Annotated in this window: 51 protein-coding genes and 1 rRNA gene (1 of these 52 only partly in view); 27 read left to right on the top strand and 25 right to left on the bottom strand. The window is 70.4% G+C overall.

What is annotated here, in order from left to right; all coding sequences use genetic code 11:
- The first annotated feature begins 228 nt into the window (after positions 1-228).
- Positions 229-345: ribosomal RNA gene (rrf, locus tag G4D86_RS07045) — 5S ribosomal RNA — on the top strand.
- A gap of 115 nt (positions 346-460) precedes the next feature.
- Here rrf and G4D86_RS07050 read toward each other — a convergent pair.
- A complete protein-coding gene (locus G4D86_RS07050) occupies positions 461-1429 on the bottom strand; it encodes a quinone oxidoreductase family protein (protein ID WP_163990897.1) in 969 nt (322 codons plus the stop codon).
- Between the two features lie 287 nt (positions 1430-1716).
- Here G4D86_RS07050 and G4D86_RS07055 point away from each other — a divergent pair, with 287 nt between their 5' ends.
- Positions 1717-2160, top strand: a complete 444-nt coding sequence (locus tag G4D86_RS07055; RefSeq protein WP_163990899.1) for a porin family protein — start codon at positions 1717-1719, stop codon at positions 2158-2160.
- Between the two features lie 3 nt (positions 2161-2163).
- Here the strand turns inward: G4D86_RS07055 and G4D86_RS07060 are convergent, their stop codons facing one another.
- A complete protein-coding gene (locus G4D86_RS07060) occupies positions 2164-2364 on the bottom strand; it encodes a SlyX family protein (protein ID WP_163990901.1) in 201 nt (66 codons plus the stop codon).
- A gap of 65 nt (positions 2365-2429) precedes the next feature.
- On the opposite strand from G4D86_RS07060, the gene G4D86_RS07065 reads away from it, so the two are divergent.
- Positions 2430-2729, top strand: a complete 300-nt coding sequence (locus G4D86_RS07065; RefSeq protein WP_163990902.1) for a tetratricopeptide repeat protein — start codon at positions 2430-2432, stop codon at positions 2727-2729.
- Between the two features lie 20 nt (positions 2730-2749).
- Here G4D86_RS07065 and G4D86_RS07070 read toward each other — a convergent pair whose 3' ends face one another.
- From G4D86_RS07070 to G4D86_RS07080, 3 genes are all read right to left on the bottom strand, one after another.
- Positions 2750-3661 (bottom strand): tetratricopeptide repeat protein, encoded by a 912-nt coding sequence (locus tag G4D86_RS07070; RefSeq protein WP_163992132.1) that lies wholly within the window; start codon positions 3659-3661, stop codon positions 2750-2752.
- A 159-nt stretch (positions 3662-3820) separates the two neighbouring features.
- Positions 3821-4165 (bottom strand): putative signal transducing protein, encoded by a 345-nt coding sequence (locus G4D86_RS07075; RefSeq protein WP_163990904.1) that lies wholly within the window; start codon positions 4163-4165, stop codon positions 3821-3823.
- Between the two features lie 134 nt (positions 4166-4299).
- The gene (locus G4D86_RS07080) at positions 4300-4722 is read right to left on the bottom strand and encodes a hypothetical protein (RefSeq protein ID WP_163990906.1); all 423 of its coding nucleotides are present in this window, start codon (positions 4720-4722) and stop codon (positions 4300-4302) included.
- 205 nt (positions 4723-4927) lie between these two features.
- Between G4D86_RS07080 and G4D86_RS07085 the strand changes: the two genes are divergently transcribed.
- Positions 4928-5167 carry a hypothetical protein gene (locus G4D86_RS07085; RefSeq protein WP_163990908.1) on the top strand — a complete coding sequence of 80 codons (240 nt, stop codon included), beginning with the start codon at positions 4928-4930 and terminating at the stop codon, positions 5165-5167.
- A gap of 139 nt (positions 5168-5306) precedes the next feature.
- Here the strand turns inward: G4D86_RS07085 and G4D86_RS07090 are convergent, their stop codons facing one another.
- From G4D86_RS07090 to G4D86_RS07105, 4 genes are all read right to left on the bottom strand, one after another.
- Entirely contained in the window at positions 5307-6146 is an 840-nt protein-coding gene (locus tag G4D86_RS07090) for a hypothetical protein (protein ID WP_163990910.1), read from the bottom strand.
- Positions 6143-6895 (bottom strand): hypothetical protein, encoded by a 753-nt coding sequence (locus G4D86_RS07095; protein WP_163990912.1) that lies wholly within the window; start codon positions 6893-6895, stop codon positions 6143-6145. Before G4D86_RS07095 ends, G4D86_RS07090 begins: the two co-directional genes overlap by 4 nt.
- The gene (locus tag G4D86_RS07100; RefSeq protein ID WP_205519525.1) at positions 6892-8853 is read right to left on the bottom strand and encodes a TonB-dependent receptor; all 1962 of its coding nucleotides are present in this window, start codon (positions 8851-8853) and stop codon (positions 6892-6894) included. The genes G4D86_RS07095 and G4D86_RS07100 overlap by 4 nt, the downstream gene beginning before the upstream one ends.
- Positions 8854-9335: 482 nt before the next feature.
- Entirely contained in the window at positions 9336-9734 is a 399-nt protein-coding gene (locus G4D86_RS07105) for a hypothetical protein (RefSeq protein ID WP_205519489.1), read from the bottom strand.
- Between the two features lie 198 nt (positions 9735-9932).
- Between G4D86_RS07105 and glpD the strand changes: the two genes are divergently transcribed.
- Both glpD and G4D86_RS07115 read left to right on the top strand, forming a co-directional pair.
- Positions 9933-11630, top strand: a complete 1698-nt coding sequence (glpD, locus tag G4D86_RS07110) for a glycerol-3-phosphate dehydrogenase (RefSeq protein WP_163990915.1) — start codon at positions 9933-9935, stop codon at positions 11628-11630.
- A gap of 228 nt (positions 11631-11858) precedes the next feature.
- A complete protein-coding gene (locus tag G4D86_RS07115; RefSeq protein ID WP_163990918.1) occupies positions 11859-13649 on the top strand; it encodes a S8 family serine peptidase in 1791 nt (596 codons plus the stop codon).
- Between the two features lie 91 nt (positions 13650-13740).
- On the opposite strand, the gene G4D86_RS07120 is transcribed toward G4D86_RS07115, so the two are convergent.
- Both G4D86_RS07120 and G4D86_RS07125 read right to left on the bottom strand, forming a co-directional pair.
- Positions 13741-14220 (bottom strand): anti-sigma factor family protein, encoded by a 480-nt coding sequence (locus G4D86_RS07120; RefSeq protein WP_163990919.1) that lies wholly within the window; start codon positions 14218-14220, stop codon positions 13741-13743.
- Positions 14217-14831, bottom strand: a complete 615-nt coding sequence (locus G4D86_RS07125; RefSeq protein WP_163990922.1) for an RNA polymerase sigma factor — start codon at positions 14829-14831, stop codon at positions 14217-14219. Before G4D86_RS07125 ends, G4D86_RS07120 begins: the two co-directional genes overlap by 4 nt.
- A 312-nt stretch (positions 14832-15143) precedes the next feature.
- On the opposite strand from G4D86_RS07125, the gene G4D86_RS07130 reads away from it, so the two are divergent.
- Both G4D86_RS07130 and G4D86_RS07135 read left to right on the top strand, forming a co-directional pair.
- Positions 15144-15614: a hypothetical protein gene (locus G4D86_RS07130; RefSeq protein WP_163990924.1), complete on the top strand. Its 471-nt coding sequence runs from the start codon at positions 15144-15146 to the stop codon at positions 15612-15614.
- Between the two features lie 209 nt (positions 15615-15823).
- Positions 15824-17053, top strand: a complete 1230-nt coding sequence (locus G4D86_RS07135) for an acyltransferase family protein (protein WP_163990925.1) — start codon at positions 15824-15826, stop codon at positions 17051-17053.
- A 67-nt stretch (positions 17054-17120) separates the two neighbouring features.
- Here G4D86_RS07135 and G4D86_RS07140 read toward each other — a convergent pair whose 3' ends face one another.
- Positions 17121-17414: a FruA-associating protein, FapA gene (locus tag G4D86_RS07140; protein WP_163990927.1), complete on the bottom strand. Its 294-nt coding sequence runs from the start codon at positions 17412-17414 to the stop codon at positions 17121-17123.
- Positions 17415-17534: 120 nt separating this feature from the next.
- Positions 17535-19607, bottom strand: coding sequence for an ATP-binding protein (locus tag G4D86_RS07145; protein WP_163990929.1), 2073 nt, complete (start codon positions 19605-19607; stop codon positions 17535-17537).
- Between the two features lie 230 nt (positions 19608-19837).
- Between G4D86_RS07145 and mhpA the strand changes: the two genes are divergently transcribed.
- The 4 genes from mhpA (at position 19838) to G4D86_RS07165 (ending at position 25476) form a co-directional block, all read left to right on the top strand.
- The gene (gene mhpA / locus G4D86_RS07150; protein WP_163990932.1) at positions 19838-21400 is read left to right on the top strand and encodes a bifunctional 3-(3-hydroxy-phenyl)propionate/3-hydroxycinnamic acid hydroxylase MhpA; all 1563 of its coding nucleotides are present in this window, start codon (positions 19838-19840) and stop codon (positions 21398-21400) included.
- A gap of 96 nt (positions 21401-21496) precedes the next feature.
- Positions 21497-21895, top strand: a complete 399-nt coding sequence (locus tag G4D86_RS07155; protein ID WP_163990933.1) for a BlaI/MecI/CopY family transcriptional regulator — start codon at positions 21497-21499, stop codon at positions 21893-21895.
- 73 nt (positions 21896-21968) lie between these two features.
- Positions 21969-23585, top strand: a complete 1617-nt coding sequence (locus G4D86_RS07160; protein WP_163990935.1) for a M56 and MltD domain-containing protein — start codon at positions 21969-21971, stop codon at positions 23583-23585.
- A gap of 217 nt (positions 23586-23802) precedes the next feature.
- Positions 23803-25476, top strand: a complete 1674-nt coding sequence (locus G4D86_RS07165) for a hypothetical protein (protein ID WP_163990938.1) — start codon at positions 23803-23805, stop codon at positions 25474-25476.
- A gap of 4 nt (positions 25477-25480) precedes the next feature.
- On the opposite strand, the gene G4D86_RS07170 is transcribed toward G4D86_RS07165, so the two are convergent.
- Positions 25481-26830, bottom strand: a complete 1350-nt coding sequence (locus G4D86_RS07170; protein ID WP_163990939.1) for a S41 family peptidase — start codon at positions 26828-26830, stop codon at positions 25481-25483.
- Positions 26831-26864: 34 nt separating this feature from the next.
- Positions 26865-27359: a MarR family winged helix-turn-helix transcriptional regulator gene (locus G4D86_RS07175; RefSeq protein WP_163990941.1), complete on the bottom strand. Its 495-nt coding sequence runs from the start codon at positions 27357-27359 to the stop codon at positions 26865-26867.
- A 129-nt stretch (positions 27360-27488) separates the two neighbouring features.
- On the opposite strand from G4D86_RS07175, the gene G4D86_RS07180 reads away from it, so the two are divergent.
- A complete protein-coding gene (locus tag G4D86_RS07180; RefSeq protein WP_163990944.1) occupies positions 27489-28925 on the top strand; it encodes a glycoside hydrolase family 43 protein in 1437 nt (478 codons plus the stop codon).
- Between the two features lie 133 nt (positions 28926-29058).
- Here G4D86_RS07180 and G4D86_RS07185 read toward each other — a convergent pair whose 3' ends face one another.
- Positions 29059-29949 carry a LysR family transcriptional regulator gene (locus tag G4D86_RS07185; protein ID WP_163990946.1) on the bottom strand — a complete coding sequence of 297 codons (891 nt, stop codon included), beginning with the start codon at positions 29947-29949 and terminating at the stop codon, positions 29059-29061.
- A 76-nt stretch (positions 29950-30025) separates the two neighbouring features.
- On the opposite strand from G4D86_RS07185, the gene G4D86_RS07190 reads away from it, so the two are divergent.
- From G4D86_RS07190 to G4D86_RS07230, 9 genes are all read left to right on the top strand, one after another.
- A complete protein-coding gene (locus G4D86_RS07190; RefSeq protein ID WP_163990948.1) occupies positions 30026-32239 on the top strand; it encodes a S9 family peptidase in 2214 nt (737 codons plus the stop codon).
- Positions 32240-32327: 88 nt separating this feature from the next.
- Complete coding sequence (locus G4D86_RS07195) at positions 32328-33026, top strand: hypothetical protein (protein ID WP_163990950.1); 699 nt, start codon at positions 32328-32330, stop codon at positions 33024-33026.
- 419 nt (positions 33027-33445) lie between these two features.
- Complete coding sequence (locus tag G4D86_RS07200; protein ID WP_163990952.1) at positions 33446-34327, top strand: DUF2381 family protein; 882 nt, start codon at positions 33446-33448, stop codon at positions 34325-34327.
- A 33-nt stretch (positions 34328-34360) separates the two neighbouring features.
- Positions 34361-36151: a serine/threonine protein kinase gene (locus tag G4D86_RS07205; RefSeq protein ID WP_163990954.1), complete on the top strand. Its 1791-nt coding sequence runs from the start codon at positions 34361-34363 to the stop codon at positions 36149-36151.
- A gap of 157 nt (positions 36152-36308) precedes the next feature.
- Complete coding sequence (locus G4D86_RS07210; RefSeq protein WP_163990956.1) at positions 36309-37130, top strand: vWA domain-containing protein; 822 nt, start codon at positions 36309-36311, stop codon at positions 37128-37130.
- A 66-nt stretch (positions 37131-37196) separates the two neighbouring features.
- The gene (locus G4D86_RS07215; protein ID WP_240360091.1) at positions 37197-37697 is read left to right on the top strand and encodes a sigma-70 family RNA polymerase sigma factor; all 501 of its coding nucleotides are present in this window, start codon (positions 37197-37199) and stop codon (positions 37695-37697) included.
- Positions 37694-38446: a hypothetical protein gene (locus G4D86_RS07220; RefSeq protein ID WP_163990958.1), complete on the top strand. Its 753-nt coding sequence runs from the start codon at positions 37694-37696 to the stop codon at positions 38444-38446. The genes G4D86_RS07215 and G4D86_RS07220 overlap by 4 nt, the downstream gene beginning before the upstream one ends.
- Positions 38443-39969, top strand: a complete 1527-nt coding sequence (locus G4D86_RS07225) for a caspase family protein (RefSeq protein ID WP_163990960.1) — start codon at positions 38443-38445, stop codon at positions 39967-39969. Before G4D86_RS07220 ends, G4D86_RS07225 begins: the two co-directional genes overlap by 4 nt.
- Positions 39970-40038: 69 nt before the next feature.
- Positions 40039-41847, top strand: a complete 1809-nt coding sequence (locus G4D86_RS07230) for an Ig-like domain-containing domain (protein WP_163990962.1) — start codon at positions 40039-40041, stop codon at positions 41845-41847.
- On the opposite strand, the gene G4D86_RS07235 is transcribed toward G4D86_RS07230, so the two are convergent.
- Genes G4D86_RS07235 through G4D86_RS07245 form a run of 3 tightly spaced genes read right to left on the bottom strand, consistent with a single transcriptional unit; the run spans position 41766 to position 45110 of the window.
- A complete protein-coding gene (locus tag G4D86_RS07235) occupies positions 41766-43373 on the bottom strand; it encodes a hypothetical protein (RefSeq protein ID WP_240360092.1) in 1608 nt (535 codons plus the stop codon). The two genes, G4D86_RS07230 and G4D86_RS07235, sit on opposite strands and share 82 nt — an antisense overlap.
- 44 nt (positions 43374-43417) lie before the next feature.
- Positions 43418-44179, bottom strand: coding sequence for an SDR family oxidoreductase (locus G4D86_RS07240; protein ID WP_163990963.1), 762 nt, complete (start codon positions 44177-44179; stop codon positions 43418-43420).
- Between the two features lie 43 nt (positions 44180-44222).
- Positions 44223-45110 (bottom strand): NAD(P)-dependent oxidoreductase, encoded by an 888-nt coding sequence (locus G4D86_RS07245; RefSeq protein WP_163990965.1) that lies wholly within the window; start codon positions 45108-45110, stop codon positions 44223-44225.
- A 184-nt stretch (positions 45111-45294) separates the two neighbouring features.
- Between G4D86_RS07245 and G4D86_RS07250 the strand changes: the two genes are divergently transcribed.
- Positions 45295-46161: an AraC family transcriptional regulator gene (locus tag G4D86_RS07250; RefSeq protein WP_163990967.1), complete on the top strand. Its 867-nt coding sequence runs from the start codon at positions 45295-45297 to the stop codon at positions 46159-46161.
- Positions 46162-46228: 67 nt separating this feature from the next.
- Here the strand turns inward: G4D86_RS07250 and G4D86_RS07255 are convergent, their stop codons facing one another.
- Positions 46229-47182, bottom strand: a complete 954-nt coding sequence (locus tag G4D86_RS07255; RefSeq protein WP_163990969.1) for an MBL fold metallo-hydrolase — start codon at positions 47180-47182, stop codon at positions 46229-46231.
- A 91-nt stretch (positions 47183-47273) separates the two neighbouring features.
- Here G4D86_RS07255 and G4D86_RS07260 point away from each other — a divergent pair, with 91 nt between their 5' ends.
- Positions 47274-48158, top strand: coding sequence for a LysR family transcriptional regulator (locus G4D86_RS07260; RefSeq protein ID WP_163990971.1), 885 nt, complete (start codon positions 47274-47276; stop codon positions 48156-48158).
- Between the two features lie 6 nt (positions 48159-48164).
- Here the strand turns inward: G4D86_RS07260 and G4D86_RS07265 are convergent, their stop codons facing one another.
- Positions 48165-48497 carry an ArsR/SmtB family transcription factor gene (locus G4D86_RS07265; RefSeq protein ID WP_163990973.1) on the bottom strand — a complete coding sequence of 111 codons (333 nt, stop codon included), beginning with the start codon at positions 48495-48497 and terminating at the stop codon, positions 48165-48167.
- Positions 48498-48549: 52 nt separating this feature from the next.
- Between G4D86_RS07265 and G4D86_RS07270 the strand changes: the two genes are divergently transcribed.
- Both G4D86_RS07270 and G4D86_RS07275 read left to right on the top strand, forming a co-directional pair.
- Complete coding sequence (locus tag G4D86_RS07270; RefSeq protein WP_240360093.1) at positions 48550-49032, top strand: SRPBCC domain-containing protein; 483 nt, start codon at positions 48550-48552, stop codon at positions 49030-49032.
- 65 nt (positions 49033-49097) lie between these two features.
- Positions 49098-49919, top strand: a complete 822-nt coding sequence (locus G4D86_RS07275) for an SDR family oxidoreductase (RefSeq protein ID WP_163990975.1) — start codon at positions 49098-49100, stop codon at positions 49917-49919.
- Here G4D86_RS07275 and G4D86_RS07280 read toward each other — a convergent pair.
- The 3 genes from G4D86_RS07280 to G4D86_RS07290 form a co-directional block, all read right to left on the bottom strand.
- Positions 49907-51118 carry a hypothetical protein gene (locus G4D86_RS07280; RefSeq protein WP_163990977.1) on the bottom strand — a complete coding sequence of 404 codons (1212 nt, stop codon included), beginning with the start codon at positions 51116-51118 and terminating at the stop codon, positions 49907-49909. The genes G4D86_RS07275 and G4D86_RS07280 overlap by 13 nt on opposite strands.
- A 2-nt stretch (positions 51119-51120) precedes the next feature.
- Positions 51121-53769 carry a TonB-dependent receptor gene (locus G4D86_RS07285; protein WP_163990979.1) on the bottom strand — a complete coding sequence of 883 codons (2649 nt, stop codon included), beginning with the start codon at positions 53767-53769 and terminating at the stop codon, positions 51121-51123.
- Positions 53770-53872: 103 nt separating this feature from the next.
- Positions 53873-54235: a hypothetical protein gene (locus G4D86_RS07290; RefSeq protein WP_163990981.1), complete on the bottom strand. Its 363-nt coding sequence runs from the start codon at positions 54233-54235 to the stop codon at positions 53873-53875.
- A 157-nt stretch (positions 54236-54392) separates the two neighbouring features.
- On the opposite strand from G4D86_RS07290, the gene mltA reads away from it, so the two are divergent.
- Positions 54393-55604 (top strand): murein transglycosylase A, encoded by a 1212-nt coding sequence (mltA, locus tag G4D86_RS07295; RefSeq protein ID WP_163990983.1) that lies wholly within the window; start codon positions 54393-54395, stop codon positions 55602-55604.
- Here mltA and G4D86_RS07300 read toward each other — a convergent pair.
- Positions 55594-55674 carry the end of an OsmC family protein gene (locus G4D86_RS07300; protein ID WP_163990985.1) on the bottom strand. It continues 369 nt past the right edge of the window, so the window shows 81 of its 450 coding nt (coding positions 370-450); the start codon falls outside the window, past its right edge — the gene reads right to left on this strand; its stop codon occupies positions 55594-55596. The two genes, mltA and G4D86_RS07300, sit on opposite strands and share 11 nt — an antisense overlap.

Raw genomic sequence — 55674 nt, forward strand, 5'->3', positions numbered from 1 at the left:
TGTGTAAGCGTGGTAACACGTTGAGCTAACCGGTACTAATGGGTCGAGCGGCTTACTTTCCCCGTTCTCTTCCATGCCTCCTCTAGGGGCGTAAGGGACTCGGGGCCAAGGCCGAGGCTCGAGTGCGAAAGCACTCGCCCGGAAGACGCTTCTAAAAAAATAGGCACGGCGAGACTTTCTTCTCGCAGAGAATTGAAACTTACCCTTTGTATGCACTGTCGCTTGTTTTCCGGTGGCTATGTCGGAGGGGTCCCACCCGTTCCCATCCCGAACACGGAAGTTAAGCCCTCCAGAGCCGATGGTACTTCGCGGGAAACCGCGCGGGAGAGTAGGTCGCTGCCGGATTCTTTTTGAGAACCCCCGTTGCCCTCGTGGCAACGGGGGTTTTCTTTTTTGTGCGTTGGCCTTTGCGGCTGCCAGGGCCGGCGGAGCTGCCGCGAAGCCCCGTGCTTCGCCAGGCCTACGGCACGCGCAGCACCACCTTGCCCACCGTGCTCCGGCCTTCCAGCTGGCGGTGGGCTTCGGCGGCCTCGGCCAGGTCCAGCACCAGGCCCGGGCGCACCCGCAGCCGGCCCTCAGCCAGCTCCGCCCGCAAAGCCTCACGGGCGTGACGCTGCAGCTCCGGCGGGTGGTTCGTGCGCAGCCAATAAGCGCTCACCTTCAGGGATTTCTCATACAGCGACTCCACGTCCACCGGAGGCGGTGCACCGCTCGCGCTGCCGTAGCTCACCAGGTGGCCGAAGACCGCCAGTGAATCCAGGCTGCTCTTCCAGGTGCTCGCGCCCACGGAGTCGAGGACCAGCTCCACACCGCGGCCTCCCGTCAGGGCGCGCACCCGCTCCGCGACATCGCTCTCGCCGTACAGGAGGACTTCGTCGGCTCCGAGCTCTCGTGCGAGCCGGGCCTTCGCCTCCGTCGACACCGTTCCAATCACCCGGGCTCCCACGGCCTTGGCGAGCTGCACCGCCAGCAGGCCCACTCCGCCCGCGGCCGCGTGGATGAGCACGGACTGTCCCGCGGACAGATGACTCATCGTGTGGATGAGGTGCCACGCCGTGAGTCCCTGCACGAGGAGGCCGGCGCCTTCCTCGAAGGACACGCGCTCGGGAAGCACGAGCAACTCCTGCTCCTGCACTGTCACCCGCTCCGCGTAGCTTCTCGCCGCCAGGGCCACCACGCGCCGGCCCAGCCAGGCCGCGTCCACTCCCGGGCCTACGGACTCCACCACGCCGGCTGCTTCACTCCCGAGGATTCGCGGTAGGGGCACCTTCGCGTCGTACAGCCCTCTCCGGCGCTCGGTGTCCGCGAAGTTCACTCCCGCCGCGTGGACCCGGATGCGCACTTCTCCGGGGGCTGCCACCGGCTCCGGAACCTCCTCGAGACGAAGGACTTCGGGCCCGCCCACCTGGTGATAACGAATGGCTTTCATGCGACGTCTCCTGATGACGTCCCGCTGTCTAACGGCCGACGGTGGTGCTCGCCCTGCTCGTGCGGTACGCCGCTGACACCTCGCGAACCCGCACCGAGACGACGAAGACCCGCGCTGTTTCTCTCGGCTCAGGCCGCGCTGTCCGTTGAGAGTGTCCCCCTTCCGCTGCGACTGGGTGTCCGGCGCGGAAGTTCGCGTTTCACGCGTGCTGAAGCCACTGTGTGGCTGGCCTCGCTGCTCGCGGCTTGATTGAGTGGCGCTCCCCCCGTCACTCAGGAGCCTCTCGCATGAAGCTGCTTCGTCCCTGCCTCGGCGGCCTGCTCGCGGTCGGCCTGTTCTTCGCCCCCACGACTTCCGAGGCTGCTGCCGTCCGCGTCGGTCTCGGAGCTGACTACTGGATTGATGAGAGCGCCGCCTTCAGCTTCACCCTCGGCGTCGAGGGACGCATCACGGGCCCGCTCTCCGTTGGCGCGCGGTTCGGCGCGACGCTCATCACGGACGGCAATGACGTCGGCATTCCGCTCGACATCTACCTGCGCGCCAACGTCGCCCGAAGCGTCTACATCGAGGGCATGGCCGGACCGTGGATTGTCTTCGGCCGCAACGACGAGTTCCGCGCCCACGCAGCCTTCGGCTTCGGCCTGCAGGGCAAGGCCGCGAGCATCGGCATCGAGGTCGGCTACCTCGAGCCCAATCCCGTCATCGGCCTGCGCCTGGGCTACAAGTTCTAGGCCTCAGTAGTGCGGTGGACGCTCCTGCTGCCGGGCGTCCACCAGCCCGGGGTCTCCCGACAGCTTCTGCTTGAGGCCCTCCACCTCCGCCTTCAGCGCGGAGAGGGTCTTCTGCTGGTCGTACAGCACGTCGCTCAGCTCCTGCAGCAGGTCCTGCTGCTGCATGTAGCGAAGCTCCAGCTCGGCAATGCGCTTCTCGTCCATGGGTGGCTACCCTTAACCCGGAGCGGCCCCTTGCGTCCCATCCCCGCCGCCCATCTGTCCGTGCCATGAACGTCCAGGAATACCTCCAGCGTGCTCGTGAGCTCCTCGCCCGGGGGCAACCCGAGCTGGCCGAGTCCGCCCTCAGCGACGCCATCGACGCCGCGGTCGCCGCCCAGGACATCGTCCTGCTCACCCGGGCCCGCTTCGCCCTCGGGGAGCTGCTCTTCCAGCAGGGGCGCGACGACGAGGCGCTCCCCTACCTGCAGGCCGTCGTCCGCACCGAGCGCGTGGATGGCTCCGTCGACACCGAGGTGAAGTCCTCCGCGAAGATGCTCCGGCAGCTTCGCGGCACCGAGCCTCGCTGAGCCGGCTCGGGCGCGCCGACTCACGGGATGCTGCAGGACTGCCGGATGAGCTCCATCCTTCCCGAGAAGCGACGCTCCAGGTCCATCCGCGTCAGCCGTGCGTCGTCGATGCGCCGCTGCTCGAGCTGCATCGCGCACAGGGCCGCGAGCGCTCTGGGGTCGCTCAAGTCCAGCCGGTCCGCCTGGCGCAGGGACTCCTCGGCCGCCTCCGTGTTCCCCAGCCGGTACAGCGCAAGCCCCAGCTCGAAGTAGCCGACGCCCAGCCTCGGCTCTTCCTCCACCGCCTTGCGGAAGAGCTTCACCGCGTCCGCGTCCCGCCCCTCGCGCGTCCACACCCGGCCCTGCTCCACCAGCAGCCGGCCTCGCGGGAGCTGTCCCGCGAGCCCCTTCAGCACGGACATCGCCTCGTCCCCGTGCTTCGAGGCACTCAGCAGCCTCACGTAGCGCAGGCCGATGACAGGGTCCTCCGGAGCCTTGCCATACGCCTGCCTCATCGACTCGGCCGCTCCCGTCACGTCGCCGTCCTTCTCCTGGAAGTCGGCTCGCAGCAGGTCCGGCCGGGCGTCTTTCGGCGCAACCTGTGCCGCCCGCTCCAGCGAGGTGCTCACGCAGCGCTCCATCCGCTCCACGTCACAGATGCGCGCCAGCAACAGCTGAGTCTCCAGGGCGCTGGGGTCCCTGCGCTCCGCTTCCTGTGCCAGCTCGTGGGCCTCGGCCGGCGCTCCGTCCAGCAGCAACTCCGCGGCCTCGCGCAGCTCCGCGGGCGTGGCCTTCGGGTGCTGTCGCAGCGGCATCAGGAAATGCACCCGCTCCTCCGCGGTCGTCGCGGCGCGGGCGATGGCCAGCTCCTGCTCGGGCATGTTCCTGGGCAGGAAGAGCGGGATGAGGTGGATGAGCAGGGCAACGCCGCACACAATCAGGAGGCTGCGCATCCCCCGGTCCAGCCTGCGCCGGTGCTGTTCTCCGGAGCCTCGCGGGTCGGCCCCTGTCGTCATCGACGGATTGTCCACGCGCCCCTCCTCCCTCTCTGCCAGAGCCTCTTCCATGCCTCACCGAAGAGGACTCCGCCATCGCTTCCCAGGCGGGTCTGTCTACACCGCCCGCAGGCGCGGTCGCAGCCCCGAGGGCAGCTCCAGGCCGCAGCTCCAGCACAGCTCGAAGTTCCCCGGGTTCTCCTCCCGGCACTTCGGGCACTCCACGGAGCGCTCCGACGCCTCCTGGTTCTCCCGCAGCTCGGCGAGCAGGCCGCGCGCCTGCTCCAGCTCGTGCGGCCACAGCCACAGCTCCACCCACGTCTCGCCGCTGGGAATCTCCCCACTCAGCGGAGCGAGCGATTCGCCGCGCACCTCCACCGACACTCCCGCGGCCTCCAGCGCACCCGCCAGCAGCCGCGCTTCTCCCACCGTGCGATGCACGGAGAACTGCACGCGCTTCATCCCCCTCTCTTCACAGAACACCGCGCCCCCGGCAACCCCACCTGGACCTACTTCCAGGCTCGTCCGCCGAGCAGCCTCCCTGGCGGGGCTCGCGCGCGGAGCCCCACCCGGAAGGCCCGTCGTGGCCTCGCTCGCTACTCCTCCTCGCGCAGCTCGTGCGGCCAGACGACGTGCGCGTGCCTCGGCGCCCGCGTGTGGAGCTCCGCCGTCAGCAGCGCGTCCATCTCCGCGAGCAGCGCGTCGTATACGGGGCCCGCTCCGCGCGCGGGGAGCCGCTCTGTCGCCAGGCGCACGCGAGGGGTCTCCTCGTCCTCGAAGGCGAGCGTCACGGCCAGCCCCTCCGGCCCGCCTCCCTGCGGCACCATGACGGCGGGGGCGGGGTCTCGTCCGGCCGCCTCGAGCAGCGGGCCCAGCCTCTGGGCCTCGTCCGCCGTCAGGGCGCGCTCGGTCACCACCTCGCCCTGCTCCAGCACCTTCAGCAGCTTCAGGCCTTCCAGCCGCAACGCCTGGGCGGCCGTGTTGGTCCGGCCGTTGCGTTCATAGGTCACCATCCTCACGCGTCCATCACCTCCTCGGGCACGAGGTAGGCACCCCGGCTCGCGGCGGCATCCGGGCCCTCCTCCGTCACGTCGCGTGTGCACCCGCCGGGCGTGCGTTTCCCGACAGCGGCGCGGGCCCTCCGGCCGAGTGTGCCGCGCGAGCGCGCTTCCTAGTTTGCGGCCCTCCCCTGGCACTCTCGCCAGGGGCTCCCGAGGTAGGTCCATGAGCAAGGACAGTGGCAAGACTCCCAGCCCCAACGATCAGCGCTCCGACACCAAGAACCCCAACAACCCCGCGCAGAAGGCGTCGCAGGACAACCGCTCCAACCAGATGAACCCGAACAACCCCCGCCACTCGGGCAACACGTCCGACGGCAGCGGCTCGGGCGGGTCGGGCGGTGGCTCCGGTGGCGGCACCACGCCGGGCCAGGGCAACAGCTGGGGCGGCAACAAGAAGAGCTGACGTCGGCTCCGTCTCTCCGCAACAACCCCAGGACCGGGGAGGTCGGCCCCAGGTCCTGGCTCCTGGCGCGGTGAGGCTCGCGGCGCTCCCTGCCGCGCTCACCGCGCCAGCGTGGTTTCTTCCAGTCCTGTCAGGCGACTCAACGGGCCCGAGGGCTGCACTCGCCCTCGCCGCGGAAGTGACCCACCGTCCGCACCAGCGCCGTCACGAAGTCGCGCAGGTTGTGCACGCCGCCCACGCCGCCGGTGCCGTACCGGTCCGACGGCAGCTCGGTCAGGTCCACCGCCTGCAGCTCCTCCAGCGTGATGTCCCCGTCCGCACCGACGATGCCCAGCTTGTCGGCGTCGGCCAGCGCGTCGAAGCGCATCTTCGCGCTCGGCGACTGCAGGTCGTCGAAGAAGAGATGGTCGCCGTGGATGGTGAGCTCCACCTTCTCCTCACCGCCGTCCGGCACCGTGACGCCCTCGCCGAGGTCCGGATTCTCACAGTGCTCGTAGACGGTGTCCGTGGGGAAGCCCCAGCCGAAGCGCTTCGTCACCGTGCCCTTCGTCGCCGTGCCCTGCACGTAGACGGAGTAGCCGCCCGTCTTCATCATCGTCACGTCCTGCGCGTCCGCGTTGCCCGCCACTGCCTCGGGCCAGGGCGCAATCGCATAGCTGACGTGGTCCCAGTCCTTCGCGGCCAGGTCGGTGAAGGTCTCCACCACCACCGGTCCGGGCTTGTGCAGGTCGAACACCTTCGACTGGCCCTGCTGCGCGCCCGTCTCCTCGTGCGTGGCCACCTTCACCTCGCCGAGCATCACCAGGAACTTGTCGTACTTCACCGTCCAGCCGTCCACGAAGCCGGCCCCGCCCGTCGTGGCCGCGGGGATTTGCTTCTCGATGTAGTCCTCGCCGTACGTGGTGAACGTGACGGTGCCCTTGCCCTCACCACAGGCGGCCAGTCCGAGGAACGACAGCCCCAGCATCCAGTTCTTCATTGCGCGGCTCCTTCTTCCCACGTCACGACGTAGGTGGTGGTGTCCTCCACGCCGCGCACCAGCGCGTTCTGCGCCTGGCTGCCTGCGGGGAACGTGTAGACGCCGTCCGCGTCCGGGTCGGTCGCGGTGGCGAAGTCGATGCGGCCCAGCCATGTCCCCAGGTCCACGGCGATGCGCACCCGCCCGGCCTCCAGCCCCAGGGACTTCTCGAAGCGTACACCCGCCACCGGAGCCGGCAGGTCCGCCACCGCGTCGAAGCGCACCGTCCCTCCGTCACCATTGCGCGCTGTCCCCCGCACTCGCACCGCGTGGCCGCCCAGCACACCTTTCGCATCCGTCGACGCCGTGGGCGCGGCGAGTGTCAGCTCCAGGGAACCGTACTCGCCCGTCACCGCGCTCGCATCTCCGAGCGGCGCTCCTGTCAGCAGGTCCACGGTCGCGGTGGTCAGCACCTCGCCCAGCGCGTCTCCCGCCACGTAGTGGCCCGGGTGCGCGTGCGCCGTGCCGCCGATGAGCGAGTACCAGTCGAAGCGCGGCGCGCGCCGGGACAGCAGCACGCGGCCATTGAAGAAGCGCACCGGGCCCACGGACACGTGCGCGGACTCCAGCGTCACCGTCCAGCCCTTCTCGTTGGCGCCGCTGGGAAGCGTGCCCGTCATCTCGACGGGGAAGGTGCGGCGCTCCGCTTCGCTGCCACAGCCGCTCAGGGTCAGGGCGAGCGCGCCCATCAGGACGTGTCTGCGAATCACAGGTGGACCTCCAGGGTGAGCGAGGCCATCCGAGGTGACCCCGCCGTGAAATGTCTCGCCGGCACGAGGCTCGGCACGGACTCCGGGTCGAAGCGGGAGCTGTAGACGAACTCGCCGTCGCGCCAGCGCGCGTCGAGCAGGTTCTTCACCTCCAGCCGCAGGCCCAATTCGCCTCGCCTCACCGCCGTGTACGCGTCCGCGAGGAACACGGTGCGGCTGCGCTCGTCGAAGGGCAGCGGACGCGGGCCGAGGAACGTGAGCCCCGTGCCCACCGAGAATGTCGCATTCGTGCCGCCCAGCCAGGCCCACGTCACCGGCTGCTCCCAGCCCACGTCCGCACGTGCCACCAGCGGCGCGAAGTAGGGGAGCAGCGTGTCCGTCTCCGTGACGTACGCGTGCGCCACCGTGGCGCTCAGCGCCGCGACGAGCCCGTGCACCGGCCTCGCCTGCACCGCCGCGGAGACGCCCGAGCGCAGCGTCTCGCCCGTGTAAACGGTGCTGCCCACCGCGTGGTCGAAGAAGAAGTCGTTGGCCACCTGCGAGCCGAAGAGGCTGACCTGCGCGGCCCAGTGCTCGCCGTCGCGACGTGCACCCAGCTCCGCGCCCTTCACGGAGACGAAGGGGGCTCGCTCACCTTCCGCCAGGCTGCGTGCCTGCGGGGAGCGGAAGCCGTCGCCGTAGCTGGCGAAGAGGCGCCACGTGTCCGCGGTGTCTCCGAGGGCGTACTCCACGCCCGCCTTCGCACCCAGGTGCATGCCGAAGGCACTGCGTGCGTAGCCTCGCCCGTCGTAGAAGCGCGGGTCGCTGAAGGCGAGCGCGTCGAAGACCTCCACGCCCAGCGCGTCAGCGCGTCCGCCCAGGCGCAGCGCCCAGCGGCCCATGGCCATGCGCGCCTCCGCCCAGCCCCACACGTCCGTCTGGGTGATTCGCGCGTCCACCTCGTCCGTGAAGAAGGTGCCGTCCGACTCACGGTAACGCCGTTGCGTCTGCTCCACGCCGTCACGCCTGGCTCCGAGGCCCAGCTCGAGCGCGACGGGGCGGCCGAACGCCGTCACGTTGCGACGGTGCTCGGCGCGTGCGCCCAGGGTGCTGCCGTCGTTCGTCTGCTCCAGCCCGTCTCCGCGGTCGTCCACGCGGTAGCCGGTGAAGTTGTTGCGCAGCCGCAGGTCCGAGAGGATTCCGAAGACCTCCAGCTTCGTGCGTCCCTTGCCCGTGCGGGGCAGCTCGAAGCCCAGCAGGAGCTGATGCCGCGTCACGGTGCCGCCCTGCCTCGTGGTGGAGGGCGAGAAGAACGTGCTACGCCCCGCGAGCAGGTCGTCCTCGCGCACCACGCCCGGTGAGTCGAAGCGCGTGACGTAGCTGCCGCCGAGCGCCCTCACCGTGAGCCCGTCACCCACTTTCGTAGTGGCCTGCGCGAGGAGGGAGGCTCGCCCGTAGCCGCGCTGCGCGCCGTAGCCGTTGCCTTCGCCCAGCTCCACCGCGGCGAAGGTGCCCTCGTCGTCTCCCGGGCGCACGGTGACGACGAGCCGCCGCTGCCCGTACTGGCCCAGCGTGCCCGAGAGGTGGACGCCGGGCTCCTCGACGCCCAGGTCCATGCGCACCGTGCCGGCGACGGCGAAGTCTCCCTGCGACGCGCGGTAGGAGCCCTCCGTGACTTCGAGCGCGCGGACGACCTCGGGGATGACGAAGTTGGTGTCCGCGTAGCCGAGCGCGTGGATGTGGCTCACCTCGTTCACCGGCAGGCCGCCCACGTCCAACTCCACGTCCTGGCCGTGCAGCGCATCGAAGCCGCGCAGGAAGAGCTGGTGCGCCTTGCCCTCTCCGCTGTGCTGCGAGGCCACGAGGCCCGGCACCGCGCGGAGCAGGTCCACGGCGCTCGTCCTGGGCGCCGCGTCCAGGATGTCCCGGCCGAGCGTCACTTCGGCCGCGCTCTGCGTGGGACGGGTGCCTCGCACCACCGTGGACGGTGCCTCCGTGGACTTCTCGGTGGGCGTCTGGGCCGGAGGCTGGGAGTCCGCGGAAGGAGGCTCGGTGTCCTGGGCTAGAGGCTGAGTGTCCGGGGACGGAGGCTCGGTGTCCTTGGAAGAAGGCTCGGTGTCCGCGTCCGGTGGTGTCTCGGGCCCGGGCTGCACGACGGGAGGTGGGGCCTCGGCCGCACGTCCCCCCTCCGGGGGAACGGCAGGTGACACGGCAAGGGCACACACCGACAACGCGGTTACGAAGAGCACGGGCACGCAATGACAGACAGCGGCGCAAAGACACGTCACGGGGACTCACGCGCCCATGGACACACCACGAGGCACGCGTCTCCCCGGTGGACGGCTCCACCGGCAGGACGGATACACGGCACGGACGAAGGCACAGGCCCACAGGCGCCGCTTCGACCGTGCGACACCTACGCGCCTGAAAGCACTTTGGATGTCTTTCCCCGCGTGCCTATCTACGGGCCCTGCGGCATCGCCGTCAGTCGCGGCGCCGAGCCCGGTGCGCGTGACGGCCCTCGCAGGACCTGCGCGAACCACGACACTCCATGGACGCGCGGCGCTTCCACCACCGTCCAGGAGGCCGCCAGCGCATGCAGGTGCTCCACCGAGCCCGCCGCGTGCTGATGCCCGCCCGGTCCATGGCCCTTGCCCGGTGCCTGCTCATCCGGCACGTCCCGCTGCTTCGAGCCGTGCGAGTGCGCCCGCTCACCCGAGCCATGCACGTGGACGTGCGGGACGCGTCCACCGCCTCCGTGCCCCACCACCGCGTGCACCACCGGCGCGACGGCGAGCCCGTACACCAGGACCATCAGTCCCAGGCACGCCAGGTCTCGTCGGTCATGACGGTTCAGCACGGAGGCTCGGCCTGGGAGGGAAGGGGTGGGGCGGTCGCCTCCTAGCCGTCTTCCCCTGGACACGCAAGGTCGCCTCCCCCAAGAGGTGACCCGTCTTCAACACCTGGAAGCCCTCGCGAGCCACACGCGGTGTATCACTCTTGACGCGACGCATTGAATTCCACTGCCGTGTCGGTGCCGTGGCATTAAACTCTCTCCGTGCGTTCCGAATCCGCCGCGCTCCGCCAGCCGTCCTCCGAGGCCGAAGTCCCATCGCCTCCGCCCCGCGCGGACCGCTTGCGCGCGCTGGCCACGGAGGAGTTCGACCTCCTCATCATCGGCGGAGGTGTCACCGGCTCCGGTTCGGCTCGCGACGCCGCGCTGCGCGGCCTCAAGGTCGCCCTCGTCGAGCGTGACGACTTCGCGAGCGGCACCTCCAGCCGCTCGTCGCGCCTCATCCACGGCGGCCTTCGCTACCTGGAGCACGGTCACCTCGGGCTCGTCTTCGAGTCCAGCATCGAGCGCCGGCGGCTCCTCCAACTGGCCCCGCACCTGGTGCGTCCCCTGGCCTTCATCTGGCCCGTCTACGAGGGCGCGCGCGTGCCCCGGTGGAAGCTCAACGCGGGTCTCATGCTCTATGACGCCCTGTCGCTCTTCCGGAACGTGAAGGGCTACCAGCGCCTCAACCTGCGCCAGGTGCAGGAGATGGAGCCGGGTCTGCGCTCGGATGGGCTCAAGGGCGGCGCTCGCTACTACGACGCCGCCACCGACGACGCGCGCCTCACCCTGGCCAACGCCGTGGGCGCGTCCGAGGCCGGTGCCACCGTGCTCAACCATGCCTCCGTGCGCGGCCTCGTCCTGCACGAGGGGCAGGCCCGCGGCGCCGTGGTGATGGACCACCTCACCGGCCAGGAAGTCACCGTGCGCGCTCGCGCCATCGTCAACGCCACCGGGCCGTGGAGCGATGAAATCCGCAAGCTCGATGCTCCCGACCACATGAGCTCCGCGGTGCGCGGCAGCAAGGGTGTCCACCTCGCCGTGCCGCGCGAGCGCCTGGGCCACCGCGACGCGCTCACGCTGCTGTCCCCCAAGGACGGGCGCGTCATGTTCGTGCTGCCCGCCGAGGGCTTCACCATCATTGGCACCACGGAGACGTCCACGCGCGCCCACCCCGCGGAGGTGCGCGCCAGCGAGGCCGACGTGGCCTACCTGCTGGAGTCCGCCAACGCCTTCTTCCCCGACGCCCACCTCACCCGCGAGGACGTCGTCAGCGCCTGGGCCGGCATCCGGCCCCTCGTCGCCAGCGGCTATCACGGTGCCCCGACGGATGCGGGCAGCGCGAGCCGCGAGCACGCCATCGACGTGAGTCCCTCGGGTGTGCTGGCCATCAGCGGCGGCAAGCTCACCACCTACCGGGTCATGGCCCGCGACGTGGTGGACGCGGTGGAGCGCCACCTGGGCCAGGCCCGCCGCAAGTCTCCCACCGAGACGCTGCCCCTGCCCGGCGGTGACATCCCCAGCCTGGACGCGGAGTTCGCCGCCGCTCGCGCGGAGGTCGGTGACGACGCCACCGCCGTGCACCTGGTGCGCGCCTATGGCAGCCGCTGGCGCCGCGTGTGGGCCCTCACTCGCGCGGAGCCCGCGCTGGCCCGGCCTCTCGCCGACGGCCTGCCCTACCGCGCCGCCGAGGCCGCATGGGGCGTCACCCATGAGCTGGCGCATACCTTGTCCGACCTGCTCGTTCGCCGCCTCAAGGTGGCCTTCGAGACGCGAGACCAGGGCCGCGCCGCCGCCCGCGTGGCCGCCGAGGTGATGGCGCCGCGCCTGGGCTGGGATGCCGCCGAGACGCAGCGCCAGCTCGCCACGTACGACGCTGACGCGCTGCGCATCTTCGGCGTGGACAGCGCGGATGCCTGAAATCTTCTGTTTCTAGGAGCCCAACGTCCACCGCTCCACGCACGCGCGGCCGAGCCCGTCAAACGCTCGTTGTCCGGCGGACAAGCACCCGAGCGGCCGGCCGACATGCGTGCTTAACTTGCGCGCCGGGAACAGGACAGGCTGTCCTCTCGTCCCATCCGGCCCGGTCGCGTGCCGGAGAGGGATGCCGCACACCACCCGCTGGCCGGGGCGTGTAAGGAGAACGACATGAAGCGTTGGGTCTGGCTTGGGCTGGTCGGAGGAGTGGTGGCCTGCAGCGAGAAGCCGCCGTCCGAGGTGGAGCCGCAAGCCTGTCCGGGGACCGTCGAGGAGTCGGTGCCGAAGTCCCCCCGGGCCCAGGCGCTGGTGGCGGAGGATGGCCTGGAGGATGTGCTCATCTCCTTCCGCCCCCGCGTGTCCGCCAGCGCCATGGCCAGCGCGGACGCCTTCGCCACCGACGTGACGCGCGTGGGGGGGCAGGTGAAGCGCCGCTTCCCCAAGCTCAACCTCGTGTCCGCGCGGCTGTCGGCCGAGGCGCGCGCGGCGCTCGCGAAGAACCCGGACGTGGTGTCGGTGCGGCCGAACCGCACGGTGCACGCCTTCGGAATGCCCCGGCTCCCCACCAGTGCCCTGCTGCACGGCACGGCCAGCACCGTCGGCTCCGTGGGCGAGTACACCCCGGGCCTGAAGATGATCCAGGCGACCGATGTCTGGGATGCCAACAACGACGGCGCCATCGACCCGGGGAGCGCGTCGGGCACGAACATCAAGGTGTGTGTCATCGACAGCGGCTGGGATGACCGGCACCCCGAGCTGAAGGCGGCCTACATCGGCGGCATGGACTTCATCGACCACGAAGACGTCATCGAGGGCGACGGTCCGCTGGACCGCACCCTGAAGGATGGCGTCTACGTGTATGGCGGCGGCCATGGCACGCACACCGCGGCCACCATCGCGGCGCAGCTCGGCGTGGGGGGCAAGGTGCGCCCGGGCAAGGAGCCCAACGGCGTGGCGGGCGTGGCGCCCACCGTGTCGCTGCTGATTGCCCGCGTGCTGGACGTGACGGGCAGCGGCAAGACGGATGACGTCATCGCCGCCGTCGACTGGTGCAGCTCGCAGGGCGCGAACATCGCCTCGCTGTCGCTGGGCTCGAACTCCTCGGATGACGACGAGAAGCTGGCCTTCGAGAAGGCCCTGCAGGGCGGCATGCTCGCCTTCGCGGCCACCGGCAACTCCGGCGCGGACAAGGTCGCGTTTCCCGCCGCCTATGCGGCCGTGGTGGCCGTGGGCGCGGTGGACTTCAAGGGCGAGTGGGCGTCCTTCTCCCAGTTCGGCGCGGAGGTGTCGCTGGTGGGGCCGGGCGTGGAGGTGCTGAGCGCCAGCATCGTCGGCGCCTCGCCGTTCTCGGATGTCGCGGCGGGGGGGACGCACTTCACGTCCGACCCCCTGGAGTACTCGGGCCTCAGCTCGTACACGGGCCGGCTGGTCAACTGCGGCCTGGGGGACAGCATCAGCTCGTGCGGCGAGGAGGCCAACTGCTCGGGCTTCGTGGCCTACGTGGACCGCGGCGGCGGCCTCTACTTCGAGGAGAAGGCGCGCAATGTCATCCAAGCGGGTGCCAAGGCCGTCATCATCGGCAACAACGTCGCCGAGGACCCGAGTGGCGGCTTCACGCTCACCGCGCCGTCCGCCATCTGGGTGCCCACGACGTGGGTGTCCCTGGATACCGCCAACACCATGAAGGGGCTCATCGGGCAGCAGGTGACGGTGGACGTTACCGGCACGGACTACCTGGTGCAGTCGGGGACCTCCATGGCCACGCCCCACGTGGCGGGCGCGGCCGCTCTCGTGAAGAGCGCGCGCCCGGACCTCACGCCCGCCCAGGTGCGCGAGGCGCTGGAGAAGAGCGCCAAGGACCTGGGCCCCGCCGGGCAGGACAAGCAGTACGGCTTCGGCCTGGTGCAGGCCTCCGACGCCATCAAGTACGCGAACACGAAGTTCCCTCTCCCCGTGCCCTGAGTCGGGTGCGCGAGCGCTGAAGTGAGAAGACCCCCGGCGCCGCTCAAGGCTCCGGGGGTCTTCGTGTTCCAGGGCCTGCGACCCGTGGTCTTCAGCGGGAGGAGATGACGGGCGAGGCCACGAGGCACGCGCCCAGGGCGGCCTCGAGCGCGGCCACGGCCTCACCCGAGGGGTCCTCGCACGCCTCGCCCAGCATGCGCACGTCGCGCCCGCGGGGCTCGTCGCCGAGGGGCACGGGCCCGCCCTGCATCAGGCTGAGGCCCACGAAGGCCACCGTGGCGGCGGCGGCCATCATCATCTTCCCCCAGTTGGCCCAGCTGCCCGGCAGGGGCACCCAGGGGGGAATGGCGGGGCGTGCCAGGCGGGCCTCCAGCGCGGAGAAGCTCAGCGCGGGGCGCGCGGGCGTGCGGCGTGCGCGCTGGGCCATCCACCCGCGCTCCAGGCGGAGCCACGTCAGGGCATGCCGGCAGGCGGGGCAGGTGTCCACGTGGGCGTCCACGCGCGCGGCGTCCTCGGGGGACAGCTCTCCGGCGAGCAGCGCGTCCAGCTCTCCCTCACGGCATGCGCTCATGGCCGGCCTCCCACGTGGGCGGCCAGTTGCTCGCGGAGCTGCAGCCGGGCGCGGTGGATTTCATTCTTCACCTTCTGCAGGGACCAGCCCATGACCGACGAAATCTCCTCGTAGGGAAGGCCGTGGTCGATGCGCAAGAGCAGCGCCGCGCGCCGCTCCTCGCGCAGCATGCCGAGCGCGTCGGCCAGCAGTCCTTCCAGCTCGCGGTCCAGCAGCAGGTCCTCCGGCGTGGGCGTGGGGAGCACGGCCTCCACGCGGCTGGCGTGCTCCTCGTCGTCCACGTCCACGTGCACGCCGCGGCTGCGCCGGGACTCCAGGTACACGTGCCGGGCGATGCCCAGCAGCCACGCGCCGAGCCGGTCCTGGTCGCGCAGCGCGCCGAGCCGCCCGTGGGCGCGGACGAAGGTCTCCTGCGTCGCCTCGTCGGCGGCGGCCTCGTCGCGGAGCAAATCGCGCAGGAAGCGCCACACGCCGGGGGAATGGCGCTCGAAGAGCGTCCGGAAGGCGGCGGGGTCGCCGGCACGCGCACGGCGCAGCAGGGCACGCTCCCGGTCCATGTCGGACGGGGGCGCACCTGCCAGCACCATTTTCACCGCGGAAAGAAGGGCCACGGCCCCTCCGTGTCACGAGCCGGCCCGGAGTTTCACCGGGCCGTGTCTTTTTCCCAAGCCCGGCGGTTTCGGGGCGTACCGGCCGGCCGGTGGCGGAGCCCTGGCTGGGTGAATGGCGGCGCCCAGAACGGATTGGAGACATGGACGAATCTGCCTGTTCCTGTCGCAGCCTGACTTCATCGAGTGGCATGATGGTCGGCTTGCTGGAATCTCCGTCCTTCCCGGTCGGCGTGTATGTATTTGTTTGAATCGTTGCCTGTCTACACGGAGAAGGCGCAGGTACCCATGTCCCATCCTCCCAGGCCCAGGTCCATGACCCGTTCAACGCCGCGTCACTTGAACCTCGCCGTGGTGGTCGCGGCCTGCGGGGGACTCCTCGGATGTGATGAGCTCGAGGGCCTCAACCGCACCGTGTCGGTCCGGGCGGAAGTCACCGACGCCTGCATTCGTCAGGCGCTGGAGGGAATCCCCGGCGCCGTGCTCTCCGGAGAGAGCGAGCGGTGGTCGGTCCAGTTGCCCGGGAGCTCAGAGGGAAAGCAGAACCTCGATGTGGTGCTCACGCGGAACGGGGGTGACACGAAGCTCACCGTGTTCGTGCAGCGAATCGTCTCGGGCCGCATTCGGTACTCCCCCGCCGAGATTGCCACCGCCGACAAGGTGACCGCGGAGGTCATGAAGGCGCTGGTCTCCGCGTGCCTGCCCGCGGTGAAGCCGCTTTCTTCATCCTGTGAAGTCCGGGCCCGCGCTGTTCCGGACGGGAAGTGTCAGCACAACGGGCCCTGAGGCCGGCCCGGCCGTGGAGGGGCTCGCGCAGCCACGGTGAAGGGACGCTGCGCTCCGGAAGAGGGGCGCGGAGCGCACGCCTGCCCGGTCGCTGACCCACGTGTCCCAGAGTCCCGGTCTTGTTGGAAATTTCACGCGTTGGTAAGAGTCGGGCCGTCGTGCGCGAGAAGAGGGGCCGCGCACGGAACCTCCGAGGAGAGCCCACCGCCATGTCCGCCAACCTCGCCCGCCCGGATGCCGCGGCGGCGCACGCTCCTCGCCTGCAGGGCCACCTGCCCGTGCTCGACGGTGTGCGAGGCCTCGCCGTCCTCCTGGTGGTCTTCTTTCACACCACCCACCTGAGCGACCAGAGCGCCCTCGGCCGCGCGACGTGGTGGCTGGCCGGCGCGGGCTGGACGGGCGTGGACCTCTTCTTCGTCCTCTCCGGGTTCCTCATCACCGGAATCCTCTGGGAGGCCAAGGGGCAGCCCTTCTACTTCCGCAACTTCTACATGCGCCGCTTCCTGCGCATCTTCCCGCTCTACTACCTGGCCCTCGCCGTCTCCTTCCTGGTGCTGCCGTCGCTCGCCGGACGCCTCAACCTGGACCAGCGCATCACCACCGACGGCGCGACGTGGTACCTGCTCTACCTCTCCAACTTCTACCAGCTGTGGGTGGACACCACGCACCCCATCCTCGGCGTGGTGTGGTCGCTGGCGATTGAAGAGCAGTTCTACATCGTCTGGCCCTTCCTCATCGCCGCGGTGTCCTACCGCGGTGCCATCCGCCTGTGCCTCGGCACCATCGCCATGGCCATCCTCGTGCGCGTGGGCCTCACCCTCTCCGGCGCCAGCGTCGAGAGCACCTACGTGGTGACGTTCTGCCGCGTGGACTCGCTGGCCATCGGCGCGCTCCTGTCCCTGGCGCTGCGCCACCCGGAGGGTGTGGGCCTGAAGGCGTTCCCCTGGATGCGCTACGCCGTGTGGGCGGCGGTGCCGGTGGTGCTCACCCTCGTCGTGCTGCCTGTCGGCCCGGCCTTCCACACGGTGAATCGGACCCTTGGCTACACCGCCATCGCCGTCCTCTTCGGGGCCGTGGTCCACCGGGCCGTGGCCGTCGCGCCGGGCCACCCGCTCAACCGCTTCTTCTCCTCGAAGCTGCTGCGCACCTACGGCAAGTACAGCTACGCCATCTACCTCATCCACTCGCCGCTGGACGCCATCCTCCGGAGGACGTCCTTCCTTCGTACGCCGCTCAAGCCCATCCTCGGCTCCGACTTCCCCATGCAGGTGGTCTTCTACGTGGTGGCCGCCGGGCTCTCCCTGGGCATCGCGCTGGTGAGCTGGAACCTCTTCGAGAAGCACCTGCTCAAGCTCAAGGACCGCTTCCCCTACGGCGAGCGCCCCAAGGCCGCCGAGCCCGCGCCGCTCGCGGGTGGTTCAACGGGCACCGCCCGCTGACCTCTCCCGACGCTGTCTGTCTTTGCGCCGAAGGTGGCCCGAGGTGGGGCGCGAGGCCCCGCGGCCCTCAGTCCCGCTGCTGGCCGAGGGCCTCGGCCACACGCAGGGCCCAGGCCTCCGCCGAGTCCAGCTCCGCGCGGGCGCTCGCGTAGCGGTCCAGCCCCTCGTCGGAGCCGTCGCGCGCGAAGACGGCGTCATGGAACTCCTTCTGTGCGCGGGTGAGCCACTGGCTCGCCTTCTGTCGCAGCCGCGCCGCGTTGTGCGGCGTGACCGCTACCTGTTCAGGAGCCATCAGCTCATGCTCTTCGGGGTACAGCGACGTCACCTTGTTGAATCCGACATGTTCAAGGGTCGTAGTCATGCTGTGAGAATTTGCACCGCAGGGCAGCCGGGCACCTGACCGGTTGGGCATGTCGAAGTGTGATTCCGAGCAGAACGGGGGCCCCGGGCCCGAAGCAAGCTCCGGGCCTGGGACGCTGCGTCAGGCGCTGGGAATGCCCCGGGCCCGGGCCCTGACGCGCGCGGCCTCCTCGGAGTTGCCCGTCTCCTCCAGGAGCGCGGCGGCGCGGTGGTACAGCACGGCCGCCTCCAGGTGGCGCAGGGCCGCGGCCTCCGCATTGGCGGCGGCGATGAGGAAGGGCGCGGCTCGGCGTGGCTCGTTGCCCTCCATCCAGTGCTGCGCCACCACCGCCGGCGCGGCCCGGCGCTGCTCCAGTGCCGCCGCCAGCCTCCGGTGGAGCAGGCCCTCCAGCGACCGCGGCACGCCCTGGCGCACCACCTCGAAGAGCAAATCGTGGGTGAAGCGCTCACCCCGGAAGATTTGCGCCGCCTCCAGCTCCGCCACGTGCGTGGCGAGTGAGAGGGCCGGCATCTCCAGCACCTCGCTGGCCAGCTCCAGGCCGAAGTCCGTGCGTGCCAGCGCCGCCAGTCTCGCGACTTGCAGCGCCGGCGGGGACAGCCGCTCCAGGCGCTGCTGGATGAGCTGCCGCAGCCGGACGGACGGCGTGACGTGCTCGGGCCAGCCGCGCTCCAGCCCGCCCGTCTCCAGCAGGTCCTTGAGCGTCTCGGTGATGAAGAGCGGGTTGCCGCCGGTATGCCGCGTCACGTCGCCCACCAGCGCCTTCGCGCCGGGCAAATCCAGGCTGCCCAGCAGCGCGCCCACCGCGTCCGCGCCCAGCGGCTCCAGCTCGATGACGACGGCCAGTCCCGAAACCACCAGCTGCTGCACGCAGGCGACGGCCCCGGGGGACAGCTCGTCGCTGCGGTAGGTGTCGATGAAGCGCGGGAAGCGGCCTCCCGGTCCGGGCGGATGGCGACGCGACAGCATCAGCACCGCGAACTCGGCGGTGGCGGAGTCCATGAACTGCAAGTCATCCGCGACGAGCGCGTCCACGCCGGAGCAGAGCTGGTAGATGAGCTGACAGTGCGCCTCGAGGAAGCGGCTGCGGTCCGCCTCGTCCGCCATGGGCGGGGGCGGGCCTTCAGGACCGGCCAGGTCTGGCAATAGCCGCGCCAGCTCGCGCCGCACCCACGGCTCCATGTCCGGTTTGGGCACCCGGGACAGCAGCTGCCGCACCAGCCGCACGTGCGAGGCATACGGCACGTTCAGCTCGCCGGGCCGCGCCTCCAGCATGAAGTGCGTGCCGCGCGACGCGGCGAAGTCATGGGCCAGGCGCGTCTTGCCCACCCCGGGCTCGCCGGCGAGGAAGATGGTCTGCCCCGCCTCCCATGCCGCTTCCATGCGCGCCCACTCGCGCTCGCGGCCCACCAGCACCGGCGGGCGCAGCACGGACAGCGGCAGCTTCGGCTTCGGCGGTGGGCCGGGCTTCGCGGCCGTCGGGCCCCGCTCGATTTCGCGCGCCAGCGCCACCGTCTCCGGCAGGGGCGTGGTGTCCAGCTCCTCGCGCAAGAGGCGCCGGCAGCGCTCGAAGGCGTTGAGCGCTGCCATCCGGTCCCCGGACACGTAGTGCAGCCGCATCAGCCGGCGCCACGCCTCTTCCGAGTACGGGTCCATGCCCAGCAGCCGCTCCGCGAGCGAGAGCGCGCCCGACATGTCTCCCCGGCGCTCGCACGCCTCGGACTCCAGCGCCGCGGCCCGGCGGCGCAGCTTGTCCAGCCGCTCGCGCGCGCCCTCCAGCCACGCCTGGAACTCGGTGCAGTCCTCGTACTCCAGCGCGCCCAGCAACACGCCATCCAGTTGCAGGGCCTGGGCGTGACGCCCCGCGAGCACGTGCGCCTGCAGCTCCGACGCGTCCGCGACGACGCGCTCGCAGAGGGAGAGCACGTCCACGCCCTGCACCAGCTCCGCGCCGCACGCGAGCCGCAGCCGGCGCAGGAGCTGTCGCATGTTGTTGCGCGCCGTCGTCTCGCTGGACTCGGCCCAGAGCAGGCCCGCGAGCCGGTACTTGGGGTGCGGCCCCTCGAGCGCCAGCCACGCCAGCACTCCGGCCGTCCGCCGTTCCAGGGGAATGAGTCCCTCACCGCTCCGAAGCCGGGCTTCGCCCAGCAGCTCCAGGCGGTAGTCGTGCGTGCCTGCCGCGTCGTCTCCTGCCATGTCCTCCCCGGCCCCCCGAGGTTGGGAGAGGCGACAACGTAACACGGTGGGCCGGGGCCTCCGTCACGGGTAGGCTTTGCCCCAGCAGTGACAATCCTTGTCATGTGGGTTTCCCGCTATACGGCAGCTCGCCACTCTGAGCGGAAGCCCTGAAATCCTGTGAACGCCGTCACAGCGTGGTCACACCCTTTGGTTAATCAATATGCTTGAGATTGCCCGAGGAGGCTCCCATGGGTTGCGACAGCCAACAGTCCGACATGCAGGTCGATGTCATCATCAGCGGCTGCGGTCCGGTGGGGGCGCTCACGGGCAACCTCCTCGGACTGATGGGGGTGCGGACGCTGCTCCTGGAGCGGGACACCGCGCCGCACGGCGAGCCGCGGGCCTTCTCGTGCGACGACGAGGGGCTGCGCATCTACCAGGCCACGGGGCTCTTGGACCTGCTCCAGAAGGACATGCGGGAGACGCGCTTCGCGGAGTACGTGGGCGGCTCCGGCAAGCGCTTCGCCGAGGTGCACACGGGCGAGACGGACTTCGGCTTCGGGCACACGCCGCTGTGGTTCTTCCACCAGCCGCTGCTGGAGGGCGCGCTGCGCGACGGACTGCGCCGCTTCCCGCACGTGGAGCTGCGCACGGGCGCGGCCTTCGAGGGCGCGGACCAGCGCCCCGACGGGGTGACGGTGCGCTACCGCGAGGTGGCCAGCGGCGAGGAGCGCACGGTGCGCGCGCGGTACCTGCTGGCGGCTGACGGCGCGCGCAGCGCGGTGCGCAAGTCGCTGGGCATCCCCATGGCGGGCAAGGCCTACGGCGAGCCCTGGCTGGCGGTGTCCGGCACCATCGACGGCGAGGCGCCCGACATCTGCCGCTTCGTGTGCGACCCGAAGCGCCCCGCCTTCGTCGCGACGGGCGCGGTGAATCAGCTCCGCTGGGAGTTCATGATGCTGCCCGGCGAGACGCGCGAGCAGCTGGAGCAGCCGGAGACGATTGCGAAGCTCATCGCGCCGTACATCGACCCGAAGCGCGTCCACATCGAGCGCGCGCAGGTGTACACGTTCCACTGCCTCAGCGCGGCGCGCTGGCGCGAGGGCAACATCTTCCTGCTGGGCGACGCGGCGCACACCATGCCGCCCTTCATGGGCCAGGGGCTGGTGTCCGGCCTGCGCGACGCGGCGAACCTCGCCTGGAAGCTGAAGCGGGTGATTCACGGCCAGGCGCCCACGGCGCTGCTGGACACCTACGAGGAGGAGCGCCGCCCGCACGTGCAGGAGGTGCAGAAGCTGTGCGTGCGCGTGGGGCACCTGTTCCTGGCGCGCAACCCCGTGCTGGCCGCGGCCCGCGACGCGCTGATGCGCACGCTGCAGCGGATTCCGAGCGTCCGCGACTTCATCCAGGGCTTCAAGTTCAAGCAGCCCCCGCTCCACGAGAAGGGCTTCTACTTCGGCGGCAAGGGCACGTACTTCATCCAGCCCCGCGTGCGGCTGGAGTCAGGGGAGGAGGTGCTCCTCGACGACGCCCTGGGAAACGACTTCACGGTGATGTGCCGGTGGGACGCGCCCCAGGCGGAGCTGACCGCGGCGCGCGAGCTGGCCCAGTCCCTGGGCGGCAAGCTGGTGACGTTCCGCCCCGAGGCCGCGAAGTCCGAGGCCCCGGCCGTGGTGGACGTCACCGGGAAGCTGACGGAGTGGTTCTCCCGCCAGGCCGCCGACGTGGTGGTGCTGCGACCGGACCGCTTCGTCTTCGGCGCGGTGAAGGCCGCGCGCCTCCCGGAGCTGCGCGAGGCGCTGGGCGTCTGAGGCCTCCGCGCCAAGACGACCCACGGAGAATCAACTAAGGGCTTAGTTGACGACCAACTAAGGACTTAGTAGTTTGCTGGCCACGGAGGTAATCACGTGGCCAGCAAACCCGAGCCCGAAGCGCCCCGGCCGTTGACGCCGGTGGAGCTCGAGCTGATGCAACTCGTGTGGAAGCAGGGTGAGGTGAGCGTGGCGGACGTGCTCGCCGCGCTGCCGCCGGAGCGCGCGCTCGCGTACACCTCGGTGTCCACCGTCCTGCGCATCCTGGAGCAGAAGGGCGTGGTGCACAGCCGCAAGCAGGGGCGGGGGCACCTGTACTCGGCGGTGCTGCCGCGCGAGGCGTACGAGGCGCAGAGCGTGCGCCACCTGGTGGACACGCTCTTCTCGGGCACGCCGTCCGCGCTCGTGGCCCGGCTGGTGGAGGCCGTGCCGCTGGCGCCCGACGAGGTGGAGCAGATCCGCAAGCTGCTCAAGGCGAAGGGGGACAAGCGATGAGCGCCGTCCTCCGGCATCTCGCATCCGGTGATGTGGCGGTGGCGCCGCGCCTCGCGGCGATGGGAGGCACGCGATGAGCGCCGTCCTCCGGGAGCTGGCCTCCCTCTATCTGGCCGTGGCGCTGCTGCTGCCGGTGGCGCTGCTGCTCTCGCGGCTGGCGCTGGCCGTCCTCGCGCGGCTGGGGGCGCCGCTGTCCGCGCGCCAGTCCCTGAGCGTGGGACGGGGCGCGCTGCTGTTGGCGCTCGTCCTGCCGCTCGTGGCCACGGTGGCGCACGCGGTGGCTCCGGCCGGGCCGCTCTTCACCTTCGAGCGCTCGGTGGCGCGGCACGCGGGACGCCTGCCCGGGCCCGCGTGGGATGCACCTCCGCCCCGGCCCGCCGAGCGTCCCCGTGAGTCCTTGCCCACGTCCTTCCCCTTGCTGCCCGCCGCCGCGCTTGTGGTTGCCCTGGGCGCGTCTGTCTTTACCGCCCGGGCGCTCATGCGTCACCGGCGCCTCTTGCGGCAGCTGGAGTCCTGGCCCCGGGTCCGGAGCGTGGGCCGCGTCCGCGTGGTGCTGGGCGAGGAGGGCACACCCGCCTTCTCCGCGTGGTTCCCGCGCCTGCGCGGCGGGCCTTCCGCGTGGGTGGTGGTGCCTCCTTCCGTACTCGGTGACGCGGAGTCGCTGCGCCTCACGGTGCTGCACGAATTGCAGCACCACCGCCAGCGCGACACGCACCTGGCCTTCGCGCGCCTGGTCCTCACCGGCGCCTTCTTCTGGCATCCCGCCGCGCACATGTTGTCGCGCTGGCTCGTCTCGCTGCAGGAGTTGGCATGTGACGAGGCGCTGGTGGCGGGCGGCCGCGCCCAGGCGCACGCGTATGCCCGCTGTCTGCTTCAAGCGGCGCTCACCCTTCCGGGCGCACCGCCCCTTCCCGCCGGAGCCACCGGCATGTCCCATCCCACCGCGAGGAGAATCGAAATGCTGTTCCAACCCCGTCCCCTGCGCGCCCACGGCGCCGCGGCGCTGCTGTCCGCGCTCTTCCTGGTCCTCCTTCCCCTGGCGACGCTGGCGCAGGGCGCGGCACGCGGCCGCACGGTGACGCTCGCGGAGGCGAAGGCGCTCGCCGAGTCCAGCCAGCCCGCCGGAGACCTGCCGGTGGTGGTGGACGCGAAGGTGGTGGAGCAGCTCAACCGGCTCATCGGCACGGAGAAGGGCCGCGCGTTCATGAAGCGCGCGCTGGCGAACCTGGGCACGCACCGCGAGGCGCTGCTGACCGGCCTTCGCGCCAAGGGCCTGCCCGAGGGGCTGCTGGCCGTGGCGGTGGTGGAGTCGGCGGTGACGAACATGTCCGAGACGGACGGGCGTCCGTCGCTGGCCCCCGGCATGCGCGGCGCGGGCGTGTGGATGTTCATCCCCGAGACGGCACGCCGCTACGGGCTGGAGGTGAGCGCCACGAAGGACGAGCGGCTGGACGTGACGCGCGAGACGCAGGCCGCCGCGACCCTGCTGTCGGACCTGCACACGCAGTACAGCGACTGGCGGCTGGCGCTTGCCGCCTACAACCAGGGCGACAAGAAGGTGGACGAGGCGCTCGCCCAGGGCGGCAGCCGCGACGTGAGCGCGCTCATGGCCTCCGGCCGGCTCAACGACTACACGGCCACCGTGCAGGCCGGCCTGCTCATCGTCCGCAATCCGCACCTGCTGGACTGAAGCCGCGGGGCTTCACCTCCCCGCCACACGGGCAGCGAGGCCGCGCCCGTCCCGCCAGGACGCGCCCGCGTTCACCCTGAACGCCTGGGCCTGGAGCTCCGCTTCCGTTCCGTGCCGTCCCCCCTCTGAAAGTTCATGCAGGAATGTCGTGGCTCGCGGTTTGCTGAGGGCCACGCAGCGATACCTGCAACTTCTTTTCAGAGGGGGAGACAGACACATGCATTCCTCACGTGAAGTGCGCGCTGTTTGGATTCACGGCCTGCTCCTGGCGGCCGTGCTGGTGCTGCCGTCGGTGGCGTGGGCGGACTCGAAGAGCAGCGCGTGGGTGAATTCCACCGGCCGGACGTTCGAGAACCCGCGGTTCCGGTTGGACCTGTCGGCGCCCGCGACGGTGACGCTCGACTTGATGTCTTCCGTCGACACCTATCTCTACCTGCTCAACCAGGACGGCTCGCAGCTCATCGCCCAGGATGACGACAGTGGAGGCAACTTCAACAGCCGGCTGACGGTGTCGCTGGGCGCGGGCAGGTACATGCTCGTCGCGGCTACCTATTCACCGGGCCAGCGCGCGGACTTCACGCTCAACAGCAGCCAGGGCGGCCTGGCCTATTGCTTCCAGGCGTACGCGGACACGAACTTCAGCGGCGCCTCCAACACCTTCTGCGAGGGCGGCAGCCAGCCCTTCATGAACGACGCGTACTCGTCCATCCGCGTCCCCAAGGGCCTGCGCGTGCGCGCCTATCAGCACAGCGGCGGTGTGGGGCTGGCGCGGACGTACTTCCAGGACGTGCCGAACGTGGGCGGGCTCTACAACGACATGATTTCGAGCTTCTCGTGGTCCAACTTCCAGACGAACGACTTCTTCATGGTCTTCGCCTCGGACCCGCAGTTCTCCTGGAAGCACTGCAACGACGGCCCGGGCCCGCTCTGTGACAGGGAGAACCAGGTCTTCGCGGGGTGGAACGACGACGACCTGGCGCGCTACTACAACACCAACGTCGTCAACGGCATCAACCAGGTGAAGAACCTGCTGGGCGAGTACCGGTTCGGCGGCACCGTGGTGAACGGCGACCTGACGGAGTTCGGCAAGCAGGACGTGGACCTGGGCGACTACATCAACATCTACGAGCACGGCGTGCAGTCCAACGTCTACCTGGGACTGGGCAACCACGACTACGCCAACAACGTAAATGACTGCTACGAGAACCAGTGCGCCACGGGCATGGTCTGGTACTTCAAGGACCAGGTCTGGACGCTCAACGCCACGCGCTTCGACTACTCGGAGAGCGGCGTCTATTACGAGTTCCCCAGCAACCGGAAGAACCACACGGGCAGCCTGGGATACTCGTGGGACATCGGCAAGGTCCACTTCGCCCAGCTCAACAACTACCCCACGTACACGCGCGACTGGAACGGCTGGAACTTCAGCGAGGCGCGCCGCGACTACTTCTACATCCTGTCCGCCATCAACTGGCTGCGGAGTGACTTGCAGGACGCCGTCAGCCGGGGCCAGGAGCTCGTCGTCAACATGCACGACTGGGGCTCGGGCGCGAGCACGGAGATGATGGCGGCGCTGAACGACTTCCCCGTCTCCGCCGTCTACGCGGGCCACTGGCATGGCAGCTATGGCCGGTACGACACGCGGTGGATGAACGACGGCAAGCCGATGCCCGTGTTCCTCAGCGGCTCGGCCCACCTGGGCACCTTCCTGGTGACCCGCTTCGTGAACGACAAGACGTACACGTGGGTGATGGCCGTGGACCAGTTCAACGGCGGCCAGCTGCGAGTGCTCTACAACGGCACCTACTACCCCGCGGCCTCCACGCCCGGCCTCTTCGACACCTGCGCCGGGTGCTCGCGCTACTACCAGGAAGTGTTCGACATGCGCTGAGGCTTCAGCTCCGCGGATACACCCGCGGAGCCGGGTCTCCCCGCCACAGCGTCTCCAGCGTCTTCGGCGTGAATCTCACGCGCAGCCTGTCGGAGCCGTCGACGGCGAACAGCCCATCCGCCGTCAGCGGTGACAGGCGGCGCGTGGGACGGTTGGGCCGGGCCAGCCAGAGCGCGCCCTCGCGCACGCTCACCTCGACCTCACCGTAGCGCCCGGCGAGTGGCTTCAGCCGGGCCGCCGCGACAGAGACGGGCTTCAGGCGCGCCTCCACGTCGAGCCGCGCCCACTCGTAGTCGGCCAGGGCCTCGGGCGATACACCCGGAGCTCCCGCCAGGCGCTTCAGGGCCAGCAACTGGGCGACCTCCAGTGCCTGGGCAGGCGGCGTCTCCACGGTGGGCGGGACGCCGACGCCCTCCCAGTTGGTGCCGCTGACCGGATGCACCGGGCGGCCGAAGGAGACGCTCAGCATGAAGCCGGGGTGGATGGGGACGAAGCGGTTGTTATTGGCCGCGCCGGCCGTCTTCGTGCCGACCAGCTCGCCCAGCTTGAACTGCGCCACGTCGTAGGCGAACGCCTCGCCCGCGGAGGCCACGCCGCCGTCGATGAGCACGTACAGCGGCTTGTCCTTGAGCCGGCCCGCCGGGACATGCTCCAGGGTGCGCGACTGCGCCGGTGGCTTCGAGCCCTCCAGGAAGGTCATCTCCAGGAGGTCCCCGTCCAGGAAGTGGCTGACCAGGTAGCGCACGGCCGCGTGTTCGCCGCCGCCATTGCCTCGCAGGTCGATGACCACCGCGTCGCCGTCCCGCAGGAAGCGCAGGGCGTCGTCATAGACGGCGCCCGTCTCGTCGCGGACCCACTCGAAGCCGGTGATGCGCAGGTAGCGGAGGTTGCCGGGCAGGAGCTTCAGCTCCGCGAGGCCGTGGTGGTTCCTGAGGGCCTCCTGGCGGAAGAGCGCGTCGCTGTCCGCGCCCTCGCTCGGTGGCGCATGCGCGAGCTGGCGCAGCTCGGCGGCGTACTCGGTGGGGTTGTAGTGGATGTAGAGGTGGCCGTCTCCGCTGGCGGCCTTCAGGTCCAGGGTGATGCGCTCGGCCAGCAGCGCCGCGTCGTCCACGGTGTAGCGCCCGGCCTTCCGGGACTGCTCCAGCCGCTCGGCGATGGCGGGCACCTTCTCGGGGAGGACGTAGGACTCGCGGATGGCCGCGATGATGGCGGCCAGCGCGGCGTCGCGGTCGGCGGCGGAGAGGGTGCGCGGCGCGGAGCGCTCGGACGCGGGCGCGACCTGGGCCGACGCGGGGTCGGGGGACAGCGTGAGCATCAGCGCCGTCAAAGCGGCGGTCAGGCTTCGTGAAGGCATCGAGGGCTCCAGGTGTGGGTTCGGGGTGTTGCGCTCAAGACCTGCTCTTGCGTGACGGCTTCAGCTTCGCGGCCGCCTTCTCGAGCCGCGCGTCGAAGGGCTCGCGCTCCAGCGCCTGCAGCGCTTCCGCGAGGACGCGGGACAGCGGGGCGGAGAGCTCCTTGTCGAGCTGGTCCGCCGCCGCGTTGGTCGCCGCCCACTGGCGCTCCAGGGCGGGAAGCATGGCCCGGCCTTGTGGCGTCAGGGCGACGATGCGCTCGCGGGCGTCGGCGCCGGGCTGGAGCTCCACCAGGCCGGCGCTGACCATCTGCGAGACTGTCTGGCTGACGGCGGAGTGGCTGACCTGCGCCTGCTGGGCAATGGCGCGGATGGAGACCGGGCCCTGCGCCATCAACGTCCGCACGATGGGCGTGTAGCGCGGCCGGTAGTCCAGACCAGCGCGCTCGTAGGCCTGCTCCACGGCGCCGTCGAGGTGCTCGATGAGGTTCCGCAACAGCGTGCCGAGGGTGGGGCTTTTGCCGGTGCTCATGCCGGATATGTATAAGCGCTGTTATATCGCGTCAAGTCGATGTGTCTGGCATGTCTCGCGGAAGGCAGGTCTGGCTGACTTGTCGGGGATTTCGTGCTACCTCGCGCCCCTCCATCTGGAGGTGTTCCCATGAGGAAGTCCCCCCGAATCCTGGCCCTCGCGTTCGCGAGCGTCCTCTCGACGCTCGCATCCGGCTGTGGCGAAGAGTTTTCCGACACCGAGACTCCGGTCGGTTCCACCGGCGCGGCGCTCGCGTGCAGCACGCGCATCACCTACGGCGACCGGTGGATTCGTCCCTCGGGACACACCGCGCAGTACGACATCGCGAGCGACCTGGTGACGTGGAACGGCACCTGCGTCAACGAGGGCACGAACTCGTACGCGGTGCTCTCCAACGGCTGGAAGCCGTACTTCACCGGCAACAACGCGTGCGTGCTGGCGCTCGACACGGACTGCGCCGGGGCCACCGCGTGCGCGACGCGCATCACCTACGCCGCGTCCTGGCTGAAGCCGTCGGGGCACACGGCGCAGTATGACGACGCGGGCGGGCGCGTGTTCTGGGACAGGGGCTGCACGAACGAGGGGACCAACTCGTACGCGGTGCTCTCCAACGGCTGGAAGCCGTACTTCAGCGGCTCCGGCGCGTGTGGCATGTCGTTCCGGTACACGGGCTGCGGCGGGCTGTACCAGAACCCGGTCGTCAACGTGGACTGCGCGGACCCGGGCGTCATCCATGATGGGACGCGGTACGTGGCCGCCTGCACGTCGGGCGGCGCGGCCAATGCCTTTGCCCTGCGCACGTCGACGGACCTGGTGACGTGGGCGAGCGCGGGCCACATCTTCCCCTCCGCGAGCAAGCCCACGTGGGCGACGGGCGACTTCTGGGCGCCGGAAATCCACAAGGTGGGCACGCGCTTCATCGCGTACTTCACCGCGCGGCACTCGGACGGGAAGCTGTCCATTGGCGCGGCCACCTCGGCCAGCGCGCTCGGGCCCTTCACGGACCTGGGCCGGCCGCTGGTGCACGACACGGGGATGGGCATGATTGACGCCACCTTCTTCAAGGACACGGCCGGGGTGCCGTACCTGGTGTGGAAGGCGGACGGCAACGCGGTGGGGCAGCCGACGCCCATCTACGGACAGCAACTGGCGGCGGATGGCCTGTCGCTCGTCGGCACGCGCAGCACGCTCATGAGCAACAACCTCGCCTGGGAGGGTGGCGTCGTCGAGGCGCCGTGGGTCGTCGCGCGGGGCGGCTACTACTATCTCTTCTACAGCGGTAACGCGTACTACAACAGCACCTACGCCGTGGGCGTCGCGCGCGCTACCAGCCCGCTGGGTCCGTACACGAAGCTGGGCTCGCCCATCCTCAAGACGGGCGGCGGCTGGGTGGGGCCGGGACACAACTCCGTCGTCACCGGGCCGGGCGGCGACACGTACATGGTCTACCACGCGTGGAACAGCGCCCACACCGCGCGGGTGATGCTCGTGGATGCCATCACGTGGCCCAACGGCTGGCCCGCGGTTCCCTCGGCGCCGTCGGCGGGCTCGCGGCCCATGCCGTAGCGGCGCGGTGAGGCGTTGAGCGGAGGCGCGCCCCGGTGAAGGCGGGGCGCGTCTTCGTGCCGGACTCGCGGCGCTCCGATTCGACGGGGGCGTGGTTCGTGCCCCGGAGCTGGTACTTCTTCCGCCGCGTCGCCTACTGCCGGCGTGCGACCGCTTCATGGGCCACGGCGCGGAAGTGCGCGGCGGCGGGAGAGGGATGCGGCCCCGCGAAGGCGACGGACAGCTCCGCGTAGCTCGAAGCGTCGCGCAGGGCCCGGAAGACCACGCCCTTCGGACGCAGCGCCTGGGCGGACATCGGGGCGATGGTGAGCCCGAGTCCCGCTTCGACCATGCCGATGACCGAGGTCCACGTGCTGGCCTCCTGGACGATGCGCGGAGAGAAGCCCGCGGCGAGGCACATGCTCGTCACCGTGTCATGCAGGCCGGGCCCCGAGTGCCGGGGGAACAGGACGAAGGGCTCGCTTCCCAGCGAGGCCAGGGCGATGACCTTCTGACGGGCCCGGGGATGCCGGGTGGGCAGCGCGAGCACGAAGCGCTCCCGCAGCAGCCGCTCCACCGTCACCCCGTCATGCTGGAAGGGCGCTCGCACGATGGCCAGGTCCAGCTCACCGGTGGTGAGCGCGACGCCGACGTTCAGCGTCCCCCGGTCATCGAGTTCCAGCTTCACCCCCGGGAAGCGCGTCCGGAACCGGAGCACGATGTCGGGCAGCACGCCGAAGGCCGAGGACGCCGCGAAGCCGACCCGCAGCGTTCCCGTCTCTCCCCGTGCCGCCTGCCGCACGGTGGTGATGACGTCCGCGCGCTTCGCCAGCAGCGCGCGGGCATCCTCCAGCAGGTGGCTCCCCGCGGGCGTGAGCGCCACGCGCCGGCTCGTGCGGGTGAGGAGCTCCACGCCCAGCTCCGACTCCAGCCTGCGAATCTGCTGGCTGAATGGCGGCTGCGCCATGCCCACCCGCGCGGCGGCCCGGCCGAAGTGGAGCTCCTCCGCCACGGCGATGAAGAGCTGGAGCTGGCGGAATTCCATATCCAGACGATATCCGTCTCGATTCGCCTCGAAAGAGATATTGGTCTTACAGAATCCGGCTTCGTACGCTCCTGGCATGCGACGCCTCTTGCTTGCTGTCGGAATCCTGATGACGGCCTTCGCGAGCGTGCCCGCCGTGGCGCTCCCGGGCCCGGACGCGAAGCTCCAGGAGCGGCTGGACCTGGCCGACCGGTTCCTCCATCTCCCGCTGCTCGCCCGCGACAGCCTCGTCCCTCCAAAGTGGCTCCGTGAGGGAGACCGGCTGGTGTTCTGGTCGGAGGACGGGAAGGACGGAGGGACGTGGATGCTCTTCCACGCCCGGACGGGAGTGGCGACGCCGCTGGTGTCCGGCGCCGAGCTGCGGGCCCAGCTCTCGCAGCTGGCAGGCAAGCCCGTCTCCGCGCTGAAGTTCTTCGAGGTCGCCATCACTCCGGACCAGAAGGGCATCGTCTTCCGGCACGAAGGGAAGGCCTTCAGGCTGGGGCTGGCGGATGGCCGCGTCACCGCACTCGCTCCGGAGGACCGGTCCGCGCTGGAGCTCTCTCGGACGCACTTCGGGGCTCCATCGGGAGGAGGCGTCGCGGAGCAGCGTGACGGCGGTGGCTTCGCCGTGCGCGGTGCGGACGGGAGCCTGGTGGTGGAGCGCGCCGGGGAGGAGCACCTCGGCTGGCGTATCCCGGAGAACCCCTGGTCGCCGGATGGCCGCTTCCTGGCGGTGCTGCGCGAGGACCTGCGCGGCGTCCACAAGGTGCCGGTGGTGGACTACTCCACCGCGCTGGAGAAGGTGACGTGGGTGCCCTATGCGAAGTCGGGCACGCCGCTGCCGAAGCGGGAACTCCACATCGTCGAGCTGGCGACGGGCCGCGTGACGCGCATCGCTCCCGTGGAGGAGGAGACGCACGACTTCTTCATCGGCTGGCGGCCCGATGGTGGCGAGGCGCTGAGCCTCCACCTCTCGCGCGACGGCAAGCGGCTGGACCTGACGGCGGTGGAGCCGGTGTCTGGCAAGCGCCGGCGCGTGCTGCGCGAGGAGCGGCCGGAGACCTTCGTGGCGGGGCTGGACCTCGAGGCGGGCGGCTTTGCGAAGCAGGTCCGGTTCCTGCCGGACAGCAAGTCCTTCCTCTGGATGTCCGAGCGTGACGGCTGGCGGCACGTGTACCTGTATGACGTGTCGGGACGGCTCATCCGCCAGGTGACACGGGGCGCGTTCCCCGTCCACGAAGTGGTCGGCGTCGGGCCTGGAGGTGACGCAATCTTCGTGGTGGCCTCCGCCGACAGTGGTGCGCCGTACGAGCAGCTCTTCTACCGGGGCAGATTGAAGGGCGGTGCGCTGAAGCGGCTGTCGTCGGGCGCGGGCATGCACCGAATCACCCTGGCGCCGTCGGGCGGGTACTTCGTCGACACGTGGTCTTCGAGGACGCAGCCCCGGCTGCGGGAGGTGGGCTCCACGGATGGGAAGCCGCGCGTCCGTCTCACGACGTCCGACGTGAGCGCAGTGGTGGAGCAGGGCTTCAAGCCTCCGGAGTCGCTCACCGTCACGGCCGCGGATGGCGTCACGCCGCTGCACGGGGTGCTCTACAAGCCGCGCGACTTCGACCCCACGAAGCGCTACCCGGTCATCGCGTACATCTATGCCGGGCCGTTCATGACGACGGTGCCCTGGAACTACCTCGGCAACGGCATGTCGCTCATCAGCGGGTCGATGGCGCAGCTGGGCTTCGTGGTGGTGCTGCTGGACCCCCGGGGGACGCCGGGCCGGAGCAAGGCATTCCAGGATGCGAACTACGGCCGCGTGGGCCAGACGGAGATTCCCGACTACGTCGCGGGAGTGAAGCAGGCCGCCGCCACCCGTCCGTGGATGGACCTGGAGCGGGTCGGCATCCATGGCCACTCGTGGGGCGGCTACTTCGCGCTGCGCGGCATGCTGACGGCGCCGGAGTTCTTCAAGGCCGGCTACGCGGGAGCGCCCGGAGCGCTGGAGGAGGAGGCCATCATCAACGAGCCGTACCTCGGACTGCCGGGCACGAATCCCGCCGCCTACGAGGCCGGGTCCAACGTCGCCCTCGCGGGCAAGCTGCAGGGGCAGCTCAAGATGATGCACGGCACGAGCGACGTGAATGCAACGCTCTCCACGACGATGCGCATGGCCGAGGCGCTCATCCGGGAGGGCAAGCACTTCGAGCTGCTCATCATGCCGGGACAGCCCCACAGCCCCGAGCCGCCCGCGGACCGCTACTACTCCGACGATGTGAACATGTTCTTCATGCGGACTCTGGGCGGGCCGCGCTGAAAGGGGCAGAGCAGACTTCTGCATCCGGCTCGCATCGTACGCTTGCTGGCTCTGGGGCATACTTGGACAGCTAAAGCCAGGAGGGGTGATGCCGAGCCTTGTCCCGCAGATTCTTCAACTTCTCGATGCCGAAGGGCTTCGCAGTCTAGCTGCCGCTCGGAAGCTTCCAGGACGGCGTTCGGAAGGGGAACTCCGGCAGGCTTTGCACGCCGTGTACGGCGGTTCCGTTACTCAACTGCTCCTTGAGCTTCAACGCGACGATCTCCATCGTCTTCTGCGGCGACCATTTCATTGGCAAGGACGCCGCTACCACTCGCCTGAACTGGCGCGTTTCAGCAAAGAGCAACTGCTGAAGTTCGCCAACACTCTCTTCGTAAAGGGAGAAGTGCCCTCAGAATTCGGGAAGGAGTCCGGACGTCCTGAGTTCCTCTTGGAGACACCCACGCCTGTTGCATCGCCCAAGCCCACCAAGGAGCCCAGAGCCATCGCCCCAGCAGTGCTCGATGACGACGAGAGCACCGGCAAGACGGTGGTTGCTCCGGCGATGCGGTTCCTCGTCATGCTCTCCCATGATTGGGGCAGGCCCCGCAGTCTCCGCAACGTGTTGACCGACCTCGGGCTGGAGGTGCCAGAGCGTCTGAGAGGTCCTCGGTTCCAAGAGGCGATGAAGAAGCTCGCCTCGCTGGGCGTCGAAATGGCGGATGCTGAATCCGGAGCGTTGCTGACGCCGAGGGACGCATCGCCAGGAGTCAATGCAAGGGTGCGCCTGAGGAGAGTCCGGACCTGACTCCCAAGTACCCAACGCTTTGCCTGCCCTTGCTCCACGAACACGTTCGATCCGGGCCTCCCACGTCAGGCCCGTGACACCTCGACCGTGCCCACTTTTCGGCCCGCCCGAGCGAGAGTGGAGCCTGCGGCAGAAGGAAGCCCGACAGGGTCCGTCGGTGCTGGAACTGTAGGCAAGGGAGCAAGCACCAAGCCCGGCAGGGCGGGCGTAGCCCAGGCCAGGATGCTCGCACTACCGAGCCAACAGCTCGCGGTGGGCAGCCATATCGCCCTCCCGGCTGACCGCGAAGGTCTCCCAGTCGGTGATCTGCCCCTTGCGCCTCGGGCCTCAGCGAGACGCTGCCTCGATGGGGAGCATCTTCGCGGGGCAGGCTCCAACTGAGGCTCTGTTAGGGTACGACCCCGGAGGTTGTCCCTCGCGTGCCCCACTTCGTGTACTGGCTTCCGCTGCTGACCCTGTTGCTGACGAGCGCGGCCACCGCCCAGCAACTCCCGGCGCCCCTCCTCCGGCAGAGGTCCGTTACGTTGCCCGCCAGCACGCAGGATGCCACCGTGCGCGTGGCGCGGGGCACGCTCACCACCCTCACATTCGATTCGGCACTGGCCCCCAAGGGAGTGCAACTGGCGGGGCGAGACACCCACTTCGAGCGTGTCGTCATTGAGGAGCGCACCCTCATCCTCAAGCCCAAGGTGGCGTTGGCGCCGAGCGAGCGACTGCTGCTCACCGTGAGATTCGCCGATAGCGCCGCTCCCCAGGAGGCCACCTTCGAGCTTGTACCGGGCGAAGGAGAAGTGGATGCAGCCGTGGAGGTGGTGCGCCGCGCGCGCAACGCGGACGCCCTCGAGGCGGCATTGGCCACCGTGCAGGCGCAGTTCGCCGCGCTGCAGGCCCGCTGTGGGGACAGCGAGCCCGAGAGCGCGGTGCTGGCCGGGTGGCTCACCGAGGACATTCGCGCCACGCTCTTCAACGCGGAAGTGCCACCTGGAAACGCCAGCGGCTTGAGATTGGAGGGCGGCGCGGGCTACCGCACTCGCAAGTGGGCCCTGGTCGTAGTCCAGCTCAGCAACGGACCCGCCGCGCGGCGGTGGACGCTGGGGGAAGTGCGGCTGACGTCCGCGCACGGAGCTCCCGTCAAGGTGCTCTCCGCGCGCGTCGACAGGCCACACCTGGCTCCCGGAGAGGAGGGCCTGCTGTTGGTGCGTACCGAAGCCCCCTGGTGGGACCTGGGCGAGAAATTCCGACTGGAGCTGAAGGACAAGGAGGGTGGTCGACTGCTGCCCTTGAGCGGAGTGGTTTTCTAGAGCGCATCACGCAACGGCACGGGAACCCACGCCATGACGACGCCTCTCTTCCACCCTGACCAACTCGGGCCCGGTAGTCGCGTGGGCCCCTGGCGAGTGCTGGAGTCCCTCGGTGCCGGCGGCTTCGGCCGGGCCTTCAAGGTGGAGCGGGACGAGCAACCCGGCCAGCCCTACATGCTGAAGGTGGCGTTGCGCCCTGCCAGTCCCCATGCCCCCGAGGAGGAGAACGTCCACGGGCGGCTCTCTCGTGAGGCGGCCATCCATATGGCCTACGACACGGGGGTGAAGCTCCACTCCGTCGACCACTGGCCCACGCCCCAGGGCTACCTCTACTTCGTCACCGACTACGTGGAGGGGGAGACATTCCATGAATGGTGCTGGCGCACCCAGCCGTCCGCGGCACGCCTGATGGACATCTTCACGGAGGTGGTGCGCCAGGTAGGGGCGCTGCACCGGCGCGGCGTGAGCCACCGCGACCTGAAGAGCGACAACATCCTCATCCGCACGGTGGACGAGACACCGCACCTGCTCGACTACGGGGCGGCGCGGTTGCCAGGCATGGCCACGCTGACGGTGGGGGTGCCGCCAACAGCCCCGCACCTGGTCCCTCCCGAATGCCTGGAGTTCCTCCATGAGGAGACGTGGAAGGAAGGGGCTCGCTTCGACCCGGGCATGCCGGGGGACCTCTACGCGCTGGGCCTGCTGTTCTTCGAGGCGCTCACCGACAGCTACGCCTTCGACCCCAAGCTCCCGTACAACGCGCTGGTGGTTGTCATCATGGCGAAGACGCCAGCCGCCCCGCACGTGCTCAACCCCAAGGTGCCGCGCAGCTTGAGCGACATCGTCATGCGCCTGCTGGAGAAGCGCCCGGAGGCACGCTACCCCAGCGCGGAGGCACTGCTCCAAGCGCTCTGGGAGGCCGCCAAGGAGCGCAAGAAGCCTGAGTGGCAGGTGTCTCTGGCCATGTCGCCTCCAGCCGAGAATGCCCCACCCCCGGAGACACCAGGCCCGTCGGCGCTTCCGGTCTCTCCTGCCGCTGATGCACCTCCATCCGCCGACGCAGCGCAGGTGCCGCAAGCAGCAACCGAGGGGCCGGAGAGGGCAGAAGTCGCGGAGGCGCCGCATGCGCCGGCGACGGAGCGTGCCCCGGAAACCCCTGTTGCCGTGAGCTCGCGGCCGCGGCGGCGTTTGCTGACGTGGGGCCTCCGCGGCCTCGCCGTGCTTTTTCTGGCCCTCTGGGTGGGGCTGAGCACACTGCCTCCCACCCCCGAGAAAGGAAGCCCGTCCATGCCCACCGCCCCCACGCCCCATGCACCTGAAGCCCGTCGCTCCAGCATCACCACGCTTCTGGCTGCGGCGCTCTGCTCCGTGACGAGCATGGGCTGCCCCGCCGCTCAGGTGAAGCCAGAGCGCGGTGATTGCCCCAAGGAGGCCCGTGAAGCCATGTTCCGGGTCCTCGACATGGACACCGGGAAGGGTCGCAAGGCGGTCGTGGACATCAACCAGCCTGGGGATCAGAGCCAGCGCGGCACGTACCAGGACGGGCCCGTGGTGGGTCGTGTCGTCGGCTACTCGTGGACAGACCCCACGCTGCCGGATGGCACGCTGCTGTACGGGCGACTCTGGACGGGGTTCGAGTATTTCGGCGATCCAGCCGCCATGGTCCGCTACTCCGAGGCGAAGCTTCCCGACGGGCGCACCTTCCCCGTGTGCCTCGTCCTGGGTGGCCGAGATGGCCTCGTCCCTGTGCTGTCAGGCTCCAAGGCGGGCGCCGCCGTGCTGCCGCGGGAACTGCCTCTAACGCCGGTGGATCGCTGGCCCTGAGGTGGCTCACCTCAGTGACCCTGGTCCTTGAAACACAAGTCACTCTGAGCCTCGGACCGAAGGGAGCCGCGGCCCCGTCTCCACGTCAGGCCCGTGACACCCAAGGCGTCGGAGCCGTGCCGCTGAGGGCAGGGCGGCCCGTACCCGGGGGTGTCTCGTGGACAAGCTTTCGCGGCTGGACCTCGTCTTCTGTGTGGACCTGACCAGCAGCATGACCTCCTTCATCGCGCAGGCGCGGGCGCACGTGCGTCGCATCCTCGACGCGCTGACGGCGGTTCCGGACCTGGACCTGTGCGTGGCGCTCTCCGGCTACCGTGACCACGGCTTCCCGGAGGTGCTCGAGGTCCATTCCTTCACCCGGGACGTCTCCGCGCTCGCGAAGGCGCTCGATGCGGCCCAGGTCTTCAGCCACGCGTCGAACCTCGATGCGGCCGAGGCCGTCTTCGCGGGCCTCGACGCGGCGGCGAAGCTCCCCTGGCGCGAGGGCGCCTTCAAGGTCGTCGTCCTCGTGGGCGATGCGCCCCCGCATGCCTGCGGCGGCGATGGCGGCCACGCTCCGGACCGCTTCCGCGAGAAGGACCCGAGCGGCTGGGACCTCGACGGCCTCACCAACCACCTGGAGGCCCAGGGCATCTTCCTGCATGCGCTCGCCATGGTGCCCTCGGTGCACCCGCACTACGACGCCGCGCTGGAGCGTGCCTTCCGTCGCCTGTCCATCTCCACCGGTGGCACCTACCAGTCCGCGCGTGGCCCGAATGCCGCGCTGGCCATCGTGGAGACGCTCGTCCAGCGCACCTCCGTCGAGTTCGCCTTCGACCGCCGCGTGCATGGCGCCATCGAGGCCCTCGCCCTGGACGCGCGCGGCAGCTCCGCGCTCCGCGAGTCCCTGGCGAAGCAGCTCGGGAGCACGGAGGTCACCGTGTCCTCGGCCCTGATGCGCCTGCGCCAGCGGGGGCTCCTGCCCGTGGGTGTGGAGTAGCGTTCACCCTCCGATGTCCCAACTTCCGCGGCTCGCGTGTCCAATCCGGTGAAGATGTCCCAAGGGTTGAGCGCCACGGAGCTCCAGGAGCTGTACGACCGGTATGCCCCAGGCATGTACCGGAGGGCCTTCGCCTTGCTTCAGCGGGAGGCGGATGCCTGGGACGCGGTGCAGGAGGCGTGCATCCGCCTCCTCCAGTCCGCGGCCGAGTTCCGGCGCGAGGCCCGGCCGATGACGTTCATCTACCGGGTGACCACCAACGTCTGTCTCAACATGCTCCGCTCCCGCGCCCTGCGCGACGTGGCGCCCGAGGCGGACGGACCGGAGGGCACGGTGGACGCGCTCGCCTCCACCGAGTGCAGGGACTTCCTCGTGAAGCTCGCGCGCGAATTGGACGAGCGCGGCCTCACCGTGGCGACGCTGTACTACCTGGACGGGTTGTCCCAGGAGGAGATTGCCCAGGTGCTGGGCCTCTCCAGGAAGACCATCGTGCGCGAGGTGCAGCGCATCAGCGTCCTGGCCCGCGCCCTGGGCGAGCCCAGGGGCGTGCGTGGAGGTGCCGGATGAGTGAACACCTGTCGGACCTCGTCCTGGACGAGGTGATGGCCGGCGGCCCCCAGCCGCCACACCTGGAGTCCTGTGACACCTGCAACGCGCGTGTCACCCGGCTGCGAGCCCATGCGGACGGAGTCCGGGCCCGGCCCGACTTCTCCCGCGTCCGTGCCCACGTCCTCTCGGAGGCGGCGCGGCGTCCGTCGCGGCCCGCGGCCTCGTGGTTCTCCGGCTGGCTGCTCGTCCCCGCGCTGGCCACCGTGGCGATGGTGGTGCTGCTCCGCGGCCCGCTGTCGGGAGACACGCCAGCCACGGGGACGCTGCCCGTGAAGCCGGTCCTCCGCGTGAAGGGCCCACCCGGCGTGGAGCTGCTGCGACTGCTGGACGGCCAGGTGAACCCCGTCCTGCGCGAGGGGGACGAAGTGGCGCTGCGGCTGAGGAGTGGAGGTCGCAGGTATGCGCTGGTCATCTCCGTGGACGTCGAGGGGCAGGTGGAGGCACTGTGGCCCTCGGGGGCCGCGCGCAGCGGCGAGCTGGATGCCGAGCAGCCCGCGCCCCTGTTCCAGGTCACCCGGGGAGACTTCGCGGTGCATGCCATCTATTCGGAGTCGCCGCTGAGCCTCGACGAGGTCCGTGACTGGGTGCCCATGCACGGGTCGGAGTGCTCCGGCGCCCCGAGCGAGGCCGCATGCCAGGAGCCCGCGGGGCTTCCCTCGGGGGCCGCGCACGCGACGGTGTCGCTCCAGGTCGAGGCTCCGCGATGACGCTCGCGCTGCTGCTCGCGGCCGTGGTGGCGGCACAGCCCGTGACTCCGGAGGAGGCGCCGCGCCGCTTCGCCCTCGCGGTGGGCAACAACCGGGGTACCGGCGCGGATGCTCCGCTGCGGTACGCGGAGCGCGATGCCCGCTCGGTGCTGGGCGTGCTCGAAGAGGTGGGCGGGCTGCGGCGCGAGGATGCCCTGCTGGTGCTCGGCACCGACGCGGACGCGGTGCGCGACGCGCTCGCCCGTTTCGAGCGCCACCTCCAGGCCAACGCCCGTCCCGGCGACCAGCTCTTCGTCTACGTCTCCAGCCACGCGGACGCGGGCGAGCTGCACCTGGGCGGCTCGCGCCTGCCCCTGGGCGAGGTGGTGCGCTTCATCGAGCACGCCCCCGTGAGTGTCGCCCTGCTGGTGGTGGACTCCTGCCAGTCCGGCGAGGCGGCGCGTCTCAAGGGGCTCAAGCCCATCCCCGGCGTGCTCGTGAATCTGGAGCGGCCGGAGCTCGCCGGGCGCGTCATCATCACCGCGTCCGCCGCGGACGAGTCCGCGCAGGAGTCGGACGCGCTCGCGGGCTCCATCTTCACGCACCACCTGGTTGCCGCGCTGCGCGGGGCGGCGGACGTGTCCGGAGACGGCAGCGTCACGCTCGCGGAGGCCTATACGTATTCGTATGCACGCACGGTGGAGTCCTCGCTCCTGTCCCGCGCGGGCACGCAGCACCCCAGCTTCCACTTCGACCTCCAGGGGAAGGGGGACCTCGTCCTCTCCTCGCCCGCCCGCGCCACGTCGCTGCTGACGCTCGCCATCGACGAGCCCGGCGACTGGACGGTGTCCACGCTCGACGGCCAGCCCTTCCTCGGACACGTGCGCAAGGGCGCGGGCGCGGCGACGCTGGCGCTGCCCGCGGGCAGCTACCTCCTCACCACGCGCGGCGAGCATACCGCCCTGGTGGCGCGCGTGCAGGTGCCCGACTCCGGCCGCGCGGAGGTGACGCGCGCCCAGCTCCGTCCGCAGCAGTTGGAAGCGAATGCGCTCAAGGGCTCGCCGGCCCCGACGTGGATGGTCCACGTCGGCCCCAGCGTGGGCCGGCCCCTCGTGAAGACCTTCGGGACGATGCTGGGGGGCACGCTCGCCGTGCAACGCGCCTGGGCGACGTCCGGGGTGAACCTGGCGACGGCCGCGGTGGAGGTCCGCCATGGACGGCACCCCGCGGGTGACCTCTCGCAGAACGATTATTCGCTGAGGCTGGGTGTGGGCCACCTCGTGCACGACTGGCACGGGCTGCACCTCCAGTTCGGCTTGGAGGGCGGCGCTACCCTGTCCAACCAGCGGCAGCACAGCAGTGGCGAGACGGGGCTTACGCTGCAGCCCTACGCTGGGGCGGTGGGCGGCGTGTGGCTGCCCGTGGGTGGGCCGTTCGCGGTGTCCCTGCTCGGGAGCGCGGGGCACACGTGGGTGCGGACGGAGACCGGCGCTCCCTCCAGGCTGTCCCTGGGAGGAAGCCTCGGCCTCGGCTGGCTGCGCTGAAGTCCCAACACGTCCGCCTCGCGTGTCCAAGGGAGAGCTCACACTGCATCCGCTCCACGAGGTCCCCACATGCAACCCCGTCATCCCCGCCCCTGGAAGTCCGTGCTGCTGCTCTGCGCGGCCCTGGGGCTCGCCGCCTGTGACCCCTTGAAGTCGGAGTCCAACGCGGGGCCTCCCGTGGAGGAGGAGCCGCCGCCCCCCAAGCTCCACGTCACCGTGGCGACGAAGGGGCCGGCGCTCTGCCGCGAGGGCACGTGGACGCTCTCCGTCTCCGTCGAGGGCGGGACGCCCGAGAAGGTGGAGCTCATCACCATCGGGCTGGCCCCCACCACGCTCGACAGCCCGTACCGCCACACCGTCGACTGTGCGACCGCTGACGAGGGCAGCTACTTCTTCATCGCTCGGGCCACGGCGAAGGGCCGGACCTTCGAGAGCCCGAGCGCCTCGCTGGTGGTGGACCGGAAGGGGCCCACCATCGCGTCCTGGCGCCCGGCGTCGTCCTTCCCGAGCGTCGACACGCCGGTGGAGATTGTCTTCACCGAGTCCCTCCTGCCCGAGTCACTCCAGGCCGCGCCCACGCTGCTGCGGGACGGCAATGGCTTCTCGGTGGCGCACCAGGCGGTGCTCAGCGAGGACGGCCGTGTCCTCCGCCTGGTGCCGTCCGCGCCGCTTCGCCCACCTGCCACCCTGCACGTCGAGCTGGTGCAGCGGAACATGACCGACCGGGCCGGCAATCCGCTCATCGTGGAGCCCGTCCTCTACTTTTACGAGCGGCGCGTCGACTACTGGCCCTTTGCACGGGTGGGGGAAGCCCCGCTGAGTGAGATGTCCATTGGCCACCTCGACCTGGCCCTGGAGGATTCACCGCGGTCGCGGCCCATCATCGCCTTCGTCGAGTACGCGCCCCAACCTTCAATCAAGCCAGAGATTGTCGTCCAGCGCATGAACGGTGACGCATGGGAGCGCCTCCCGGCACCTCGGGCGATGGACGCGCGCTCGCAACCCCCGGCGGACACGCGGCTCGAGGTCTACGGCCAGTACCTGGTGCTCGCCTGGACCGAGCCGGACCCCGACACCCGTTACGACGTGATTCACGTGTCGCGGTATGACGGCACGTCGTGGACGCACCTGGGGGCGCCGCTCGAACCCCAAGCCGACTTCTTCAGCTTCCAGATGGTGCTCGGCACATCTGAGAATCCCGTCATCGTCTACGAGGAGCGCTTCCTCGGCCTGCGCGTCGTCCGGTGGACCGGCTCTGCCTGGGAATTCCTCGGGGACCTGCTCAGTGGCAATCCCGGGAGTTGGTCCATGTGGCGGTACCCGGCCCTCGCCGCGGACGATTCGAGGGTGGCGGTGGCCTGGTCGGAGACTCCTCCGGATTCGGACCGCCCGCATGTCTTCGTGATGCAGTTCGACAATGGGAGCTGGTCGCGGGTGGGGAAGCCGCTCCGCGGCCTGGCGGATGGGGGCGCGGGGAGGGTCGCCATCGCGCTGCGAGGCTTCTCGGACGGCCCCATCGTCGCCTGGACCGAGCAGGCGTCGAACTACCCGGATGGCTTCGTGTACTCCTCGTACTGGAAGACCACCATCACCTCCGCCGACTGGACGCCTCCGGAGCAGCTCCAGGGGACGACGAAATTCTACGCCATGGACAGGCTGCAGCTCGTCGTGGACTCCGCGCAGGAGCCCTGGGTGGTGTGGCAGCGCGGGGAGGCCGACTACTCCTCGGCCTGCTACTACCGCAGGCACCGCGCCACGGGGTGGGAGCCGGAGCAGCTCATCTTCGGGAGGGCGTTTCACGGATTCCGGCTGGACGACAAGTCCGTCCCCTGGGTGGCATTGGGGTACTGGCCGGAGGCCATCCTGCGGCCGCAGTAGGCGCGCGGGCTACGGGCTCCGGCGTCTCCATAGGAGCCCATCTCGGGTGAAGTGCTCCTCCACCCAGCGCTCGCTGGGCGCGGAGAGCTGCCACTCACCCCGCCCGTTGAGGACGAGGACGTCGCAGCGCGCGAGCAGGGGAAGCACCATGCGCGCTGCGAGCGCTCATTCTCGAACGCGGCGCTCGCGTGGGTGAAGCGCTCGGGGCCGCCGAGCGCGTCGTGCAGCATGAGGCCGTAGGAATCTACGAGGGCGGGCGCGCCGCGAGGCACGCCGGGGAGCCGGCCCGCGGCGATGGCCCAGCCGGGCTCGAAGGTGCAGAGCGCCGCGTCCGGAGGAACGGAGGCCCGGAGCGTGTTCCCGAGCGCGAGCAGTCCCCGGTCCTTCTGTCTCGCCGACTCGATGACGGCGGACAGGGGTGACAGCGCCGCGACGCCCACCGCGAGAGCCACGAGCGCGAAGGCCGTGCGCGAGCGCCGCTCCGCTACACCCAGCACCCATGAAGCTCCCAGCCCGGCGAGCACCGCCTGGGACGCCGCGAGCTGCGCGTTGTACTGGACCCAGTAGCTCTTCGAGGACAGGAAGGTTGCGAGCGTGAGCAGCCAGGCCGTGGCGAAGAGCCGCTCGGCCACGGCTTCACGCTGCCTGATGCGCGCCAGGGCTATGAGCAGTCCCATCACGCCCAGCACGGAGACGCCGACATGGTGCTCGCCCACCGCCGCGAGCAGCCGGCGCCACACGTCCAGCTCGCCGTCGGGCGGACGCAGCAATTGGAAGCGCAGCAGTCCTTCGAGCATCGCGTCCGGAGCGAGCACGAAGAAGGGGCCCAGCCACAAGAGGCCCACCCCCGCGGCAACGCCCACGACACGCAGCACGCGCCGGCCCTCTCCGGTCGCGCCGCGAGCCAGGATGGCCGCCAGCACCCACGCCCCGGCCGTCAGCTTGATGGCGCACGCGGTGGCGAGCAGCGCTCCGGCCCACACGTCGCGCCGCCATTCCTCACCGGGACGCAGCCACACCCACGCCGCTGTCAGGCAGGTGAGGTTGAGCAGCGGCTCCAGGAAGGGGCCCCGCTCGGCGGCCGTGGCTTCCGGATAGAGGGCGTACACGAGGGCGGCGACCACACCCGCCCGTGTGCCCCAGCGCTCCTGGACGATGCGGCCGCTCAGCAGTGCGCTCAGCGCGCCCAGCCCGGGGACGAGCCAGCGCACCACGGAGAAGGCCACCGCCGCGTCGAAGCCGTGCGAGAGCGCGGCCACGGGCGCGAGCAGCACGGCGATGCCGGGCGGGTGGACGAAGAAGTAGTCCCGGTACGGCCACACGCCGTGAGACAGGAGCGCGGCGGCGCTGAAGTAGACGCCCTCGTCGTAGTCCACGGGGTAGCCGAAGGCGCCGCCCCGGTGGAAGAAGCCCGCGATGCGCACGAGCCACGCCACCGCCGCGACGAGCAGCAGCGGCCACCAGAGCTGCGGCCGCTGCGGCGCGGCGGGGAGGGCAACGGCGTGCAGGGAGCTGGCAGGGCGCACCGACGCCGCGCGTACCAGAGGCCACGCGCGGTGTCGAGGAAGCCCTACCGGTGCGGGCCGGCCACCTGCGTGAGCCCACCATCCACGGGCAGCTCGGCACCGGTGGTGAAGGTCGCCTCGAAGGCGAGGAACAGCGCCGCCTTCGCCACCTCCTCCGCCGTGCCGATGCGACCCATGGGGGTGATGGTGTTCCCCTCCTGCTCGAAGGCGGCCAGCTCCTCCTTCGATGCCTTGGCGACGCCGAGGGTCGGCGTCTTGATGAAGCCGGGGCTCACTGCATTCACGCGGATGCCTCGCGGCAGCAACTCGGCGGCGAAGCCTTGCGCGAACGAGCGGAGCGCGGCCTTCGAGCCCGCGTAGGCGCTCATGCCGGGAATGCCCTTCACGTTCGCCACGGAGGTGGTGAACACGAACGAGCCTCCCTCACGCACCAGGGGCGCCAGCCGCTGCACCGTGAAGTACGCGCCCTTCGTGTTGATGTCGAAGGTCTGGTCGTACTCCTCCTCGGACACGTGCCCCAGCGGCGTGAGCTGCGCGACGCCGGCGTTGATGAACACGAAGTCCACCCGGCCCAGCTTCTCCTCGACGACGCGGGCCAGCGCCTCGATGTCCGCGAGGCTCGACGTGTCCGAGCGCACCACGTGTGCCCGAGGGCCCAGCTCGCGCCGCGCTGCTTCGAGGTTCTTCTCGTTCCGCCCCGTGAGCAGCACCTCGGCGCCTCCCGCGAGGAGTGCCTTCACCGTCGCGAGCCCCATCCCAATCGAGCCGCCCGTGACGACGGCCTTCCTGCCTGCGTACCTGTCCATGGTGTCTTCCCGTGTCTTTCAGCGTGGGTTGTCTGCGAAGCCGTCACTCCGCCTTCGGCCGGCGGATGACCTCGACCAGGCTCGCGAGCGCGTGGCCCCCGTGGCCCTTCGCGACGGCGCGGTCGAAGAGCGCCTTGATGGGACCCGGCACGTCGGCCGTGAGCCCCTGTTCCTCGCTGGCGTGGACGAGGTGCCCGAGCCCCACCGCGCTGATGCCGAGGGTGGAGACGTCGGTCTCGTAGTCGCCGCTGTCGACCTGCTCCGCCATGCGAGGCAGGAAGCCCGCCACGGCGGTGAGCCATCTGGTCGCCATCCGCGTGAAGGCCGTTGCCGCGACCTGCTCGGTGCCGACCAGGGCAGCGGCGTGGAAGAAGCCGCTCAGCGTCGACCACATGATGCAGAGCAGGGCCAGGTCATACAGCGCCGCGAGCCCGGCATCGGCTCCCAGGTACGTGCCGGTGCCCAGGCACGACAGCGCCGGCTGCCAGTCCGTGAAGGCCGCGCGCGAGCCGCTGTAGAGCAACATGGCCTCGGGCCGGCCGACGCCCTGCGGAATGTCCATGATGGCCCCGTCGAGGTAGTCGATGCCGCGCGCCGCGGCCCAGGCGGCCGTCTCCCGGGCCTGCGCCGGAGTCTCCGAGGTGAGGTTCACGAACACCCGGCCCGTGAAGGCGTCACCCACGTCCCGGATAACGTCGCGGACCGCGTCGTGGTCCAGCACGCAGACCACCACCAGCGGGCTCGCGCGGATGGCCTCGGTGACGGTGGCCGCGCGAGTCGCGCCGCTCGCGACGAGGTCCTCGGCCTTCCTCGCCGAGCGGTTCCAGACAGTCGTGGGATGGCCGGCCTTCAGGAACGCGCGCGCCAGCGCCGCGCCCATCAGGCCCAGGCCGATGACTGTCACCGGGGCTTGCTTCGTGTATGCGTTCATTGAGTCCTCGTGAGAGCCGGTGATCACCGGGGTGCGTTCGAGCCCGCGCACAGTGCCTCCGGCGCCCCCGGGCGTTCGCGCACGAACCGATGACCTCCGAGCACGTTCCGCTGCGCCCACTCGGGGACATGTCCATCGACGTCACCCGGGCGCTGGAGGACAATCCCGGTTAGGAGTCCACACCATGAGGACACAGGAGCAGGCCGCGCCGCCCTTCATCCGCGGCAATCCCCTTCCAGCGTCACCGAGGGACGAGTCCCGCGCCCGGCTCGGGCTGCGCGTGGACCTGCGCACCACGCCGCCTGGGACGGTCTCCTTCGAGGCCCTGCCGGACCACCGCCTGAAGGTGCACGCGGGTGCACCCGTCCGGGGCGCGTGCCGCACGCAGCGGTTCGTCTACACGCGTGGCGACATCGACATCTTCCCGGCCGGCCAGTCGGACGTCTGGGAGGAGGAGACGGCGAACACGTCCCTCGTCGTGCGGCTCGCCCCCGCGCTCCTGCGCCGCGCCGCCGAGGACATGGGACTGAATCCCGACCACGCCGGACTGGAGCCGCGCCACCATTTCCGCGACTCGCGCATCGAGCACATCGCCTGGGCGCTCGAATCGGAGCGCGAGGAGGGCCACCCGGGCGGCCTGCTCTACACGGAGAGCCTGGGCCTGGCCCTCGCGTTCCACCTGCTGGGTCGCTACCCCGCCCCCCTCGCGGGCGTGCGCGGCCTGTCCGGGCCGCAGCTGAAGCGCGTGACGGAGTACATCGAGGAGCACCTCGACCGGAATCTCTCCCTGGCCCGGTTGGCCGGAATCACCGGCGTGAGCGAGTCGCACTTCCGCGCCCTGTTCAAGCGCTCCACGGGACTGCCCGTGCACGAGTACGTCGTGCAGCGCCGCGTGGAGCGCGCGCGGACGCTGCTCCTGCGCGGCGACCTGCCCGCGAGCCAGGTGGCGCTCGAAGCGGGCTTCTCGCATCAGAGCCACATGGCCCGGTGCATGCGGCGCGTCCTCGGCGTGACGCCCTCGTCCCTGGTGCGCGGCGCGCGGGCGCGGTGAACCGGGCCTTCTAGCGGCGGGATGCAACTCGACGGCGGGGAGGACTTCGCTTCCCGCCGTCGGGCCTTCAGTGCTGGTGTCCCATCCTCACCGCGACGTTCGGGTGCGCCTTGGCGAAGGCGCGCAGCTTCTTGAAGCTCTCCGCGCTGCGCGGGCCGTCGGCGGTGAAGGTGCCGGGCTCCACGTCGTGCTCCCAGCCCCAGCGCGTGTGGCTGGCGTCACCCGTCAGCAGCACCGGGCCCTTCGTGGAGCGCACCAGGTACGCGGTGCTGCCGGGCGTGTGGCCGGGCACCCAGAGCGCCCACACCGAGCCGTCGCCGAAGATGTCCACCGCGCCGTCGAAGAGGCCACTGGCCTCCTGCGCATAGGTCCACTCGGACAGCGCCGGCTTGCCCTCCAGCGCGCGGTCGGTGCTGCCCTGCACGGCGGCGTTGATGAACAGGCGGGCGGACGCCTCACCGGGGCCGGTGTACACGGGCGTGCCCGCCGGCACGTCCGCCATGCCGGTGACGTGGTCCAGGTGCAGGTGCGTGAGGAACACGCCCTTGAGCGGCTGCGCCTGCTTCGCCAGCCACTCGCCCAGCGGCACGTTCACCTTCAGCTTCTCCATGTGCATGGCGCCGCGGACCAGCCCGCTCATCGCGGACTTCTCCGGCGCGTCGCGCAGCGCCTTCTCCACGCCGGTGTCCACGATGAAGAGCCCCTGCGTCGGGTGGCGGAGCGCGTGGAAGAAGACCTGGATGGGCTCGTCACCGTCCTTCAGGCCCTCCGACTTCGCGGTGGGGTGGCCCAGGTTGATGAGGCCGCCTCTCTCCACCGCCCAGTCGGCGGAGTTGACCGTCTCCAGTTCCACCGGGCCCGGCTGGTCCAGCAGGGCGAGCAGGTCCTTCGTCGGGCGCGCCGCGCCGAGCGAGGACTTCCGCGCCTCGTGGCCGGTGGCCGCGAAGCCGACGACACCTGCGACGGCGAGGATGCCGCCGAGGGCGGCGACGATGGAGAGGGCGATGTACCTGGGGCGCATGTGAGGCGGGCTCCGTGACTTCGAGACAAGCGAAAGGTAGCGATGCCAGAATGGATGGAAAATAGCCAATACGGCATGGGGCCATGCATTCATGGATATCTCCTGGGATGACGCGCGGCTGTTCCTGGCCATCGCGGAGACGGGCAGCCTGAGCGAGGCGGCCCGGCGGCTGCGCGTGGGGCAGCCCACGGTGAGCCGGCGGCTGGCGGCGCTGGAGTATGCGCTGGGCACGGCGCTGTTCCGCCGGAGCGTGGACGGCGCGGCGCTGACGGCGGCGGGAGAGCGGCTGGTGCTGCCCGCGAAGAAGATGGCGGAGTGGGCGGGAGAGCTGCACCGCGCCGCGGAGTCGGCGGACAACTCGCCCAGGGGCATGGTGCGCGTGACGGCGAGCCCCTTCGTCAGCTTCGACTTCCTGGCCCCCTTCGCGGCCTTCGTCGCGCAGAAGCACCCGGGCCTGCGACTGGAGGTGCTGTCGACGATTCAGTACCTCGACCTGGCACGAGGCGAGGCGGACCTCGCCCTGCGCTCGAAGCCGCCGACCAACGCGGACCTCAAGCTCGTGTACACGCTGGAAGTCCAAAGCGCCGTCATGGTCTCCAAGTCCCTGAAGGCGAAGCTGCCGAGGAAGCCCACGCTCCAGCAGCTCCCCTGGGTGGCGTGGTCGCCGCCGTTCGAGGCGGTGCCACCCAACCCGCAGCTCGAGGCGCTCATCCCGGACTTCGCGCCCGTGTTCACCGCCGACAACTTCCTGGTGATGCTGGCCGCGGTGGAGGCGGGCGTGGGGGCGATGGTGCTGGGGAAGCACTCGCACCGCTTCAGCCGGGAGCGCGGGCTGGTGGCGCTGGACATCGATTTGGGGCCGTACGCGACGAGCCACGTCCACCTGGTGTGCGCCCGGTCGGCGCTCGACATTCCCCGCGTGCGGAAGGTGTCGGAGCTGCTGGTGGACGAGCTGGAGCGGCTCGAGCGGAAGTGAGCCCGGCTACCCGTCCGGCTCCTCGAGGTCCTTCTTCAGGCGCGCGAGCAGGTGCACCGCGCCCTGGGCGTAGCGGCTGATGTACCGGTCGTGAATCTCCTGGATGGGCAGCGGATTGAAGTAGTTCCAGCGCTGCCGGCCCTGCTTCTTCGCGATGACCAGCCCCGCGTTCTCCAGCACGCCCAGGTGCTGCATCACCGTGGTGCGGTCCAGCTCCGGGAAGTGCTCGGTCAGCTCGCCCGTCGTCATCGGCCGCGTCTTCAGCAGGTCGAGCATCGCCCGACGCCGGGAGTCTCCCAGGGCCTTGAAGACCGCGTCGTGGGCGTCGCCGCTTGACATGTTATAAAACTATAACATATTGACATTGAACGCACGCACTTCGGAGGTAGCCATGGCGCAGGAGCGAAACGAGAAGCCGTCGTCCGAGGGAGAGCTGGCCCTCAAGTTCCAGGTCCACGCCAAGATCGCGAAGCCCATCGCCGAGGTCTTCGACGCGGTCTACAACCCGAAGAAGCTGAGCGGCTACTTCACGACCAACGGAGCGAGCGCCCCGCTCGACGAGGGCACCACCGTCACCTGGGACTTCGCGGACTTTCCCGGCGCCTTCCCCGTGTACGTGAAGAAGGTGGAGAAGAACCGGTCCATCGAGCTGGAGTGGAAGGCCGGCGACGGCGACTACAACACCCAGGTCCGCATGGAGTTCGAGCCGCTCGACGGCAACGCGACGCTGGTGCGCATCAGCGAGTCCGGGTGGCAGAAGACGCCGAAGGGGCTGGAGAGCTCCTACGGCAACTGCATGGGCTGGTCGCAGATGCTCCTGTGCATGAAGGTGTTCGTGGAGCAGGGGACGAACCTGCGCAAGTTCCTCTATTAGATAGGGGATGCGCGGAGGGGTCCGCCTGGCGTACATCCGTGGCACCACCGCTCAGGAGACCCCTCATGGCCGACCTCAAGGGAAAGACGCTCTTCATCACCGGCGCCAGCCGCGGTATCGGCAAGGCCATCGCGCTGCGGGCCGCGCGCGACGGCGCGAACATCGTCATCGCCGCGAAGACGACGGAGCCGCACCCCAAGCTCCCCGGCACCATCTACACGGCCGCGGAGGAAATCGAGAAGGCCGGCGGCAAGGCGCTGCCGTGCATGGTGGACATCCGCGACGAGCAGCAGATTGCCGCCGCCGTGGCGAAGGCGGTGGAGACGTTCGGCGGCATCGACATCCTGGTGAACAACGCCAGCGCCATCAGCCTCACCGGCACGCTCGAGACGCCGATGAAGCGCTATGACCTGATGCACGGCATCAACACGCGCGGGACGTTTGCCTGCTCGCAGGCGTGCATCCCGCATCTCAAGAAGTCCAGCAACCCGCACATCCTCAACAACTCGCCGCCGCTCAACATGGAGGCGCGCTGGTTCGGGCCGCACGTCGCGTACACCATGGCGAAGTTCGGGATGAGCATGTGCGTGCTCGGCATGGCGGAGGAGTTCAAGTCGGACGGCATCGCCGTCAACGCCATCTGGCCGCGCACCGTCATCGCCACCGCGGCGGTGCAGAACCTGCTCGGCGGAGATGAGACCATCGCCGGCAGCCGCTCGCCGGACATCATGGCCGACGCCGCCTACGCCATCCTCACCAAGCCGAGCCGCGAGTTCACCGGCAACTTCTGCATCGACGAGGAAGTGCTCCGCGGCGTGGGCGTGACGGACTTCTCGAAGTACCAGATGGTGCCCGGGGCGGAGCTGTTCCCGGACTACTTCATCTGAGGCGTCAGGCCCTCCGCGCCGGAGGGCTCGCCGAACACGGACACCTCGCGCAGGCGTGAGAACTGGCCCATGCCCGAGCTGCCGTCCGTGTAGTGGTCGGTCAGCCACAGCCGGATGCGGCCCACCACGGGCGCATCCGGCGAGAGCGCCACGTCCAGGTACTGCTCGTCGAGGGTCACCGTGGCCGGGTCGTCCTCGTAGGGGATGGAGGCGACGGTGTCGGGGAAGGGCGCGCTGTCTCCCAGCTTCAGCCACGTCTTCCCGTCCACGGAGCCCTCCACGTGGAGCACGTCGCCGAAAGCGTCGAGCCCCCGCACGAGGACGCGCCGGGGCCGAAGGGGCTCCTTCAGCAGGAAGAAGAGCTCCTGGGGCAGGACGTCCTCGCCGATGGCCGCCCGGGCTAGCTCCAGCCGGCCGTCGGTGAAGGGACACGGTGAGAAGGTGCCGGACTTCAGCGCGCAGCCCGCGCCACGGCTGGCGGGGGCCACAGACGCGAAGGGCAGCGGCACCGGAGGCGACTCGGAGACGGCCTCGTAATACAGCGAGTTCTTGAACCAGACGCGCGAGCCTCTGGCCACCGCCTGCACGCGGGCCTGGGCGTTGAAGTCCTCCGCCAGCTCCGGCCTCAACCAGGGCTCACCGCTGCCCGCGCGGACCTGCCAGGCGATGCCGTCCTCACCGAGCAGCCGCACGAAGTAGTCCGGCTCCGGGAGGTCCGCCGTGGGCACCACCGGCGCCCACGACACGCGGACGCCGCCCGCCTCGTCCACGGTGCGCACGTGGCTCTCCCAGGGGCGCAGCGGCGGCAGGTCCACGTCGCGGCTGAAGGCGAACGCGAGGAAGTCCCGCCCTCCATCCGTGCGCGGCAGGTGGAGCTGGAAGGCGGTGACGGACGTCCACGGGTGGGGATGCTCCAGGCCGTCCGCGCCCACGTCACGCGCGGCGAGCCGGTGGAGGAAGAGGCCTTGCGTGTCGGGCGTCACCTCGGCCCAGGGCTCGTACCGGGTGGCGTAGACCTCGCCGCCGTATTCGTTGACGTGGGCGTCCACCTTGCGCGGGCGCATCAGCGTGAGCGGCCCGTCGCTCCACGGTGTCCCGTCCGCCGCCAGCGCGGTGCCGGACAGGTAGACGGGGTCATCGGGCTCCAGCGCGCAGCCGGCCAGGGTGAGGCAGAGCGGAAGCAGTCGCGACAGTCGCATGGTCAGAAGCTCCCCTTCACGCCGAGGGTGGGGAGAATCACGGGCACGCCCACCTGCGTCTTCTTCAGCCCCGAGGGCTTGCCGTAGCCGTACTCGAAGGAGAGGACCTCCTTGCGCGCGGTGATGTTGAAGACGTCCAGGTAGGCCTCGAGCACGAAGCGGTCGAACACCCAGCTTCGCGAGGCGCGCACGTCGAGCCGGAAGAAGCCGGGCATCCGGTCCACCGAGCCGCGGTCCACGGGCATCCACTCGGGGTTGCCCTCCGCGTCGGTGCCCTCGCGCCGGGTGCGGTAGCCGAACTGACCGCTCTCCGGGCGGCCGGTGTTGAAGTGCGCCACCGCGCCCACCGTGGCGAAGGCGAAGCGGTAGCTGAGCGCGGCGTTGACCGAGTGCGCCTGCTCGAACACGTAGGGCAGGTAGCCCTCCGCCTGCCCCAGCTCTTCGCCCTGCGTGCCCAGCCGCGAGTAGCGCTCGAAGCGCCGGCTCTGGTTGAAGCCATAGGTGAGCCAGCCGAACCAGTGGCGCCCGAGCGGCCGGCGCACCATCAGCTCCAGGCCGTAGGTATAGCCGTGCCCCTGGACGTCCTCGGCCTCCAGGCCGCGGCGGCGCACGTTGCTCACCACGTCCTCGAAGTTGAACTCCAGCGTGCGCACGAGCGGGTTGAAGTAGGCCTCGGCGGACAGCTCCCAGTCCTGTGAGGGACGCCACTCCGCGCCCGCGGAGAGCTGCACCGCGCGCTGCAGGCCGCGCTCCAGCGCGAGCATCTCTCCCGCGGGCACCGGCAGCAGCACCGTGGCGGGCTGGTGGTAGAGGCCCGCGCCGGCCTTGAGGGTGAGCGCGTCCGTGAGCGCGTGCCGCACCGCGAGCCGGGGCTCCAGCGCGACGTACGTGTCGAGCCCGAAGCCGTGGTAGCTGTCCACGCGCAGGCCCGGCACCAGCGTCCACCTCGCGGCGGGCCGCCACGTGAGCTGCGTGCCCACGCCCGCGAAGGTGGCGAGGATGTCCGGCCGGCTGTACGCGTCGCGGCCGTCGACGGGGCCCACGGGACGGAAGAGGCCGGTGGCCACCAGGCCCGCGCTGCGGCGCTCGAGCTGACCGAAGGCCTCGAAGGTGAGCGAGGGCGACAGTTCGCGCGTGTAGCCGGTGCGCAGCGCCACACTGCCCTGCGTCAGCTCGTAGCTGCCGGGGCTGTTGTCGCCCTCGTCGAAGTTGAGGCCCAGCCGGTCATACCCGAGCGTCAGCCCCACCTCCGCCTCGCCGCCCGCGAGCGGATGGCGGCCGCGCAGGTCCACGCGGTGGAAGAGCAGGCCCACGCCGCCGCTCTCCTGGCCGGGCAGGCGCGCGGTGATGCCCACCGCGTCCGACGAGCCCATGACGAGCAGCCGCAGCCGGCCCTCGTCGCCCACGCGCTGCTCCACGCGAGCGGAGTAGTCCCAGTAGTCCGCGTAGATTTTGGGCTCGCCCCGGTCCGGGTACGGCGTGCCGTCCGGGGCAGTGTAGACGGACGGCGCCGTCAGGCTGTTGGCCACGCGCGTGACGATGAGGCCGGTGTAGCTGATGCGCGCGGCGGCGGTGACGGTGGTGCCCGTCTCGGGGAAGGGCACCTCCAGGAAGGCGCCGCTGTTGATGATGTCGAGGTACGCGCTGCCGCGCACGCCGTCCTCACGCGGGCGGCTGACGTGCGCATCCACTGCGCCGCCGAGCAGGCTGCCGTAGCGCGCGGAGGGCACTCCCACCTGGAAGTCGAGCGAGTCGATGAAGTCTGGATGGACGACGGCGTTGCCCACGAGCAGGTGGTAGAGGAAGGGCACGCGCACGCCGTCCACGAAGAAGGCGCTCGCGGCGGGCTGCACGCCGCGCACCACGGGATAGGAGAGGCCCGAGGCCAGCGTCGTCACACCGGGCATCAGCATGATGACGCGGAACGGGTCGCCCATGGTGCCGGGCACCTCGCGCAGCTCCTGGTCGTGGAGGGTGATGCGGGAGACCTCGGTGCGGGGCCTGTCCGCGCGCACCACTGTCTCGTAGGGGTTCACCTCGAGCGGCTCCAGGCCGTAGAGGACCTCCAGGTGCTGGTGGTCCGCCAGCGTCTCGTCGAGATACAGCGGCTGGTGGCCGGGCGCGGAGACCTTGAGCCGGGTGGTGCCGGGGGGCAGCTCCAGGCGGAAGAGGCCCCGGGCGTCCGTCTCCGCCGTGGTCGCTCCTGCCTGCACGGTGGCACCTGCAATCGGTTTGCGTGTGCCCTTCTGCCGCACGCGGCCGGTGATGAGGGCGCGCGGGGCCGGAGGCTCGAAGCGGTAGGAGTAGGGCAGGCGCACCGAGGCGGGCGCGCCGCCGGAAGTGGCGGGGTGGAAGCGCAGGCGGTGGGCGGCCTCCAGGGCGGCCGTGGCCAGCTCGGGCGGCGCGTCACCGACGACGGTGGCGTCCGTGACGTCGCCGGACTCGTTGAGCGTGAGCTCCAATTGCACCACCACGGGGGCAGTGAGCGGGAAGCCCTCGGGCACGCGGGCGGGGGCGTCCTCGCGCAGGGTGGGCGGGACGAGGGGGGAGGCGGAGTCCGAGGCAGGCTCGGACTGCGGGGCCGCGAGCGCCGAGGCGGAGCAAATGCCAAGGGCGAGCGCGAGGAGGATGGGACGGAAACGCGGCATCATCGGGAGCGGGGCGAAGGCAGGTTCCTATGACGCCCGTACCCGATTTGCTGATCAAAAACTTCTCGGGCTCCGGACCGTGGATGCGCGGCGGAGCGCGTGATGCTCAGGCGGGGCTGCTGCTGAGTCGCCGCGCGCAGAGGGCATCCACCGCGGTGGCCGCGACGACGTTGCTCAGGGCGAAGCCCAGGCTGCCCTTCTTCGGGCTGTTCCTCAGGGCCCTGCCCAGGCCCACGAGGTCCAGGACATCGCCGACCACGCGCGCCCAGACCCACGGCGCGGCCCGGGCCGGCGACAGCAGGATGCCGACACCCACGGCGACTTCCCGCAGCCCGGAGACGCGCAGCAGCGCGGGGCGCGCCTCCTTCACCCCGAGGAAGCGGGCGAGCGCACGAGGCACCATCAGCTCGGTCAGGCCCACTCCGATGCTGAGCCACCCGAGTCCTTTTGCCAGTTGCCTGATGTTCATCGCAGCCGTCCTCCGTCCAGGTTCCGGCTCGCCCGCTCTCCCGAGCGGGAGTCCCTCCAGGGGAAGGTGGCAACGGCGGCAGGGCGGCGCGAGAGGGCTGCTCCCAGGCAGGCAGGCTGTGCAGTCGGTAGGGCAGGTGAGGTAGGTACAGCGGCTCATGTCCACGTCGTTCGCCCGAGCCCTCCTGCTGGCGGCCTGTGCCCTGTTCTTCACGGCCTGCCCGCGCCCCACGCGCGCCCCGATTACGAAGCCCGAGGACGCGCTCGTCCCCGTCTCCCGCTCGCTGGAGCTCCGTGACGACGGCGAGCCCGCGGCGCTGCGGGCCGCCATCGCGCAGAGCGTGGTGTGGCTGCGAACGCGGCCCGCTGACCAGCGCTTCATCTACGGCGACCGCCAGGTCACCGCCGGCCTGCTCCAGGCCGCGCTGGAGCGCCTGCACTCGCGCATCCGCGACGGCATGTCGCCCGGGGAGTTGTCGGTGCGGGTGCTCGAGGAGTTCGAGCCGCTGGAGGCGGCCGGAGGCGAGGACGGCCAGGTGCTCTTCACCGGCTATTACGAGCCCACACTCGACGCGAGCCTCACGCGGACGGCCGAGTACTCGGTGCCCATCCACGGGCTGCCGCAAGATTTGCTCGAAGTCCCGCTGGAGGCGTTCGCGGAGCGCTTCGCGGCGGAGCGCGTCTTCGGGCGGCTCGATGGGCGGAAGGTGGTGCCCTACTGGACGCGCGGCGAGATTCGCGGCGGGAGGCTGGACGGTCGGGGGCTGGAGCTGGCGTGGGCGAGAGATCCGGTGGCGCTCTTCTTCATGGAGGTGCAGGGCAGCGGCAGGCTGCGGCTGCCGGACGGGAGCGAGCGTCGCATCGGCTACGCGGCGTCGAACGGGCGGCCGTACCGGAGCATCGGCACACTGCTCATCCAGGAAGGCACCATCCCTCGCGAGCAGATGTCGATGCAGGCGCTGCGCTCGTGGCTGGCGACGAACCCGGCGCAGTGCGGGCGGGTGCTCGACTTCAACGAGTCGTATGTGTTCTTCCGCTTCCTGCAGGGGCCCTCGGAGGGCTCGCTGGGGAGGCCGGTGACGCCGGGGCGCTCCATCGCCACGGATGCGCGGTTGTTCCCCAAGGGCGGGCTGGCCTTCATCCATACGGAGCACCCCGTGAGGCTGGTGGACGGGACGGTGGAGTGGAGGCCGCTGACGCGCTTCGTGCTCAACCAGGACACGGGCGGCGCCATCCGGGGCGCGGGCCGCGTGGACGTCTACTGGGGCCCCGGCCCCGAGGCCGAGCTGGCCGCGGGGATGATGAAGCAGAAGGGGCGGCTGCTCTTCCTCGTGCCGCGCGCGATCCCGGTGGTGCCGGCTACGCGCTGACCTTCATGGTGATGTTCACGGGCGTGGGGTTGGCGAGGTTGTCGCTGACGGGGCAGCGCGCCTCGACTTC

This window comes from Pyxidicoccus caerfyrddinensis, assembly GCF_010894405.1.
Classification (GTDB): domain Bacteria; phylum Myxococcota; class Myxococcia; order Myxococcales; family Myxococcaceae; genus Myxococcus; species Myxococcus caerfyrddinensis.

Coding starts and splice junctions, on each gene's coding strand:
- G4D86_RS07220 (WP_163990958.1), top strand. CDS start 37,694: ATGAGTGAACACCTGTCGGACCTCGTCCTGGACGAGGTGATGGCCGGC.
- G4D86_RS07225 (WP_163990960.1), top strand. CDS start 38,443: ATGACGCTCGCGCTGCTGCTCGCGGCCGTGGTGGCGGCACAGCCCGTG.
- G4D86_RS07250 (WP_163990967.1), top strand. CDS start 45,295: ATGAGGACACAGGAGCAGGCCGCGCCGCCCTTCATCCGCGGCAATCCC.
- G4D86_RS07160 (WP_163990935.1), top strand. CDS start 21,969: ATGAGCGCCGTCCTCCGGGAGCTGGCCTCCCTCTATCTGGCCGTGGCG.
- G4D86_RS07190 (WP_163990948.1), top strand. CDS start 30,026: ATGCGACGCCTCTTGCTTGCTGTCGGAATCCTGATGACGGCCTTCGCG.
- G4D86_RS07165 (WP_163990938.1), top strand. CDS start 23,803: ATGCATTCCTCACGTGAAGTGCGCGCTGTTTGGATTCACGGCCTGCTC.
- G4D86_RS07115 (WP_163990918.1), top strand. CDS start 11,859: ATGAAGCGTTGGGTCTGGCTTGGGCTGGTCGGAGGAGTGGTGGCCTGC.
- G4D86_RS07075 (WP_163990904.1), bottom strand. CDS start 4,165: ATGAAGCGCGTGCAGTTCTCCGTGCATCGCACGGTGGGAGAAGCGCGG.
- G4D86_RS07065 (WP_163990902.1), top strand. CDS start 2,430: ATGAACGTCCAGGAATACCTCCAGCGTGCTCGTGAGCTCCTCGCCCGG.
- G4D86_RS07265 (WP_163990973.1), bottom strand. CDS start 48,497: ATGTCAAGCGGCGACGCCCACGACGCGGTCTTCAAGGCCCTGGGAGAC.
- G4D86_RS07135 (WP_163990925.1), top strand. CDS start 15,824: ATGTCCGCCAACCTCGCCCGCCCGGATGCCGCGGCGGCGCACGCTCCT.
- G4D86_RS07270 (WP_240360093.1), top strand. CDS start 48,550: ATGGCGCAGGAGCGAAACGAGAAGCCGTCGTCCGAGGGAGAGCTGGCC.
- G4D86_RS07120 (WP_163990919.1), bottom strand. CDS start 14,220: ATGAGCGCATGCCGTGAGGGAGAGCTGGACGCGCTGCTCGCCGGAGAG.
- G4D86_RS07240 (WP_163990963.1), bottom strand. CDS start 44,179: ATGGACAGGTACGCAGGCAGGAAGGCCGTCGTCACGGGCGGCTCGATT.
- G4D86_RS07280 (WP_163990977.1), bottom strand. CDS start 51,118: ATGCGACTGTCGCGACTGCTTCCGCTCTGCCTCACCCTGGCCGGCTGC.
- G4D86_RS07050 (WP_163990897.1), bottom strand. CDS start 1,429: ATGAAAGCCATTCGTTATCACCAGGTGGGCGGGCCCGAAGTCCTTCGT.
- G4D86_RS07175 (WP_163990941.1), bottom strand. CDS start 27,359: ATGAGCACCGGCAAAAGCCCCACCCTCGGCACGCTGTTGCGGAACCTC.
- G4D86_RS07285 (WP_163990979.1), bottom strand. CDS start 53,769: ATGATGCCGCGTTTCCGTCCCATCCTCCTCGCGCTCGCCCTTGGCATT.
- G4D86_RS07070 (WP_163992132.1), bottom strand. CDS start 3,661: ATGCGCAGCCTCCTGATTGTGTGCGGCGTTGCCCTGCTCATCCACCTC.
- mltA (WP_163990983.1), top strand. CDS start 54,393: ATGTCCACGTCGTTCGCCCGAGCCCTCCTGCTGGCGGCCTGTGCCCTG.
- G4D86_RS07090 (WP_163990910.1), bottom strand. CDS start 6,146: ATGAAGAACTGGATGCTGGGGCTGTCGTTCCTCGGACTGGCCGCCTGT.
- G4D86_RS07170 (WP_163990939.1), bottom strand. CDS start 26,830: ATGCCTTCACGAAGCCTGACCGCCGCTTTGACGGCGCTGATGCTCACG.
- G4D86_RS07055 (WP_163990899.1), top strand. CDS start 1,717: ATGAAGCTGCTTCGTCCCTGCCTCGGCGGCCTGCTCGCGGTCGGCCTG.
- G4D86_RS07145 (WP_163990929.1), bottom strand. CDS start 19,607: ATGGCAGGAGACGACGCGGCAGGCACGCACGACTACCGCCTGGAGCTG.
- G4D86_RS07205 (WP_163990954.1), top strand. CDS start 34,361: ATGACGACGCCTCTCTTCCACCCTGACCAACTCGGGCCCGGTAGTCGC.
- G4D86_RS07180 (WP_163990944.1), top strand. CDS start 27,489: ATGAGGAAGTCCCCCCGAATCCTGGCCCTCGCGTTCGCGAGCGTCCTC.
- mhpA (WP_163990932.1), top strand. CDS start 19,838: ATGGGTTGCGACAGCCAACAGTCCGACATGCAGGTCGATGTCATCATC.
- G4D86_RS07230 (WP_163990962.1), top strand. CDS start 40,039: ATGCAACCCCGTCATCCCCGCCCCTGGAAGTCCGTGCTGCTGCTCTGC.
- G4D86_RS07185 (WP_163990946.1), bottom strand. CDS start 29,949: ATGGAATTCCGCCAGCTCCAGCTCTTCATCGCCGTGGCGGAGGAGCTC.
- G4D86_RS07260 (WP_163990971.1), top strand. CDS start 47,274: ATGGATATCTCCTGGGATGACGCGCGGCTGTTCCTGGCCATCGCGGAG.
- G4D86_RS07130 (WP_163990924.1), top strand. CDS start 15,144: ATGACCCGTTCAACGCCGCGTCACTTGAACCTCGCCGTGGTGGTCGCG.
- G4D86_RS07060 (WP_163990901.1), bottom strand. CDS start 2,364: ATGGACGAGAAGCGCATTGCCGAGCTGGAGCTTCGCTACATGCAGCAG.
- G4D86_RS07140 (WP_163990927.1), bottom strand. CDS start 17,414: ATGACTACGACCCTTGAACATGTCGGATTCAACAAGGTGACGTCGCTG.
- G4D86_RS07255 (WP_163990969.1), bottom strand. CDS start 47,182: ATGCGCCCCAGGTACATCGCCCTCTCCATCGTCGCCGCCCTCGGCGGC.
- G4D86_RS07245 (WP_163990965.1), bottom strand. CDS start 45,110: ATGAACGCATACACGAAGCAAGCCCCGGTGACAGTCATCGGCCTGGGC.
- G4D86_RS07085 (WP_163990908.1), top strand. CDS start 4,928: ATGAGCAAGGACAGTGGCAAGACTCCCAGCCCCAACGATCAGCGCTCC.
- G4D86_RS07290 (WP_163990981.1), bottom strand. CDS start 54,235: ATGAACATCAGGCAACTGGCAAAAGGACTCGGGTGGCTCAGCATCGGA.
- G4D86_RS07275 (WP_163990975.1), top strand. CDS start 49,098: ATGGCCGACCTCAAGGGAAAGACGCTCTTCATCACCGGCGCCAGCCGC.
- G4D86_RS07195 (WP_163990950.1), top strand. CDS start 32,328: ATGCCGAGCCTTGTCCCGCAGATTCTTCAACTTCTCGATGCCGAAGGG.